This is a genomic window from Candidatus Planktophila sp., from assembly GCF_040402315.1.
In the GTDB taxonomy this organism is placed as follows: Bacteria; Actinomycetota; Actinomycetes; order Nanopelagicales; family Nanopelagicaceae; genus Planktophila.
In genome coordinates this window covers 1-46,040 of the sequence record NZ_JBBAMU010000006.1, presented here as the reverse complement: position 1 = coordinate 46,040, position 46,040 = coordinate 1, and the positions used below count along the sequence as shown (strand labels likewise).

The following is a 46,040-nucleotide window of genomic DNA, read 5'->3' as shown; positions in this document are numbered from 1 at the left end:
CCTCATCGACATCATCGACCCAACACCTAAGACTGTTGATTCATTGATGCGTCTCGACTTGCCAGCAGGCGTCGACATCGAGATTAAGCTCTAAGGAAAGGACGAAAACTAATGACACGTGAAGTTGTAACTCAGTCTTACGGTTCGTCCATCAAGGGCGTTCTTGGTAAGAAGCTTGGCATGACCCAAGTATTCGATGCCGAAAACAAGATGATTCCTGTGACAGTTGTTTCAGTTGAGTCATGCGTTGTTACATCGATTCGCACACCTGAGAAGGATGGCTATTCAGCTGTTCAACTCGGATACGGCGCAATTGATCCAAAGAAAGTTTCTAAGCCACTTGCGGGACATTATGCAAAGGCAGGCGTCACTCCTCGTCGCTCCGTTGCCGAACTCCGCACACTCTCAGCTGCTGATTACACAGTAGGACAAGAGATTGGCGCATCAACATTTGCTGCCGGCGATATCGTCGATGCAACTGGAACATCAACTGGTAAAGGCACTGCTGGTGTTATGAAGCGCCACGGTTTCGGTGGGCTTAGCTCATCTCACGGTGTAGATCGTAAGCACCGTATGCCAGGTTCAATCGGTGCATGTTCAACACCAGGTCGCGTTTTCAAGGGAATGCGCATGATGGGTCGTATGGGTAACGAGAAGGTCACAACACAGAACCTCACAGTTCAAGCTGTAGATCTAGAACGTAACCTGCTTCTTATCAAGGGCTCTGTTCCTGGAACCGATGGTGGTCTCGTCTTTATCCGTTCAGCTGCTAAAAAAGCACTTGTTGAGACTGTAAAGGCAGGGATGTAACTATGGCACTTACCGTTGAAGTAAAGAATGCAGAAGGTAAGAAGGTTGGCTCAGTTGATTTGCCAGCAGATATCTTCGATGCGCAGACAAATATTCCACTTATTCACCAAGTCGTAACAGCTCAACTTGCAGCTGCACGCCAAGGTACACAGAAGGCAAAGAACCGTGGGGAAACTTCTGGTTCAGGTAAGAAGCCTTTCAAGCAGAAGGGAACAGGTCGTGCTCGTCAGGGTTCGATTCGTGCTCCGCTTCAGCGTGGTGGCGGTGCTGCACACGCAGTTCGTCCACGTTCATATTTCCAACGCACACCTAAGAAGATGATCGCAGCAGCACTACGCGGTGTTCTCTCTGACCGTCAGCGTAATGAGCGAATTCACGTGCTGGATTCAGTAACAGCTGCTCCTTCAACGAAGGCAGCACTTGCTGCAGTGCGTCAATTCTCAACTCGCAAGAACCTCTTGGTTGTTGTTTCACGTAAGGAAGACGCTGCATGGCGTTCACTTCGCAACGCTGATGACCTACACCTTCTTGTGCCAGATCAGCTCAACGCTTATGACATCTTGAAAAGCGATGACGTTGTTTTCTCTGAAGCAGCGATCAACGACTTCCTCAAGTTCAAGGGTTCAGCTAAGGCTTCAGGAAAATCTGTGAAGTCAGTAGCACGCGAAAGTGAGGTATCTGCATAATGAAGGATTACCGTGAAGTTTTGCTAGCACCAGTTGTCTCTGAAAAGAGCTACGGGTTGCTCGATGAGAACAAGTACACATTCCTGGTTGCAACAGATGCTAATAAGACAGAGATCAAGATCGCTGTTGAAAAGGTATTTGGTGTGAAGGTGGTCAATGTTAACACTATGAACCGCCAGGGAAAGAATAAGCGCACACGTTTTGGTGATGGAAAGCGCAAAGACACAAAGCGAGCAATCGTTCATGTGGCCGCTGGCGACCGTATCGACATCTTCGGAGGCCCTGTTTCGTAATTGAAACAGGATCTTAAAGAGAGGAAACCTCATGGCACTTCGCAAACTAAAGCCAACGACCCCAGGTCAGCGTGGAGCAACTGTTCCAGATTTCGCAGAAATCACTCGCTCCACACCTGAGAAGTCACTCGTTCGCCCAATTCACTCAAAGGGTGGACGTAATAATCAAGGTCGCATCACTGTTCGTCACCAAGGTGGCGGTCACAAGCGTGCATACCGTCTTATCGATTTCACACGTAACGATAAAGATGGTGTTCCAGCAAAGGTTGCACACATTGAATACGATCCAAACCGCACAGCGCGTATCGCACTTCTTCACTATGCAGATGGAGAAAAGCGTTACATCATCGCTCCAAATAAGCTTGAGCAAGGTGCAACAGTTGAGAACGGTCCTAAGGCCGATATCAAGCCTGGTAACAACTTGCCACTTCGCAACATCCCAGTAGGAACAACTGTTCACGCCATTGAACTTCGCCCAGGAGGCGGAGCAAAGATTGCTCGTTCAGCTGGCGCATCAGTTCAGCTCGTTGCTAAAGAAGGAGCATATGCACAACTTCGTATGCCATCTGGAGAAATCCGTAACGTAGATGTTCGTTGCCGCGCAACTGTTGGTGAAGTTGGAAACGCAGAACAAGGAAACATTAACTACGGAAAGGCTGGACGTAAGCGCTGGTTAGGCGTTCGTCCATCTGTTCGTGGTGTAGTTATGAACCCAGTTGACCACCCACACGGTGGTGGTGAAGGTAAAACTTCTGGTGGTCGCCACCCAGTTTCACCTTGGGGTAAGCCTGAAGCACGTACTCGTAAGAAGAAGGCTTCAGATTCAATGATCGTCCGTCGTCGTAAGTCGAACAAGAAGCGCTAAGGAGCCCTCATGCCACGTAGTCTCAAGAAGGGTCCATTCATTGATGGACATCTCACCAAAAAGGTGGATGCCCAAAATGAAACCAATACCAAGAATGTCATTAAGACATGGTCACGACGTTCGATGATCTCGCCTTCAATGATCGGACACACCATTGCGGTACACGACGGCCGCAAGCATGTCCCTGTATTTATTACCGACGCAATGATCGGTCACAAGCTTGGTGAGTTCGCACCAACACGTACATTCCGCGGACACGTTAAAGATGATCGGAGAGCTACTCGTGCCTAATACACAAGACGCACTCATCGCTCGCGCAGTACTGCGCGACATCCGCCACACACCACAGAAGGCTCGTCGCGTTGTCGACTTGGTCCGTGGAATGCGTGCAGATGAAGCACTTAACGTTCTTAAGTTTGCTCCGCAAGCAGTTGGAATAGACGTGTACACACTTCTTAACTCAGCAATTGCTAATGCTAAGCAGCAGAATCCAGCAATCCGCGATGCTTCAGAGCTCTGGGTTGTCGAAGCACTTGTTGACGAGGGACGCACAATGAAGCGTTTTCGCCCACGTGCACAAGGACGAGGTTTCCGTATCTTGAAGCGCTCAAGCCACATCTCTGTGACTGTCAGCGATTCAAAGGTGACTTCAAAGTCACTATCTCGCACTTCAACAAAGGCGCAGACACGAAATCCAAAGCGTTCTGAGAAGTCACCACTTGCTGCTCCAGTAGCAGCAGTTCCAACACCAGCAGCGAAGGGAGCGTCCAACTAATGGGTCAAAAAGTAAACCCACACGGCTTCCGTCTCGGCATCACAACTGAATTTAAGTCACGTTGGTATGCAGATAAGTTGTACAAGGATTACGTCAAAGAAGACGTCGAAATCCGCCGACTTATGCAAAAGGGAATGGAGCGCGCAGGCGTTTCACGTATCGAAATCGAGCGCACACGTGATCGTGTACGTATCGACCTTCACACTGCTCGTCCAGGAATTGTTATCGGTCGTCGCGGACAAGAAGCAGACGTTCTTCGTCTGAAGCTTGAAAAGCTCACCGGTAAGCAAGTTCAGCTCAATATTCTTGAAGTAAAGAACCCTGAAATTGATGCGCAGCTCGTTGCACAAGGAATTGCCGAGCAGCTTGCTGCGCGTGTTTCTTTCCGTCGCGCAATGAAGAAGTCAATGCAATCAGCGATGAAGGCAGGAGCTCAGGGCATTCGTGTTCAGTGCGGTGGTCGTCTCGGTGGCGCAGAAATGTCACGTTCTGAGTTCTACCGTGAAGGTCGCGTTCCACTACACACCCTTCGCGCTGATATTGATTACGGCTTCTATGAAGCTGCAACAACATTCGGTCGTTTGGGTGTAAAGGTCTGGATCTATAAGGGTGAAGTTATTGGTTCACGTGCAGAGCGCGCTGAAAAGGCACTTGCAGAAGCACGCGCACCAAAGCCAGAACGTCGCGGACCACGTACACCACGTGCCCCACGTGCTGAAGTTACAACTTCACACGTTGCCATTGCAGATTCAACTCCTGCAGCGCCAGCAACAGAGACTTCAGAAGGGGGAGCGCAATAATGTTAATTCCTCGCAAGGTTAAGCACCGTAAGCAGCACCACCCATCACGTTCAGGTGCGGCTAAGGGTGGAACACAGGTTGCATTTGGAGACTTCGGTATCCAGGCACTTGCTCCTGCTTATGTCACTAACCGTCAGATTGAGGCAGCGCGTATCGCGATGACTCGTTACATCAAGCGTGGTGGAAAGGTTTGGATCAATATCTATCCAGATCGCCCACTAACAAAGAAGCCTGCTGAAACTCGTATGGGTTCCGGTAAGGGTTCTCCAGAATGGTGGATCGCAAACGTGAAGCCAGGTCGCATTATGTTTGAAATTTCAGGCGTAACGGAGGCAGTAGCTAATGAAGCTATGCGCCTTGCGATTCACAAGCTCCCAATGAAGTGCCGCGTTGTAAAGCGTGAGGAGGCATAACCATGGCGAATACAATTGAAGAACTTCGTCAACTGTCAGCTGATGATTTAACTGGAAAGCTTCGTGAAGGTAAAGAAGAACTCTTTAACCTTCGCTTCCAAGCAGCAACAGGTCAGCTTGAATCACATGGTCGTCTCGGTGCGGTTCGTAAAGAGATTGCTCGTATCTACACAATTATTCGTGAACGTGAACTAGGAATTGGAGGCGCTGCGTAATGGCTACAAATCCAACCGAAGATCGCGGATCCCGCAAGACTCGTGAAGGCATCGTTGTCTCAGACAAGATGGATAAGACCATCACCGTTGCAGTATCAAACCGTGTTTCACACGGTATGTACTCAAAGGTTATGAGCCGCACACACAAGCTCAAAGCACATGATGAGACAAACTCAGCAGGCACAGGCGATCGCGTATTGATCATGGAAACACGACCAATATCAGCCTCAAAGCGCTGGCGTTTAGTTCAAATCATCGAGAAGGCTAAGTAAGGGAACGGGTGGAATAAATGATTCAACAAGAATCGCGCCTACGCGTCGCGGATAACACAGGAGCTAAAGAGCTTCTCTGTATTCGTGTGCTCGGCGGAACCAAGCGCCGTTACGCCGGTATCGGAGACATCATCGTATGTTCAGTCAAGGATGCAATCCCTGGCGGACAGGTAAAGAAGGGTGAAGTCGTTAAGGCTGTCATCGTTCGCACCGTAAAAGAACGTCGTCGTCCAGACGGTTCTTACATCAAGTTTGACGAGAACGCTGCAGTTATCCTCAAAGCGGATGGCGAACCACGCGGAACTCGTATCTTCGGACCAGTTGCTCGCGAACTTCGCGACAAGAAGTTCATGAAGATCATTTCACTCGCTCCGGAGGTGCTCTAACCATGGCGAAGATTAAGAAGAATGACGAAGTTTTGGTTATCGCTGGCAAGAACAAGGGCGTAACCGGCAAGGTGCTTCATGTAGATGGATCTCGTGTCACTGTTGAAGGCGTTAATCGCATTCAGCGCCACACAAAGGAATCAACAACGGAGCGTGGCGTCAAAGTGGGCGGAATCATCACACAAGAAGCATCAATCCATATTTCAAATGTCATGGTCGTAGATGGAGATGGCAAGGCAACACGTCTTGGCGTTCGAGTCGATGAAGAAGGCACAAATGTTCGCATCTCACGTCGCACAGGAAAGGACATCTAATGAGCACAGTTACAGATGTTCGTCTCAAGGCTCGCTATAAGAGCGAAATCCAAGCCACCCTTAAGGGCGAATTTGGATATACGAATCCAATGCAGATTCCTACGTTGACAAAGATTGTCGTCAACATGGGTGTTGGCGAAGCTGCGCGCGATGCCAAGCTCATCGAAGGTGCAATCCGCGATTTAGCAATCATCACTGGCCAAAAGCCACAGGTTACTAAGTCACGTAAATCAATTGCCCAGTTCAAGCTTCGCGAGAACATGCCAATTGGTGCACACGTCACTCTTCGTGGAGATCGCATGTGGGAATTTGCAGACCGACTTCTCTCAATCTCTCTTCCGCGTATCCGTGACTTCCGAGGTCTTTCTCCAAAGCAGTTCGATGGAAAGGGCAACTACACCTTCGGTCTTACCGAGCAGGTTGTATTCCCAGAAATCGAACAAGACAAGGTAGATCGCCCCCGCGGTATGGATATCACTGTTGTAACCACAGCAAAGAACGATGAAGAAGGTCGCGCACTCTTGAAGTTGCTCGGCTTTCCTTTCAAGGAGGCATAAGAATGGCTAAAACATCACTCAAGGTTAAAGCTGCTCGCAAGCCTAAGTTCAAAGTTCGCGGTTACACACGTTGCCAGCGTTGCGGTCGTCCGCATGCTGTCTACCAAAAGTTTGGAATCTGTCGCGTCTGTTTCCGTGAAATGGCGCACCGCGGCGAGCTTCCAGGTATCACCAAGGCGTCTTGGTAATAGTACAAACGAAAAAAGTCCAAGCAGATCGCTTGGGTACTAATTCGAGAAAGGCCACAGGCCACGTATGACAATGACAGATCCGATCGCAGACATGTTGTCTCGTCTGCGCAATGCGAACTCTGCCTACCATGACACGGTTTCAATGCCGTCATCATCGGTCAAGGTACGTATTGCAGAGATCCTCAAGCAAGAGGGTTTCATTGCAGAATACCGCGTTGAAGCAATGGCAACTGGAGTAGGTAAGAACCTCACTCTTGACCTTAAATTCGGCACAAACCGTGAACGTTCAATCGCTGGTCTTCGCCGTGTGAGCAAGCCAGGACTTCGCGTATACGCAAAGTCAACTGCGCTTCCAAAAGTTCTTGGTGGTCTAGGAGTTGCAATCATTTCAACTTCATCTGGGCTACTTACAGACAAGCAAGCCAATAAGAAGGGTGTAGGCGGAGAAGTTCTCGCCTACGTATGGTAAATCTCCCATGTCACGTATTGGTCGTATGCCTATCACCGTTCCAAGCGGGGTAGAAGTTTCAATCACAGGTCAGAGCGTTGCAGTGAAGGGACCTAAGGGTTCACTCGCAATTGCAGTTCCAGCACCTATCCAAGTTTCGCAAGCAGATGGTGTTATCACCGTTGCTCGTCCAAATGAAGAGCGTGTAACACGTTCACTTCACGGCCTATCTCGCTCACTCGTAGCGAATATGGTCGAAGGTGTAACAACTGGTTACTCACTCACAATCAACATCGTCGGTGTTGGTTACCGTGTTGCTGAAAAGGGCAAGGATCTTGAATTCCAGCTCGGTTACAGCCACTCAATTCTTTTCCCAGCCCCAGAAGGAATCTCCTACAAAGTTGAATCACCAACTAAGTTAATTATCAATGGAATTGATAAGCAGCTTGTGGGAGAGACAGCAGCGAAGATTAAAAAGCTTCGCAAGGCCGATCCATATAAGGGTAAGGGCTTGCGTCTTGAAGGCGAAGCAGTTCGTCGCAAGGCTGGAAAGGCAGGTAAGAAGTAATGGCAATCGGAGTTAAGGTCCGCAAGGGCTCAGCGCAGAACGCGCGTGCTCGTCGTGCTTTCCGTCTTCGTAAGAAGATTTCAGGCACACCATCACGTCCACGCCTAGTCGTTTCACGTTCATCACGTCACCTCTTCGTACAGGTTATTGATGACACCCAAGCAAAAACAATTGCTTACGCATCAACAATGGAGCTCGAACTTCGCAAGTCATCTGGCGATAAGACAGATAAGTCGAAGCAAGTAGGAGCACTCATTGCTGAACGCGCTAAGAAAGCCGGAATTTCGACAGTTGTCTTTGACCGCGCAGGTAATAAGTACCACGGTCGTATTGCTGCAGTTGCAGATTCTGCACGAGAGAATGGATTGGAGTTCTAATGGCTGTTAATCCAACTAACGATGCAGCGTCCACAACAGGCGCACCTTCTAGCCAGGGTAATTCTGGCAAGGGTCGTGGCGAACGCCGCGAACGTCGTGATGATCGCGAGAAGGAGAAGTCTCCATACACCGAGCGCGTGGTTTTCATTAACCGCGTGTCAAAGGTTGTAAAGGGCGGACGTCGTTTCTCATTCACAGCACTCGTTGTTGTGGGAGATCAGAACGGAACCGTTGGCGTTGGCTACGGAAAATCTAAGGAAGTTCCACAAGCTATCGCTAAGGCAGTTGAAGAAGCTAAGAAGTCATTCTTCGTAGTGCCGCGCGTTCAAGGAACAATTCCTCACCCAGTACAGGGTGAAACAGCAGCGGGTGTAGTTCTACTTCGCCCAGCTAGTCCAGGTACCGGAGTTATTGCCGGTGGCCCTGTTCGCGCCGTACTTGAGTGCGCTGGTGTTCACGATGTACTGACAAAGTCTCTCGGTTCTTCAAATGCAATCAACATGGTTCACGCCACTGTTGCAGCACTGAAGATGCTTGAGTCACCTGCACAAATTGCAGCACGCCGCGGTCGTCCGTTGGAAGATGTTGCTCCTGCAGCAATTATCCGCGCTTCACAGATGACAGTTGGTGTCTAATGCCACGTTTAAAGATCACACAGATCAAATCAACAGTCGGCAATAAGCCAGAGATTCGCAACACTGTTCGTTCACTCGGACTCAAGCGCATCAATGACGTTGTCGTAAAAGAAGATCGTCCAGAAATTCGTGGCATGGCAGTTGCTGCCCGTCACTTAATCAAGGTAGAGGAGGTCGAATAAAGATGACACTAAAACTTCATCATCTTCGTCCAGCTCCAGGTGCTAAGAAAGATAAGACTCGTAAGGGTCGCGGAGAAGCATCAAAGGGTAAGACTGCTGGTCGTGGCGGTAAGGGAACACATGCTCGTAACACGGTTCGTCCTGGTTTCGAAGGTGGTCAGCTACCGCTGGTCATGCGTCTTCCTAAGCTTCGCGGCTTTAAGAACCCGGCGCGTATTGAGTACCAAGCAGTGAACGTCTCAACAATCAATGCACTCTTTCCAAAGGGTGGTGATGTAACAGTTGCAGATCTCATTGAAAAGGGTGCAGTTCGCGATTCACTACCTGTAAAGGTTCTTGGAAATGGCGAAATTGCGGTTAAGGTATCAATTACGGCACATGCATTTTCTGCATCAGCGATTGAGAAGATCTCAGCTGCTGGTGGATCGACAGCAACTCTGTAACACAAACAAACGCTATTGAGCTAGAGGGAGAAGATTGATGCTTTCAGCATTTGGAATGGCATTTAAGACGCCTGAACTTCGCAAGAAAATCTTCTTCACTCTCTCAATCATGGCCCTATTCCGCTTTGGTTCCGTTGTTCCAACACCAGGTGTTTCATACTCAGCGGTCAAGGGATGTCTTGCCCAAGCACAGACTGGCGGCCTATTCGGGCTTATCAATCTTTTCTCAGGTGGAGCACTCTTACAGCTCTCTGTTTTCGCACTCGGCATCATGCCTTACATCACCAGCTCCATCATTATTCAACTGCTTACCGTTGTTATTCCTCGCTTTGAAACACTGAAGAAGGAAGGACAATCAGGTACTGCAAAGCTGACTCAGTACACCCGCTATCTCACCATCGGTCTGGCAATCTTGCAGTCAACAGGTCTTGTTGCGGTTGCTCGTACACCAGGTCGCTTGATCTCCGGTTGTAATGTGCCAATCATTCCTGACACTTCATGGCAACGTATCTTGACCATGATTGTTGTGATGACAGCAGGAACATCAGTAATCATGTGGCTCGGAGAGCTCATCACTGATCGCGGTGTTGGTAACGGTATGTCTATTCTTATCTTCACATCAATCGCATCAACTTTCCCAGGTCAGCTCTGGTCAATCAAGCTTCAGAAAGGCCTCTTCGCATTTCTATTCGTCTGCGCAGTGGGAGTCGTCGTGGTTGCCGCTGTTGTATTCGTTGAACAGGCGCAGCGTCGAATTCCGGTGCAATACGCCAAGCGTATGGTGGGACGTCAGGCATACGGCGGAACATCAACTTATATTCCAATTAAGGTAAACCAAGCTGGAGTTATTCCGGTTATCTTCGCATCTTCACTTCTTTATATTCCATCGTTGATCATTAATTTCACTAATAGCCAAGCAGGATGGGCAGTCTGGATCTCACGTAACTTAGTTACCGGTGATCACCCAATTTACATGGTCACCTATGCAACTCTCATAATTTTTTTCACCTACTTTTACGTTGCAATCACATTTAACCCAGAAGAGGTTGCAGATAATATGAAGAAGTACGGTGGATTCATTCCAGGAATCCGTGCCGGACGACCAACTGCGGAATACCTTCAGTATGTTCTCTCTCGTGTTACCGCACCTGGTGCGCTCTATCTGGCACTTGTTGCACTCATTCCAGTCTTCGCACTAGTTCTCTTCGGTGCTACCCAGAACTTCCCATTCGGTGGAACTGCAATTCTGATTGTGGTCGGCGTTGGTCTTGATACGGCAAAGCAGATCGAGAGCCAGTTGCAGCAGCGTTCATATGAAGGTTTCTTGAAGTAATGCGTTTAGTCCTGGTAGGTCCACCAGGTGCCGGTAAAGGAACTCAAGCTCAGTTCCTGGCGGCGCACTACTCAATCCCGCATATCTCCACCGGCGATATCTTCCGTGCCAATCTCAAAGCCAGCACACCACTCGGTCTTAAGGCAAAAGGATTTATGGATTCTGGACAACTTGTTCCTGATTCAGTGACCAATGAGATGGTCAAAGATCGCCTTACTCATGACGATGTTGCTAACGGATTCCTACTTGATGGCTTTCCACGTAACACCGTGCAAGCTGAAGTATTGCGTGCTTTTTTAACTGAAAAGGGCACACCACTTCAAGCTGTCCTAGAACTAGCAATTGAAAATGAAATCATTATCAAACGCCTATCCTCACGTCGCACCTGTAAAGAGTGTGGGGCACCGGCTGCAGCCAACCTTGAGAAGTGTGCGGCATGTGGTGGCGAGCTCTACCAACGTGAAGATGACAAAGAAGAAGTGATTGCAAAGCGCCTTGCTGTCTATGAAGAGCAGACCGCGCCAATCGTCACTTTCTATCGCAACGAAGGCTTGCTTATTACTATTGGCGCCGATGGCGATGTAGCAGATATTACAGAGCGCGCGATTACAGCGTTAAGTCGCGTTCCCGGCTAAGAAGTAACTATGGCAATTCAAATCAAAGACCTTGAGCAACTCAAGGTGATGCGTCGCGCCGGTCTCTTGGTCGGTCAAACGTTGCAACTTCTGCGGGAAAATATCAAAGCTGGCATGACAACAGCTGCCCTGGACGCAATAGCGGCAGCAAATATCAAACGCGGGGGAGGCACCTCAAACTTCCTTGGCTACCATGGCTTTCCAGCAACTATCTGCGTCTCCATCAATGATGAGATTGTCCACGGCATTCCTGGCACGCGTGTGATTAACGACGGAGATATTGTCTCTATTGATTGCGGAGCAATTATCGATGGTTGGCATGGAGATGCCGCATTTTCTATCGGCATCGGAAACCTTGATCCAGCAGATCAGAAGCTGATGGACACATGCGAAGAATCAATGTGGGTTGGTATTGCAGCGGGTAAAAATGGCGCTCGACTTTCCGATATTGGTTACGCAATCGAGCAATACATAGATTCGCAAGGTAAGTATGGAATCTTGCAAGAATACGGTGGCCATGGAATCGGCACTGAGATGCACCAGGAGCCACATGTGCTTAACTTTGGAAAGGGCGGAAATGGCCCAGAAATCATTCCTGGAATGGCACTTGCCATCGAACCGATGATTACTCGAGGATCGCCTAAGACCAAAGTCTTGAGCGATAAATGGACCGTTGTTTCAACTGATCAATCTCGTGGTGCCCACTTCGAAAACTCATATGTGATCTGCCCTGATGGAAAGCCTTTTGTGCTGACCGCACTCGATGGTGGCAAAGCAGAACTGGCTCGCTTTGGCATAGAGACCTCCGGGCTCCTCGCCTAGGCGGCGTGTCGGGTACGGTCAATCAGCTCTTTTTGGGCGATTTCCCTTTATAAGGGGCTCTGCCATAGAATGACCTTTCGCGCCATATTCAATTCCACTCGGTTTTGAGCGTGGTTCGACCCTGTTCGTTCACATGGAAAAAGAGAAGAAGGTATTGATCCTTGGCAAGTAAAGATGGTGCGATCGAAATCGAAGGCACTGTTGCTGAGGCGTTACCTAATGCAATGTTCCGTGTTGAACTTACAAATGGACATAAAGTCTTGGCACATATCAGTGGAAAGATGCGAAAGAACTACATTCGTATTTTGCCGGCAGATCGTGTGATTGTAGAACTAAGTCCATATGACCTTACAAAGGGTCGAATTATTTACCGTTACAAGTAAATCTTTCGCCCCCACTAACAAAAGGAAAACACGTGAAGGTTAATCCAAGCGTGAAGAAGATTTGCGACAAGTGCAAAGTCATTCGTCGCAAGGGTCGCGTAATGGTGATCTGCGAAAATCTTCGTCACAAGCAGCGTCAAGGGTAATTCCGAGACAAAGATAAGTACGCGTGATGCGACTTAACTAGAAATAGTTAAGACCCCCGGACCGGTAGGCCAGGGCTCGATAAATATGTCGAGGAGCATTGCGAAGGACCTCCGGATATAGAAATGGTTGAATATATGGCACGTCTAGTCGGTGTCGATCTTCCACGTGAAAAGCGTGTTGAGATTGCACTCACATACATTTTTGGAATGGGTCTAACCCGTTCCCACGAAACTCTCGCGGCAACTGGTATTTCACCAGATACTCGCGTAAAGGATTTGCAAGAGTCAGAACTTGCTCAGCTTCGTGAATACATCGAAGCCAACTACAAAATCGAAGGAGATCTTCGCCGCGAAGTTGCTGGTGATATCCGTCGTAAAGTTGAAATTCAAAGCTACCAAGGTATTCGTCACCGCAAGGGACTTCCTGTACGTGGTCAGCGCACTCACACAAACGCTCGTACTCGTAAGGGTCCACGTAAGGCAATTGCCGGCAAGAAGAAGGTGACTAAGTAATGGCCACTCCTAAAGCAAAAATAACTGCCCCAGCAAAGGGCAAAGTAAAGCTTCGTAAGAAAGAGAAGAAGAACGTTGCAGTAGGTAAGGCTTTCATCAAGTCAACCTTCAACAACACAATCATCTCAATCACAGATCCAACGGGGGCAGTTATCTCTTGGTCATCATCTGGCCAAGTAGGTTTCAAAGGCTCACGTAAGTCGACTCCATTCGCAGCACAGCTTGCAGCAGAAGCAGCAGCTCGTCGCGCACAGGAGCACGGCCTAAAGAAAGTAGATGTTTTCGTAAAGGGACCTGGTTCCGGACGCGAAACTGCAATCCGTTCATTGCAAGCAGCAGGCCTAGAAGTTGGAGCCATCTCTGATGTAACTCCAGCTCCACACAATGGCTGCCGTCCACCGAAACCACGTCGAGTTTAAGGAAGGAAGAGAATAAATGGCTCGTTATACCGGAGCAGACTGCAAGCGTTGCCGTCGCGAAAAAGTAAAGCTCTTCCTTAAGGGCGCAAAGTGCGATGGACCAAAGTGTCCGATCGAATCTCGTCCTTATCCACCAGGACAGCACGGCCGCGGCCGTTCAAAGGAATCTGAATACCTATTGCAGATGCGCGAAAAGCAAAAGTGCGCACGTATTTATGGTGTTCTCGAAAAGCAGTTCCGTGGTTACTACGAAGAAGCGAACCGCAAGCAAGGTAAGACTGGTGAAAACCTGCTTATTCTGCTTGAGACTCGTCTCGATAACGTTGTATTCCGCGCAGGATTTGCAAAGTCTCGTGACATGGCGCGCCAGTTGGTGCGCCACGGTCACTTCGTTGTCAATGGTAAGAAGGTAAACATTCCTTCATATCGTGTATCTCCAATGGACATCATCGATGTTCTTTCAAAGTCACATGACCTCACACCATTTATCGTCGCAAGCGCAGAGTTCGGTGAGAAGTCTGTTCCAGCGTGGATGGAAGTTGTTGCAGCACAGATGCGCATCATCATCCACGGTGTACCTGCTCGATCAGTGATCGATACCCAGGTTCAAGAACAGCTCATTGTTGAGCTCTACAGCAAGTAATTTTTCAACCCCCTAGAGGAAATCAAATAGAGGATTTCCACGAGAAGAAAGAGGAGCACCAGTGCTAATTGCACAACGCCCAACGCTTAGCGAAGAAGTAATTTCCGAGAACCGCTCACGCTTCATCATCGAACCACTTGAGCCAGGTTTCGGCTACACACTCGGTAACTCAATGCGCCGTACCCTGCTTTCATCTATTCCAGGTGCTGCAGTAACAAGCATTCGTGTTGCTGGAGCTCTCCATGAGTTCACAACTCTTGAAGGCGTGAAGGAAGATCTCACAGATATCGTCTTGAACATCAAGAACCTTGTTCTTTCAAGTGATAACGATGAGCCTTCAGTGATTTACATCCGTAAGTCAGGTGCTGGCGCTGTTACAGGTGCTGATATCGCTGTTCCAAGTGGCGTAGAAGTTCACAACCCTGAGCTTCACATTGCAACACTAAACGGCAAGGCAAACCTTGAAATCGAACTTACAGTTGAGCGCGGTCGCGGATATGTGACTGCAGTTCAGAATAAGCAAGCTGGAGCAGAGATTGGTCGCATTCCTGTTGACTCAATCTATTCACCAGTTCTTAAGGTGACTTACAAGGTTGAAGCAACTCGCGTTGAACAGCGCACAGACTTCGATCGTCTTGTTGTTGATGTTGAGACAAAGCCATCAATGAAGCCACGCGATGCTGTTGCATCTGCTGGAAAGACACTTGTTGAGCTCTTTGGACTTGCTCGCGAACTTAATCTTGATGCAGAAGGTATCGAGATGGGGCCATCAGTTATGGATGCCGCCCTTGCTGCAGACCTTGCTCTTCCAATCGAAGATCTTGATCTCACAGTACGTTCATATAACTGCTTGAAGCGCGAAGGCATTCACACAGTTGGTGAACTTGTTAATCGTTCAGAGGCTGACCTACTTGATATCCGTAACTTCGGATCAAAGTCAATCGATGAGATCAAGGCAAAGCTGGTATCAATGGGAATGTCTCTTAAGGACAGCCCAGCAGGATTTGATCCTTCCCAACACCAGAACTACAACGCATCAGATGAAGACTTCGCTGACGCAGATCAGGCATAAAGGAGAAGACAATGCCAAAGCCAACTAAAGGCCCACGTTTGGGTTCCGGCCCATCACACGAGCGCTTGATTCTTCGTACTCTTGCCGAGCAGTTGTTCGAGCACGGAAAGATCACAACTACAGAAGCAAAGGCGAAGCGTCTTCGTCCACTAGCTGAAAAGTTGATTACCTTCGGTAAGAAGGGTGACCTCTCTGCTCGCCGTGAAGTAATGGCGCGTATTGCTAACAAGAGCGTTGTTCATACACTCTTTACAGTAATCGCTCCAACTTTTGCTAACCGCGAAGGCGGATACACACGCATTACAAAGATTGGTCCACGTAAGGGCGATAACGCTCCTATGGCAGTGATCGAACTCGTAACAGATAAGTAAAAACACTTACCTTTACCATGGCGGCGCCCACTCTCTTTCCTGAGAGTGGGTTTCGTCGTTTACGGCTTAATATTGCCTACGATGGCACCCACTTCTTTGGCTGGGCAACACAACCAGGCCACCGAACACTGCAAGATCTTATTGAAGAAGCTATTTCCCGAATCTCACAGACAAATATCGATTCAATAGTTGCTGGGCGCACCGATGCCGGAGTCCATGCAACAGGGCAAGTAATTCATGTTGATGTGCCTGATGCAATGTTTGACCGAGACCTCACCTACCTAGATCTGCGTTATAAACTCAATAGAATTCTTGATGAAGATGTGCGCATCATGAATGTCAGCGATGCCCCCCAGGGCTTTCATGCCCGTTTTTCTGCCTTGCGCAGGTATTACAGCTACAAGATTCTTGATAACAACGATGTCATCGCACCTCTTTCTCGCCACGATGTCGCATCCTGGTATCGCCCACTTGATGCTGATCGCATGAATGAAGCCAGTGCGCTGCTATTGGGCCATCACGACTTTGCTGCGTTCTGTAAATTCAAGGTAGGCGGAACAACTATCAGAACTCTAGAAAAATATGAATGGCACCGAAGTGATGAGGGCTTGCTGGTTGCCGATGTTGTTGCCGATGCCTTCTGTTACTCCATGGTGCGCAATCTTGTGGGCGCAGTTGTCTGTGTTGCTGACGGGCGGCAAAGCCCTGCCTGGATTGCGCAATTACTGGCCAATAAAGAGCGAGTCTCGGATTCCTTGGTATTCCCCGCCCGTGGCCTGACTCTGTATCAAGTTGATTACCCCAATAATGATCAGCTGCTAGAGCGGGCTAAAATCACTGTCGCCAAGCGTGGATAAAGCGTTTTTCACGCTCAGAGGCCGATTTGGCCTGGCACTCCAGGGCAGGTAAACTTCATCCCCTGCGCCAGATTAGGTGCCGAAAGTACTCCCCAAGATAAAGAAAAGAAGAAGGTAATAAAGCATGCGTACATATAGCCCCAAGGCAGGCGACGCCGACCGTAAGTGGCACGTTATTGATGCACAGGATGTTGTGCTCGGTCGTCTTGCAACCCATGCAGCCGTTCTTCTACGCGGAAAGCACAAAGCAACATTTGCACCGCACATGGATATGGGCGACTTCGTTATCGTCATCAACGCCGAAAAAATCGCGCTCTCTGGTAACAAGGCGCTGACAAAGTTTGCACACCACCACTCAGGTTTCCCAGGCGGCTTAACTTCAACTGTCTACGGTGAACTGATTGAAAAGCACCCAACCCGCGCTGTTGAAAAAGCGATCAAGGGAATGCTTCCAAAGAACCGTCTTGGTGCACAGGTTGCATCAAAGCTCAAGGTCTATGCCGGCCCAGAGCATCCACATGCGGCACAGTCACCAGTTCCATATGTATTCACTCAAGTTTCTCAAGTAGCGAAGTAAGGGATAAGTAAATAAACATGTCAGATACAACTTTCAACGAGGTCGACGAGACAGAGACACTTACTTCCTACTCTTCTGCTACTCCAGCTGCTGCAACTAACCGCAAGGCAATCACAGCACCAGGTGCTGGTACAGGTCGCCGTAAGGAAGCAGTTGCTCGCGTTCGCCTAGTTCCAGGTACAGGTCGCTGGGTTGTTAATGGCAAGACACTCGATGGTTATTTCCCAAATAAAGTTCACCAGCAACTCGTTTCAGAACCATTTCGCACAGTAGGTGCAGAGGGTCTCTACGATGTATTTGCTCGCATCAACGGTGGTGGAGTTTCTGGTCAAGCTGGTGCACTACGTCTTGGTGTTGCCCGTTCACTGAACGAGATTGACACTGAGGCTAATCGTCCAGCACTTAAGAAAGCTGGCTTCCTTAAGCGCGATGCTCGTGTAATCGAACGTAAGAAGTACGGCCTTAAGAAGGCACGTAAGCGTTCACAGTACTCAAAGCGTTAATTCTTTTTATCCAGATATCCCGTTTGTTCCTGCAGTAAAGGAGTTTTTATGGCTCTCTTTGGAACAGACGGGATTCGTGGTTTAGCAAACGGGCAGACTCTTACCGCTGAAATTGCCGTTGATGTTGCGGTAGCTGCAGCGCATATTCTCGTTGAATCATCGAGTAACAAAGGCAAGCGCCCTCGCGCCATAGTTGGCCAAGATTCGCGTGCCTCAGGAGAATTCTTAGAAGCAGCTGTTGCTGCCGGTTTAGCCAGTGCAGGTATCGATGTGTATCGCGTCGGTGTATTGCCAACCCCTGCTATTGCTTATCTTGTGGGTGAATCAGGGGCCGATCTCGGGGTCATGATTTCAGCATCGCATAACCCGATGCCAGATAACGGAATTAAATTGTTCTCACGCGGTGGTGGAAAGCTTGATGATTCCATTGAAGCGGCGATTGAAAAACGGATGGGCGAGCCATGGACACGTCCTACTGGGCGAAATGTTGGACGCATTACCTTTGATGAGACCGCCAGCGCTCGCTATTTAAACCATCTAGCTGCTTCGGTAACTACGCCTCTCAAGGGGATGAAAATTGTTGTTGATTGTGCGAATGGAGCATCGTCATTCGTAGCACCGATTGCATATGAACAGGCTGGCGCAACCGTAGTTGCGATTCATCACTCACCAGATGGCTGGAACATTAACGAAAACTGTGGCTCTACCCACTTAGAAGATTTACAGGCAGCTGTTGTTAAAGAGGGTGCCGACTTTGGAATTGCCCACGATGGCGATGCTGATCGATGCCTGGCTATCGATGGTGCTGGCAAGGTTGTCGATGGCGATGCCATCATGACAATTCTTGCTATCGGATTCAAAAACCGCGGCGGCCTTACATCAAACACAATTGTTGGCACAGTAATGAGTAACTTAGGTTTTATGCACGCCATGAAAGATGCAGGCATATCTGTCATCAGCACTGCAGTGGGTGATCGCTATGTGCTTGAGAAGATGATTGAGGGTGATTTCTCATTAGGCGGGGAACAATCAGGACATTTGATTATGCGCGAATTTGCCAACACTGGCGACGGAATTCTTACCGCCCTGCAATTGGCACAAGAAGTAGTTCGCAGCGGGAAATCACTGGCAGAACTAGCGTCACAAATGCAACGCTTTCCACAGGTTTTGATCAACGTCTCTGATGTGAAGAAAGATAAGTTGGATGAATCAGCAGCGATTGCAAAGGCTGTGGCTAGTGCAGAATCAACGCTTGGCGAGAATGGTCGAGTCTTATTGCGCGCATCCGGTACTGAGGCGCTCGTAAGAGTGATGGTTGAGGCCGCGAGTGATAACCTTGCGCAAGACATCGCAACATCTCTTGCAGCTGTTGTGAAAGCAGAACTGGGGAACTAATTCGTGTGCGGAATCGTGGGTTACACCGGACCACAATCTGCAATCACGCCCATCGTTGAAGGTCTTCGCCGACTTGAATATCGCGGATATGACTCTGCTGGAATAGCACTTGGTACCAACAACTCACTCTTTGTGGAAAAGCGTGCCGGCAAACTCGCAAATCTGGAAGCCGCGCTCCCGGTAAATTTACCGACTGTGCATTCTGGAATCGGACACACACGTTGGGCAACACATGGTGGCCCTACCGATCGCAATGCCCACCCTCATTTAGATAATGAAGGAAAGCTCGCAGTCATTCACAACGGAATCATTGAAAATTATTCAGAGCTACGCAAAGAGTTAGAAGCTCGCGGTCACGCATTCTCATCTGAAACAGATACCGAATCTGTAGCACACTTACTTTCTGACCTTCGTAAAGAACATGGGGGTGATCTCACCGCCGCGATGCGCGCGGCAGTAAAGCGGCTACGTGGCTCATTCACACTTCTTGCTATTCACGCCGATGCTCCAGAAACAATCGTGGGTGTGCGTCGTAATTCACCGTTAGTGGCAGGTATTGGCAAGGGTGAAAATTTCTTAGCATCTGATGTCGCCGCATTTATCGATTACACCAAGCGCGCAGTGGAACTCGGCCAAGATGAAGTTGTCACCATCAGCCCGGAGGCAATCGCAATCTGCGACCTTGAAGGTCGCGCTGTCCCACTTCGTGAATATGAAATCACATGGGATGCAGCGGCCGCGCAAAAGGGTGGCTTTGCCCACTTCATGCTCAAAGAGATCTTCGATCAACCAAAAGCGATTGCTGACACCCTCATTGGCCGCCTGAGTGATAACAATCAGATACTTCTTAATGAATTACATATGAGTGATGATGAAATGAGACAGATTAAGAGAATTTCGGTCATCGCTTGCGGCACCGCCTACCACGCGGGAATGGTGGCAAAGTATGCAATCGAAAAATGGGCAAAGATTCCAGTCGATGTGGAGATTGCCTCCGAATATCGCTATCGCGATCCCATTATTGATAAAGATTGCCTTGTCATCGCAATCTCACAATCAGGTGAAACTATGGATTTAATCATGGCGGTGCGCCACGCAAAGGCAGCTGGCGCTCGAGTATTGGCAGTTTGTAATACAAACTCTTCCACGATTCCACGTGAGTCAGACGCTGTTCTCTATACCCACGCTGGCCCCGAAATTGCTGTCGCTTCAACAAAAGCCTTCCTGACCCAAATCGTTGCCATCTATCTCATCGGTCTTAAGTTGGCGCAGGTGCGCATGCAGCTCACCGAAAAAGAGGTACGCGATCTGTATCACGAGATGCTCGAGCTTCCTGCCAAAGTGGAGCAAATCCTGGAAACAATTGAACCTTTGCGTGAGTTAACTCGTAAGTTCGCAAAGAACGACACCATTCTCTTTCTGGGGCGTGGAATCGAATACCCAGTTGCACTTGAAGGAGCACTTAAATTAAAAGAGCTTGCTTACATTCATGCTGAAGGATTTGCCGGGGGCGAACTTAAGCACGGGCCTATCGCTTTGATCGAAGAAGGCACGGCAGTGATTGCAGTATTGCCTCCTGCTGATGAACATGGCCTTGATGAGAAGATGCTCAGTAATATTCAAGAGGTGAAGGCACGTGGTGCTCGCGTCGTTGTCATTGCGCCAGAAGGCGCAGAAGTCATTGGCGCAGAACACATTATTCGTATCCCTGTGACATCTTCCTTATTTCAGCCGGTCCTTGCAACCGTTCCGCTGCAAGTCTTTGCATATGAAATAGCTGTTGCTCGCGGCACAGATGTAGACCAACCTCGTAACCTGGCTAAATCGGTCACTGTCGAATAACTATGTCAACGATTGTCGATCCTCGCCAGCGTCAAATGCGCCGTGCTCTGAAGTGGTCAGCAAGCCTATTCGCAGGTTACTTATTTGTTACTTATCAGGTACTCACCAACGGATTTCTCATTGAGATTGACCGCACTTTTAACGATGTAGATCACCCGAAATTCCAAGGTTTATCTAACTTTGTTATTCGCAGGCTAGATGACCTAGGCCTGCGTGGCGTCTCCGGGGTTGCGCTGCTTATTGTTGCCGTTTACATCTCGCGCCGATTTAAAACATGGCGGCCAATTAATTTAGGAGTGCTCTCATTTCTTGCCCTCAACGTAGTTGTTGGTGCATTTAAATATGGGTTAGGCCGCACAAAGCCAAAAGAGGGTTTCGATCTCTTGCATGCTGGTGGAATGTCATATCCCAGTGGTCATGCATCAAATGCCATTCTTATTTGGGGGATGGTTGCATATTTGATTTACCGATACGCCCATGTCAATCGCTATCAAGGAAGGCTTGCTAGCGCCGGTGTTGGCCTACTCGCCTTAACGGTTTGTGTAGTCTCGTTGCTGCGAAATACCCACTGGTTCTCAGATCTCTTCGGTGGCCTCTTACTTGGGGGTTCCCTTTTGGTTTTGATAATCGCGATAGACCGATATTTCCCATCTGATAGCCAACTTCACTAACCACTAATAGACTCAACATCATGATTGATGGGATTGGCATCGATGTCGTAGACATTGCCCGGTTTAAGCAATCCCTCGAGCGCACCCCACATTTAGCTGAAAAACTCTTCACCGAATCTGAGCGCACCAAATCTGTATCGTCCCTCGCCGCCCGCTTTGCCGCCAAAGAGGCGCTCTATAAAGCCTTGAGCCCGACTCATGGGTTGCAGTGGCACGAAGCCGAAGTTATTAATCATGAAAACGGAAAACCAGATTTTCTCTTTTGGGGTGAAATCGCAGAACTAATTGACGGCGCCACCGTGCACCTTTCACTTTCACATGATGGCGGGATTGCATCGGCGATGGTGGTGATTGAACGATGAGGGCAGAAGCACTGATAGATCTCAGTACAATTAAACATAACGTTGAACTACTTAAAGAGCGTTCCGGAACAAATCTTCTGGCAGTTGTCAAAGCCGATGCCTACGGTCATGGACTGATTCCAGTTGCTAAAGCAGCGCTTTCAGCCGGTGCCTCATACCTTGGTGTCGCCCTCCTGGAAGAAGCAGTTGCCCTGCGTGAGGCAGGAATTACTGCGCCAATCTTGGCGTGGCTTGTGCAACCTGGCTCAGATTTTGCACAAGCAATCGAGTTAGATATTGAAATCGCGGTCGCATCACTTGCTGCACTGCAAGAAATTTCAGCAGCAGCTAAGTCAAAGCCGGCTCGCATCCACCTGGAAGTTGATACTGGAATGAGCCGTGGTGGTTTTTTAAATGAATGGAATCAACTAACTGCAGAGCAGCTAAAGGGTGTGGACGTTGTTGGAATCTTCTCGCATTTTGCCCGGGCAGATGAGCCAGATGAAAAACAAAATAGTGATCAACTGGGGCGATTTAACGCTGCTGTTGCGCATCTGAATTCTCTTGGCCACAACAACGTCATTAGACATTTATCGAACTCGGCTGCAACGCTAAAAAATAGCGCTGCCAGCTTTGACATGGTGCGCACGGGTATTTCACTCTATGGACTCTCTCCCGATGTGCAGACACTCGGTGATTCCAAATCTCTTGGCCTTCGCCCCGCAATGCAGCTACGTGCTGCTCTGTATTTAGTAAAAGATGTTGCGGCCGGCTCACCTGTTGGTTATGGGGCAACCCAAAGCACAACCGTTGACACCAAGTTAGGTGTAGTTGCGATGGGATATGCAGATGGAATTCCACGTATCGCACGCACTGCCGGGGTATGGGTAAATGGCAGGCGCGCACCGATTATTGGGCGTGTATCCATGGATCAATTTGTTGTTGATTTAGGGGCCGATTCCAAAGCCCGCTCGGGGGACTGGGTAACAGTTTTCGGCAATGGTTCACACGGTGAATACACAGCAGATGATTGGGGATTGGCATCCCAGTCCATTAACTATGAAATAGTCACACGATTGGGACCGCGTGTGCCTAGAATCTACGCGCCCCATGTCTACTAATCTCATATTTAATTACTCAATGGTGAAGAAAGAGAGGTTGTTATGAGTGCTGGTCCAGCTCTATCAATTTCCAATCTCACTGTGAGATTCGGTGGTCTTACCGCACTCGATGATGTATTTCTTGAGATCGCACCCAACACAATTGTGGGACTTATCGGCCCCAATGGCGCAGGTAAGACAACAATCCTTAATGCGATATCAGGACTTGTGACGCCAGCTTCCGGAGAAATTTCAATTCATGGCAAAGATATGAAATGGCCGGCAAGTCATGATTTGGCCGGACTAGGTATAAGTCGCACATTGCAAGGTGTTGGACTCTTTAACGGACTTAGCATTATTGAAAATGTAATGATGGGCGCCAATCACAGCAGTGGCACAAACTTCTTCAAAGATCTATTTGGACTTTCAGGACGAGCCGAAGCAAAGCTGCGCCGGCGTGCAAGTGATGCACTTGCTTGGGCTGGCGCACTGGATTTAGCCGAGAAGATGCCTGGTGAACTTACCTATCCAGAGAGCAAGCGAGTATCCATCGCTCGGGCGCTAGTTTCCAAACCGAAGCTCCTACTCCTGGATGAACCTGCTGCTGGACTAGGTCAGGATGAGATCGATAAATTTGCAGCACTTCTTAAACAATTAAAGCAACGCTGTGCAATCGTGATTGTCGAACATCATGTGGACTTTATTGGATCAATTTCAGACCAGGTCTATGTTTTAAACTTTGGAAAAGTTATCTCGAGTGGAAGCTTCGACACTGTTAAGCGCGACCCAGCTGTTCTCGCTGCCTACCTTGGTACCTCACAGCAAACCGGCAGTGAGAAACTGGGAGGCGAGCATGCTTAAGATTGAAAATCTCGTCACTCGCTTCGGCTCAGTTGTTGCCATTGATGGCATCTCAATGCAGGCGCAGGAATCAAAAATCACTACTGTGATTGGTGCCAACGGCGCTGGAAAGAGCACGCTACTGCGCACGATTTCAAGTCTTGAACATCCCAGTTCCGGTTCCATTACATGGAAAGGACAATCAATCATAGGAAAGCGCCCGGAAGATATTGTCCGTTTGGGAATCGCACACGTTCCTGAGGGACATGCAGTTATTTCAGAGCTGAGCGTTGAAGAAAACATCTCTATGGGTTCTCTCTTTCGCCGGAGAAAATTTAAGTCAGATATAACAACTGCAATAGATGAGATGTATGCACTCTTTCCGCGACTTAAAGAGCGCCGTAAACAATTAGCAGGCACGCTCTCAGGCGGGGAACGTCAGATGTTGGCTATTAGCCGCGCTCTGGTATCACGCCCACAATTACTCCTTCTTGATGAACCGTCGCTTGGATTAGCACCTCTTGTTGTTGAACAAATTATTGATTCCGTAAACATTCTCTGCCGCAGCACTGGGCTTTCGGTGCTGCTGGTTGAGCAAAACGCCAATACCGCACTCGGTGTTGCAGACCACGGCGTACTTCTCGCACTTGGAAAAGTTGTGGCAGATCGCCCAGCATCAGAGCTCAAAGCTGATGCAAAACTACGTGCTGCATATTTGGGGTATTGATGAATACTTTCTTAGCAGCCCTATCTTTAGGAGCATCGCGTGGCGCCACCTTCGCACTCGTTGCTCTCGGCCTTGTGATTGTCTGGCGCGGAGCTGGAATCGTGAACTTTGCGCAAATGGGTCAGGCAATGTTTAGTACTTACATCGCTTCAACGCTAATCACCAACGGCTATTCATATTGGATTGCATTCTTTGCTGCCCTGCTTTCAGGAGCGGTACTTGGAGCACTCCTTGATATCTTCATCATGCGACCGCTCTCAAATAAGAAACAGAGTGAGCTACTGAGTAGTGAATCAATGCGGTCGGCAGTTCCTGTGATTGCATCCCTTGGAATCCTTGGCGCGCTGCAAGCACTTGCCGGAATTATCTGGGCGGCAGAAGAGCGAGGATTTCCCGCGCCTGCAAAGCAGGAAGGCTTTACCGTGGCTGGCAATGTTCTTCCCTTTACATCCTTTGATGTATTTGTAGTTTCAATTGTGACTGTGGCATTAATTCTTACAACCCTCTTCTTTACTAAGACTGGTATTGGTCTTGCCATGCGCGCAACAGCGCTCAATCAAGAAGTAGCAAAACTAAGCGGAATTCGAACTAATCGCACCCGCACAATCAGTTGGGCGATATCAGGTGCGGCATCTTCACTAGCTGGACTTCTCATTACCCCCACATCAAATTTATCGCCGAACACACTTGATCTCGTTCTCATCGTGGGCTTTACCGCAGCAGTTGTTGGCGGACTCGATAGTCCGGCAGGAGCAGTACTCGGAGGCGTCATTCTCGGAATGGTCATCTCATTTGTGACCTTCTATGACACTCCAGAAGATGTATTCCTGGCTATCTTGGCGGTGCTTCTCCTGGTTTTGATTATTCGCCCGCGCGGCATTCTTGGTTCAAAGGATGCGCGCCGTGTCTAATCTCAAAGTGAAATCAATAGCACGCATCAGCCTTATTCGCACGCTAATTTTCTCAGCCCTAATACTGCTGGTTGGTCTGCAATTTGATGCCTACAATCAAGCACAACTAGCCGTAGTGCTGATTCTATTTATTGGTGTTCTATCAATCACGCTACTGACTGGAATTTCAGGGCAATTGTCCTTGGGTCAAGGGGCACTGATGGCGGTGGGCGGATATTCCACAGCGCTGCTGATGATTAATTACAAACTTTCACTCTGGGTTGCGATTCCGCTATCGATTATTTCTTCAGCCATTGCTGGCCTTCTACTCGGTGTTGCGGCAGCTCGACTTCGCGGACCGTACTTAGCCGGAACAACGCTAGTAATTGCACTAGCAATTCCAACAATTGCAAATAGATTTATGTCAGTCTTTAAAGGCGATGAAGGGTTGCAAGTAGATGTGGGGTATCCACCACAGTGGTTCTCCACTTTCTTTGGCGAGCCCACCTATGAACAATGGCAGCTCTATGTGGCGCTGCCATTTGCAGCGGTAGCACTCTTTTTTGCATCCAATATTCTCTTATCGCGCACCGGGCGGATGTGGCGATCTATTCGAGATAATGAAAGTGCGGCATCGCTAGCCGGAGTGAACTTCGCTCGTCAGAAGATTTATGTCTTTATTATCTCTTCAACCTTTGCCGGGTTATCTGGCGCCCTGTACGGTCTTCGTGGATTAGTGGGTCCGAGCGTTTATCCAGTTTCACTCTCACTGTTGTTATTGACCGCTGCAGTACTTGGCGGAATCCGCAGTATTGCCGGTGCCTTTATCGGTACTGTCATCGTTGTTTTCTTACCCGACTGGATCGAGCTAATTCTTGGAAACTTCGAATTAAGCGAACAGGTTTCCAACTACTTACCGGCGCTAATCTCTAGCCTCTTACTTATTCTCACAGTGGTGATAAACCCTGCTGGAGTAGCTGGTGTGAAGCTTCACAAACATAAATAAGTTTTATATATTTTTGTTATAAACCAAAATTATAGGCATTCCCGTAGGGAGGGACTCGCCCGTGAGGACACTTTCCGTTCACTTACCGTTCGGTATCTGTTAGCGTGAGGTCGTTCTAGCCCACCTCGGGGCTAGTGGCGATCTGGCGGCTTATGTCCCCCTATCGCATATAAGGCAAAGAGAAAGAGTGAATGCAGTGAAAAATCGTGCATCTCTGTCCCGATCACCTCGTAAGTCCATCGTAGTTATCTCTGTAGCCCTCGCTGGCGCGCTCGCGCTCTCAGCGATGCCGGCTCAGGGTGCGAGCACACCAGGTGTAAGTGACACTGAAATTGTTTTAGGAATGCAGCTGCCACAGACAGGCGCAGCGAGCCCGGGATATAACAAGGTAGATGACGCCATGCGCGCCTACTTCGACTACGTCAATTCAAAGGGTGGTGTCTATGGCCGCAAGATCACTTTGGTTGCCAAAGATGACGCATACAAGGCTGGCCTCACAGTTTCAACTGCGTCAGCACTGATCAATAAGGATAAAGTCTTTGCGATGGTGGGCTCTATTGGAACCCAGACACATATCTCTGTTATCAAGGATATTAACCGTCGTGGAATCCCTGACCTCTTCGTCCTTAGTGGATATAGTGGTTTCTACACAGATCCTAAGAAGTATCCAACAACCTTCGGTTCTTTGGGAACCTACGTTGTAGAGGCGAAGATCCTTGGAAAGTACATCAAGGAGAATCTGGCCACTAAGAACGTCGGAATTCTCTATCAGACCGATGACTTCGGTCGTAACACTGTGGAAGGTCTTGCAACTGCTGGAGTAACTTTCACAGCGAAGAAGAATGCCGCAACATTTATCGCTGGCGTTCAAGCTGGTGGACTCGATGCTCAGATGCAACAGCTAAAAGACAATAACGTCGAAGTTGTTGTCGTTGGCGCCACTGCTTCAGCATTTGCAGCAGCTGTGGGTTCAGCGAACAAGATTGGCTACAAACCACAGTACATAGTCATCTCTGTGGGATCAGATGCCACAACCTTCCAGACAATTCTCAGTACAAAAGGAATCCCTGCGGCTGTATCAGCAGGGCTCTTAGCGGGAACAATTTCAGCATCGCATGCTCCATCACCAGGTGAAGCAGATGACGAATTCGTCAAGGCATTTAAAAAAATCAATGATGAATTCAACACCGGCCCAGCTACAGGTAAGGCTTGGGATAACAATGTTCTGCAAGGAATGAACATTGGCTACACCATGACCGCAGCCCTCATTGGAGCAGGCAAGGACCTCACACGTCCAGGAATCATCAAATACATCGAAAACAATCCTTCGAAGCTATCTAGTGCTGCCCTTGCTCCACTCGGATACTCTGCAAAGACCCACGAGGCTTATACCGGCTTCTGGATCGGAAAATATGATGCAACGGCAGTGCTTAAGCCAATCGATGGCACACGTAAATTGTGGACAACTGATTCAGCTAAGGGTGCTGTAACCGAACTCAAATACACACGTCCTGCAATCGCAGCCGATGCACTACCAAAGGTTGGTTAATCAGATGAAACTATCAATCCGTAAATCAATTGCGGCTGTAGGTGCGGCAGCACTTGTAGCAACAGGTGTTCTTGTATCTGTTCCTGCAGCAAACGCGGCAGCTCCAACATGTACAACCGACAAAGCAAATCTTGAAACCTGTACCGGCAAGCTTGCCAATGGTGCGGGATATGTATTTAAGATGCCGGCAAACTTTAAGGGAACAATGTTCTTCTGGGAGCACGGATACCGATCAACATATCCAGTTCCAGGTGTAGCTACTGTTCCAACTGGAGTAGAAGAAATTACTCCAGCTAGCCAATCAACTGGCAAAGACATCACAAAAGAGATGATGCTTGCCGGTTATGGTGCTGCGGCGTATGACGGGACCGTTAAAAGCCTACGCGGATGGAATAACACCTACCGGGTAGAGATGCTCAAGGAAGTTATCGATACCGCAATGGCTAAATACGGTACAAAGATTCAGAAGAAAGTCATTTATGGATCTTCACAGGCCGGCGCGATTCTGACGCCATTTATTGAGAAGTACCCAACATATGCCGACTCTGTTGGCATCTTGGCGGGAAATACACCTTCGCCAGCTGACTCACTTCAATCTGCTTGCGACATCTTCTACATCCTAAGCGTTTTTGCTGATCCAAACATTAAAGGTTGCGCAGCATTTGGCACAAAGGATGTTCCAGGATTCCAAGCAGCTGTAGGAGAATTGCTAAAAGTTGTAGCACTGCTCAAGACTTGGCAGGTCAATTACGGAGCCCCAGGACTTCAATATCCTGCAGCCCTCAAAGGCTCACCAATTCCACAACGTTCAGCACTTCTTCTAACTGGCCTTCTTTCAGGAGTGCCAACTAAGAGTGCGCACATGGATGGAATCTCAACAAGTACCCTTGTTCCTGAGCACAGCATCAATGCAACGGTTGCAATCCTGGAAAATATGGGAGAAGCAGTCGCAACTGGAGTCTTGGCCGGACAATCAATGTCTGAAATAACAGGCCCTGGTTTCTACGACAATACAAAGACTAATTGGGCAGCACTGCTCGATGAGGCCGATTCTGGTCGTTACAACTTAGGACTATCAGGTGATGAAGGTATTGCGGCAATGCTTGGAGTGCTTTCTATGGCTCCTCGTGTTACAGGTGATGCAGCTGCAATTGCGAAGTTCAAGGCACTTGATAAGTCATCATTTACCTCAACGAAGCCAACAATCCTGATTTCAAATGAAGCAGATCGTCTGGTCTTTCCTGGTAACTCATCACGTTATGTAGATCGCAAGCGCGAAGTCTACGAAAAGGCTCTTGCATCTTGGGAGAAGACAAGGACTGGCAAGAAGCCAATCTGGAACACTCTTGCACTTTATGCAATGACGCCTGAAACCTACACAAAGTTCACTGCTACAGGTGCGCCAGATTTGACGGCAGCTCCTGCAGTATCTGGCGTAGGCCATCAAGCCTTCACCACAAAGCAGATGAAGGCGTGGGTAGATATGCTCGCATTCGCTGCTAAATCAGGAAAGGTTCCAACGAACGCTTATGTTCAATACATAGCGGAGAAGGTTCCTTACCTCAACGGTGATATTGATTATCGCCCAGCCGATCTGAAGTATGACTTCGGCTATTAATTCAGCAATAAGTTAAGCAAAAAGGGCCCTGGGAGACCGGGGCCCTTCTTGCTTTTATCTATCAACTATCCTTCACGAGTGAGAATCGAGACTGCTGCAGATATGCATGCACTAGGTGTGCGCATCGGTGCACAGTGCCGCGCTGGAGATCTCATACTGCTTAACGGCCCATTGGGCGCTGGCAAAACAGTTTTAGTGCAAGGTATCGGGCAAGCACTCGGCATCAACGACGTTACATCGCCCACCTTTGTGATCTCCCGAATCCACACAGCTGCACTCTCACTTATTCACGTCGATGCTTACCGACTACTTGAAGGTGGCAACGCGGCCGCTTACTTAGATGATTTGGATCTTGATACCGCGCGTGAAGATGCAGTGACGGTCATTGAATGGGGCGGGGCTGAATCTGCACGATTAAGTGATGAGCGCCTTGAAATCTCCATTGATCGCACCGATGAAGTTCGTGAAGTGCTTATCAATAAGGTTGGCGCGCGCTGGCAGGGCGTTGAGTTATGACAATCTCACTTGCAATAGATACATCTACCTCAAAGACAATTGTTGGAATTATTGAAGATGGTGCTGTTCTTTATGAGAAAGCACATGAAGGTGCAACTGATCATGGGCGCGCACTTTCAGAGTTAGTTGCAGAGGTGCTGAAGGTTGCCAAGCCTCCTCACCAAGTAGTTGTCGGAATGGGTCCGGGGCCATTTACCGGACTTCGTGTGGGGATCGCATTTGCGAAGTCCTTTGCTCTCGCCCGCCAGATTCCTGTTATTGGAATCTGTTCACTTGACGCGATTGCAATTGATAAAGATCAGTACACGGTGGCCATCGATGCCCGCCGGAAAGAGATCTACTGGGCCACCTACAAAGATGGCGTCCGCGTTGCTGGTCCAGCGGTAAGCAAACCGGCTGAGGTCTCTGATTTCATCATTGATGTATATCCTGATATGCAAAAGCTTGTTGTGTTGGCAGCGAGCCAGAACGTTACTGAGCCCATGTACTTACGCCGGCCTGATGCTGTGCCCACTGCGGAGCGACCATGATTACTTATCGCCAGCCCATCGCATTGGATATTCCAGTTCTTGTCGGTTATGAGAAGGAGTTATTTCCATATTCACCGTGGAGCTCTGCGCAATTTAAAGAGGAGTTTGCTGGAATTCCTCGCACCCGATTTATGTCGGTTGCCGAAAGTGATAACCGCATCGTGGGGTATTGCGGGGTATTTCTGCCAGCACCAGGTGTGGAGGCAGATATTCTCACCGTGGCAGTACTTCCTGAATTTCGCAGACAAGGGATAGCCCGCGAATTTATGCGCCAAATTGAGCAATGGTCAGAAGAACGTGGCGCCAGCGCCATGATGCTTGAAGTCGAACATACCAATGCCGCCGCTATCGAGCTCTATCAGGCACTTGGATATATGCAGATTTCGGTACGTATGAATTACTACGGTCCTGGCAGTGATGCTCTTGTCATGCGCAAGGAGTTCACATGATGCAGCCGATAGTTCTGGGAATTGAAACCTCGTGTGATGAAACGGCAATTGGAATTGTGCGCGGTCGCACCTTATTGGCCAATGTCATTGCATCGAGTGTGGAAGAACATGCCCGCTTTGGGGGAGTAGTTCCTGAAATCGCATCTCGTGCACACTTAGAGGCGATGCTACCCAGCATCAAACGCGCAGTAACTGATGCCAAGATTTCACTTAAAGATATCGACGCCATTGCTGTGACAGCTGGCCCCGGATTAGTTGGTGCGCTGCTGGTGGGAGTTGCCTCAGCAAGTGGTTTAGCGCAAGGCCTGGGCCGCCCGCTCTATGGTGTGAACCATTTGGCAGCTCATGTTTCCGTTGATTACTTAACCCACGACAAACCCACTGATCCAACTATTGCGTTGCTGGTCAGCGGTGGCCACTCTTCACTTTTGCAAGTAGATGACATCACCGGTTCGATTACCAAACTGGGTGCAACTATGGATGATGCAGCAGGAGAGGCCTTCGATAAAATTGCGAGGTTACTGGCGTTAGGTTTTCCGGGTGGTCCAGCAATTGACCGAGAAGCAGAGGCTGGATCATCAGTCGCTATTGATTTTCCAAGAGGCTTGACAACTTCCCAGGATTGGCAAACTCGCCCCTACGAATTTTCTTTCTCCGGACTTAAAACTGCAGTGGCTAGATATTTGGAGAACACACCAAAATTTGTTCGCGCAGATGTGGCAGCGTCATTTCAAGAGGCGGTAGTTGATGTCTTGCTGCTTAAGGCACTGGCTGCCTGTAAATCGACGGGGATTAATTCATTGGTGATTGCCGGTGGGGTAGCTGCTAATTCACGTCTTCGCGCCGTGGCTGTTGATCGCTGTGAAAAGGCCGGGGTGGAGCTTCGCATCCCTGCCGCTGGTCTTTGTACCGATAATGGGGCGATGGTGGCGGCGCTGGGCTCCCTGATGCTCAGTTCGGGCAGGCCAGCCACACACGGGGCCTTTGATGCCGATTCGAGCCTGAAAGTGGAGCAGGTGGCCCTCTAGTTCTTGGATTTGCCCGGTGGAATAAGCGCCCCTAGGCTTGGCGTTAGCACTCTCGGGCCCACACTGCTAATGGCAGGTAAGTCCCGACATAGTGGAAATATCAAAGCTCAGACTCGAAACACACACTCGAATAAGAAGGAGTACCACCATGGCAGTTGCCATTAAGCCACTCGAAGATCGCATTGTTGTTAAGGCAAATGAAGCCGAGACAACTACTGCATCAGGACTTGTCATTCCAGATACCGCGAAAGAGAAGCCACAAGAAGGCACAGTTGTTGCAGTTGGCCCAGGCCGCTTCGATGATGGCGTTCGCGTACCAATGGATGTAAAAGTTGGCGACGTTGTTCTCTATAGCAAGTACGGCGGAACCGAAGTGAAGTACAACAACGAGGAGTACCTCGTTCTCTCTGCTCGCGACATTCTCGCGATTATCGAGAAGTAATCCATGGGAAAAATGTTGCAATTCGACGAGCATGCTCGTCGCGCAATGGAACGTGGAGTTAATCAACTCGCGGACACGGTCAAGGTAACACTTGGGCCTAAGGGTCGCAACGTAGTTATCGCAAAGTCATTTGGTGCACCAACTATCACTAATGATGGTGTGACAATTGCAAAAGAGATTGAACTTTCAGATCCGGTAGAGAACATGGGCGCACAGCTCGTTAAGGAAGTTGCCACAAAGACCAACGATGTCGCTGGTGATGGAACAACTACTGCCACAGTTCTGGCTCAAGCAATGGTCAAGGAAGGTCTTCGTAACCTCGCTGCCGGTGCCCAACCTATGGATCTCAAGCTCGGCATCGAAGCAGCTGTGGAAGCAGTTTCAGCACGCCTTCGCGAAAATGCAACAGTAGTTAAGGACAAGGCACAGATTGCTGACGTCGCAACTATCTCTGCTCAAGATCGCGCAATCGGTGACCTCATTGCAGAAGCAATGGACAAGGTCGGCAAAGATGGCGTCATCACTGTGGAAGAAGCATCAACTACCGCACTTGAACTTGAGTTTGCTGAAGGAATGCAATTCGATAAGGGTTACATCTCGCCATACTTCGTCACAGACCCAGATCGTATGGAATCTGTATTAGATGACGCCTACGTTCTCATCTCTGCAAATAAGATCTCAGCTCTACCAGAACTCCTACCTCTCCTAGAGAAGGTTTCACAGGCAGGAAAGCCGCTTCTTATCATCGCTGAAGATGTTGAAGGAGAAGCACTTTCAACGCTGGTGGTAAACCGCATGCGCGGAGTATTTACTTCAGCAGCCGTCAAGGCACCAGGCTTTGGAGATCGTCGCAAGGCAATGTTGCAAGACATCGCAATCTTGACGGGAGCCACAGTCATCTCAGGTGAGATTGGCATGAAGCTAGAGGCAGCAACTCTGGAAGATCTCGGTCGCGCTCGTCGCATCGTGATTACCAAGGATGCAACCACAATCGTTGATGGAGCTGGCGATAAGGCACTAGTTGCTGGTCGCGTGAGCGAAATTCGCAATGAGATCGCAACCTCTGATTCTGATTGGGATCGCGAGAAGCTCCAGGAGCGCGTTGCAAAACTCGCTGGTGGCGTCTGTGTTATCAAGGTCGGAGCACACACTGAAGTTGAGCTGAAAGAGAAGAAGCACCGCTTAGAAGATGCGATCTCTGCAACTCGCGCAGCTGTGGAAGAAGGAATTGTTATTGGAGGAGGAGCAGCACTTGTTCACGCTGCCGATGCCCTCAATGACAACCTCGGCTTCACCGGTGATAAGGCAGTCGGTGTGGCACTCGTTCGCAAAGCTTGCGATGAACCACTTCGCTGGATTGCTGAAAATGCTGGACTTGAAGGCTACGTAGTAGTTGCAAAGGTCCGCGCACTGAAATCACATGAGGGCTTCAATGCTGCAACTGATGTTTATGGCGATCTTGCAAAAGATGGCGTCATCGACCCAGTGAAGGTAACTCGCTCAGCACTTGCTAATGCTGCCTCTATCGCGGCGATGTTTATTACAACAGAAGCTGTTGTATTTGAGCGTCCGGCTGATCAAGAGCCAGCAGCTGGTGGACATGGACATTCTCATGGTCCTGGCGGGCACGGACACTAATAAAAAAGTTAATAAGAAAACCCCCGTACTGAGTACGGGGGTTTTTCTTTTCTAATATTTATCTAGTAATTATTTGACAATTATGAGGCGTGCGAAATAACTGGTATGCCGCGCTGTATCAAGATTGCGCTGCGATCATCTTCTGATAGACCGCCCCAGATTCCATAAGGCTCTTGGACGGCGAGTGCGTGGGCGCGGCAGGCGGCGATGACCGGACATGACGCACAGATAGTCTTCGCGGCATTCTCGCGATTACGCCGACGTGGACCACGTTCTCCATCAGGATGAAAGAACTTCTCAGAGTCCATCGATCGGCAGGAACCTTGATACTGCCATTCCCATTGCTCAGCAATAGGTTGAGGAAGTCGTGATAGTTCAGCCATGATTTTTCTCCTTTACCTTGGGATATCCATAGGATACAACCGTTTCATAGGTTGTTCAAGGGGCAATCGTTCCGTGTCTTATTCAAGGGCCAAAATGTCCGCTTTCAGGTGGTGAGTTAAGCCACTTTCCGCCAAGATTGCGCCATGGCTGCCAAGGATGACGAGAAACTCACCGTGGCTGCGGTGGCTCGCCGGATTGGCGTAGCCCCGGCAACTCTTCGCACCTGGGCCCGGCGCTATGGCCTTGGTCCATCGGGCCACGAAGCCGGTGAGCATCGTAAGTATCTCCCGCAAGACCTAGCCAAGCTGATCATGATGCGACGGTTAATTGTTGCCGGAGTGAGTCCGGCAGAGGCCGCCAAACAAGCCCTATCTCATAAGGGCAGTCTCAACCTGGAGCAGATCGTTGAGACGGTTCACGAGCGCTCTGATGTGGTGGATGCGATCGTGAGTGCCGCGCAATCACTTGATCATAATTTTGTCGAGGCGCTCTTGCGTCAAGAAATTTCTCAGTTCGGGGTCATTGATAGTTGGCATGAAGTAATGGTTCCGGTCTTAATTATCGTTGGCGATATCTGGGCGCAAACTGGGGAAGGAATTGAAGTAGAGCACTTACTTTCGGAATCAATGACAAATGTTTTGCGTGATTTTTCAAGAGAGATTAAGAGCCCGATCAATCCTCGTCCAGTGCTGCTGGCATCTGTCGGGGAGGAGCTGCACACTCTAGCTTTGCATGCACTTACCGCCGCGCTGGCTGAATTAAATATTGAATGTCAGGTGATGGGTGCGCGAACTCCGCTGGCGGCAATTTCTACGGTCGTAACTCGCAGCGCCCCACCTGCGGTATTTCTATGGGCTCAGTTAGCAAAAAATGGTGATCCCATCTTCTTTAAAAATATCCCGAATGTTCGCCCAGCCCCGCGAGTTGTCCTTGGTGGCCCTGGCTGGGACCGAGATCAATGCCAAGAAGTTGCCTTTGCTGAGGATTTAGCGCTCGCCTGTTCTGAAATCAAGCAGGCAATCGGCGCTTAATTCTCAAGTTAGACTAGGGCGCTCAACCACAGTATGGAGGGCGCATGAGCGGCGATAACGACAAAGTCGCGATGCTCGGGCTGACTTATGACGATGTCCTGCTCTTACCTGATGCATCTGATGTGGTTCCTTCTGAAGTAGACACATCCACTCGCCTTACTCGAAACATTGCCTTGGCAGTGCCACTAGTTTCATCGGCCATGGATACCGTCACTGAATCCACGATGGCAATAGCAATGGCTAAAGCTGGCGGAATTGGGATTATTCACCGTAACTTGCCGATTGATGAGCAAGTCACGCATGTGAAGTTAGTGAAAAACGTTGGTCTTGCCGGTGCCGCAGTTGGTGTGGGCGATGATGGATTTGCACGCGCACAAGCACTCATTGAAGCGGGGGTAGATGTTGTTGTCGTAGACACAGCTCACGGTCATCACCGCGCCGTACTCGATGCAATTGCGCGAATAAAGAAGTTTTCTTCCACCATTGAAATCATCGGTGGCAATGTGGCAACTCGCGCCGGTGCCCAGGCACTGATCAATGCTGGCGCCGATGCGGTCAAAGTTGGCGTTGGTCCCGGATCAATTTGCACAACCCGCGTTGTTGCAGGTGTGGGTGTGCCACAAGTGACTGCGATTATTGAAGCAGCAAAAGCATGCAACAAGGCTGGCATTCCACTCATTGCAGATGGTGGACTTCAATATTCAGGTGACATCGTTAAAGCAATTGTTGCTGGGGCACACTCTGTGATGCTCGGTTCATTACTTGCTGGGTGCGCAGAATCTCCTGGCGAACTTGTAGAAATTGATGGACGCACCTATAAGGCATACCGCGGTATGGGCTCACTCGGTGCGATGCAATCACGCGGTGAACAGAAGTCCTATTCAAAAGATCGATATATGCAAGATGATGTTCTTTCCGAAGACAAACTTGTCCCCGAAGGTATTGAAGGAAAAGTTACCTATCGCGGCCCAGTGGCAGATGTTGTTCACCAACTCGTTGGCGGACTTCGAAGCGGCATGGGTTATGCCGGTGCTCCTGATATCGAAACGCTGCGACGTGAAGGTCGCCTCATTCAAATTACTGCAGCTGGCTTACAAGAGAGCCACCCACATGATGTTCTGCATGTGGCCGATGCCCCCAACTACAGCAAGAAGAAATAGCCATGGATTACGAAATCGCACCCGGGAAAAGAGCCCGTCACGCCTATTCATTTGACGATATCGCCATTGTGCCAAGTCGTCGTACTCGCACCCCGGAAGATGTTTCCACTTCCTGGCAGATAGATGCTTATAAGTTCGATCTGCCCTTGATTGCAGCACCAATGGATTCAGTGGTCTCACCAGAGACTGCGATTGCCATAGGAAAGCTAGGCGGACTGGGAGTGCTTAATCTTGAGGGCTTGTGGACACGTTATGAGGATCCACGTATTCCACTCGGTGAAATCGCATCGATGCCAGATCAACATGCCACACGTCGTATGCAAGAGATTTATGCCGCACCTATCCGCCCCGAACTTATTAAAGAACGTATTAAGCAGATTCGCGATTCTGGTGTCACCGTTGCGGCATCGCTCTCACCTCAGCGAACCGCCCAACTTCACAAGGCTGTGATCGATGCCGGTGTAGATATCTTTGTGATTCGTGGAACAACCGTTTCAGCAGAGCATGTTGCTGCCGAAAATGAAGCACTGAACTTGAAGAAATTTATCTATGAACTAGATGTGCCAGTTATTGTGGGTGGGGTTGCAACAACAACTGGCGCACTTCACCTGATGCGTGCCGGAGCTGCTGGAGTTCTCGTTGGTTTCGGTGGCGGAGCTGCTCACACCACGCAAACTGTTTTGGGAATTCAAGTTCCGATGGCAACGGCAGTTGCCGATGTTGCGGCAGCTCGTCGTGAATACCTCGATGAATCAGGTGGACGTTATGTCCACGTCATTGCCGACGGCGCCGTTGGAAAATCTGGAAACATTGCAAAGGCAATTGCATGTGGAGCAGATGCGGTCATGATGGGCGCAGCACTTGCAAAAGCTGTTGAATCTCCAGGTCTTGGTTGGCACTGGGGTGCTGAGGCATACCATCCTGAGGTTCCTCGTGGTCAGCGCATGAATGTTGGAACGGTGGGAACACTGGAAGAAATTTTGAATGGGCCATCACATGCATCCGATGGTTCGATGAATTTATTTGGTGCACTACGTCGTGCGATGGCCACCTGCGGATACTCAGATGTGAAGTCATTCCAGCGCGTAGAAATCGTTATGCAGCATGGCCGATAAGCACGGAGTACTTGTCGTCGATTTCGGCGCGCAGTATGCACAGCTGATCGCCCGTCGCGTGCGAGAAGCGAAGGTGTATTCCGAGATAGTTCCATCATCTATTACGGCAGCTGAAGTAAGTGCCAAGAACCCAGAGGCAATCATTCTCTCGGGTGGCCCAGCTTCAGTCTATGCAGATTACGCACCAAAAGTTGATTCAGCAATATTTGCACTCGGTATTCCCGTATTCGGAATCTGTTACGGATTTCAAACAATGGCCGCAGCTCTTGCCGGCGTGGTTGCGCAAACCGGTAAATCAGAGTTTGGTCGCACTCCACTTGATGTGAAGACTGGCTCAAAGATTTTTGCCGGACTTCCAGCATCACAATCAGTATGGATGTCACATGGCGATGCTGTCTCTGAAGTACCTTGTGGCTTTAGTATTTCAGCAGCAACTGCCGATACCCCAATTGCGGCATTTGAGGATGCAACTGGAAAATTAGCTGGTGTGCAATTTCACCCAGAAGTTCTGCACTCAGAACATGGCCAGGCAATCTTGCAGAATTGGCTCATTAACATCGCCGGGTGCATTCCATCATGGACAACTGCGAACATTGCCGAAGAAGAAGTTGCCAAAGCGAAAGCTGCAATTGGCGGCAAGCGAGTAATTTGCGGCCTCTCTGGCGGAGTTGACTCTGCCGTTGCAGCGGCAATTGTGCAGAAGGCGGTGGGAAATCAACTCACCTGTGTCTTTGTCGATCACGGTTTACTACGCAGCGGGGAGTCTGAACAAGTCCAACGCGATTTTGTTGCGGCAACTGGAATCGAACTTGTTGTAGTTGATGCGCGAGAGCAATTCCTTTCCGCCCTGGCTGGCGTGATTGACCCAGAGACAAAACGAAAGATTATTGGCCGCGAATTCATTCGCTCATTTGAATCAGCAGCTCGCGATATTGCAGCTGGCGGTGATGTTGAATTCCTAGTGCAAGGCACCTTGTATCCGGATGTTGTGGAATCAGGGGGCGGCACAGGAACTGCCAATATTAAATCTCACCATAATGTGGGCGGCCTGCCCGATGATTTAAAGTTCGCCTTAATTGAACCGCTGCGCACTCTCTTTAAAGATGAAGTCCGTCAGGTGGGTCTGGAACTCGGATTACCGGAAGAGATTATTTGGCGCCAACCATTTCCAGGGCCAGGTCTTGGCATTCGCATTATTGGTGAAGTGACACAAGAGCGGTTAGATATCTTGCGCGAGGCAGATCTCATCGCTCGCCAAGAGCTAAAAGCTGCTGGTCTTGATCGCGAAATTTGGCAGTGCCCAGTAGTTCTTCTCGCCGATGTTCGAAGCGTTGGCGTGCAAGGCGATGGGCGCACCTATGGTCATCCCATCGTGCTGCGTCCAGTTTCAAGTGAAGATGCAATGACAGCCGATTGGTCGCGAGTTCCCTATGATGTGCTCGAGAAAATTTCTACCCGCATTACCAATGAGGTTCGTGAGGTAAATCGGGTAGTCCTAGATGTTACGAGTAAGCCACCCGGCACTATTGAGTGGGAATAGGAAGAACTAGAATGAAAAAAGTAAGCGCGATTGCCGTATCTGTATTGGTTCTAGCTGGTGCACTCATTTCCGTGCCACAGGCAAGTGCGGCACCAATAGTCTGCAAACCAACAACAGCCAAAGCGCACACGCCCTTAAAGACAGTTCCGCCACAGAAGCCTGCTAAGCCTCTTCCCAAGTCAATGACACTTAAAACAAACTGCGGAGATGTAGTAATAGCACTAGATGCAAATGCACCATTTACTGTTACCCAAATTACCGCACTTGCTAAAGCTGGTTACTACAACAAGTCTCTCTGTCACCGCGAGGCAATTTCTGGCTTTGAAATGTTGCAATGTGGCGATCCAACTGCGAAAGGTGCTGGTGGTCCAGGTTTCACTTTCAACGATGAGAATTTGCCAATAGGTGAGTCGCTGGCATATCCAGCCGGCACCGTTGCAATGGCCAACTCTGGTCCCAATACAAATACAAATGGCAGCCAATTCTTCCTAGTCTTTGGAGATTCACCTGCACTCGGGCCTTCCTATTCAATCTGGGGAAAGATTACAAAGGGGCTTGATGTCTTGAAATACATCGCATCCAAAGGGGTTAATGATCCAAGTGGAATCGGAGCGCCAAAGATAAAGGTTGCTATCGAATCAGTTGTTGTTAAGTAACATAAAGTCGCAAACTTTGAGTAGAACTTTCCTTCATTTGTCATAAATAATGGCCTGAATCTCATAACAAAAGTGAGCAAGTAGAGCGACCTATCTTCAGGGATGCATTTGCTATTAGAATCATGACATTAAGGTAGACAGGTAGCTAGTCACGCTAGTTGGAGAATTCAATATCAGGAGGCAATTGTGTCCGAAGAAGTATTTGCTCGTAGAAGTGAAAACTGGTTTGCGCTCAAGGACAAGCATGGATTCATTTATCGCGAACGTTTACGCAATCAAGGCTACGCCCCAGATGTCTTCATCAATAAACCTGTAATTGGTATTGCTTCCACTTGGTCTGAACTCAATCCTTGCAATGGCCACCTCAACCGAGTCGCAGAAGCCGTAAAGCGCGGAGTCTGGGAATCTGGTGGTTTCCCACTTGAATTTCCGGCCATGTCATTGGGTGAACCAATCATGCGCCCAACAACAATGTTGTATCGCAATTTGCTTGCCATGGAGGCCGAAGAATTAATTCGTGCCAATCCTTTAGATGGTGTTGTGCTTCTTGCAGGTTGCGATAAGACACCTCCCGGATTACTTATGGGCGCTGCAAGTGTGGATCTTCCAACCTTGATGATTACCGGCGGACCAATGCTCAATGGCCGCTATCAAGGAAAGACGCTTGGTTCTGGCACTGCAGTGTGGAAATACAGTGAAGAACTTCGCGCAGGCAAAATGACAATCGAAGAATTCTTTGCGATGGAGAGCTGCTCAGCTCGTTCGGCTGGAAGTTGTATGACCATGGGAACCGCGTCCACGATGGCATGCGTCACTGAGGCCCTCGGTGTGCAATTGCCAGGAAGTGCCGCAATTCCGGCAGTGGATGCTCGCAGATACTCAACATCACATGAGGCAGGCCGTCGCATTGTTCAGATGGTCCATGAAGATCAACGACTTTCTAAAATCCTCACCCGAGAAGCTTTTGAAAATGCAATCCGGGTAAATGCCGCTATTGGTGGCTCAACAAACGCTGTTGTTCACCTCCTTGCAATCGCAGGTCGAATCGGTGTGAAACTAGAACTCGATGACTTCGACCGACTAGCACGCGACGTTCCAGTCTTAGTAAACCTCATGCCATCAGGTAAGTATTTGATGGAAGAGTTCTTTGATGCTGGTGGCCTTCCTGTGGTTATGAAAGAAATTGAAAGCTTGCTCCATACAGATCACATGACTGTTTCTGGAAAAACTGTTGCAGAAAATATTGCGAACGCTAAATCATGGAATGACGATGTCATTACTCCAATGGCCAAGCCGTTCCAGAAAGCGGGCTCGGGCATCGTAGTAGTGCGTGGCTCTCTTGCACCAGATGGGGCTGTTCTGAAAATTTCAGCAGCTACTCCTTCGCTCCTGCAACATCGTGGCGTGGCAATGGTCTTTTATCGCATTGAAGAGTACTTAGAAGTTGTAGATGATCCTGATCTAGATGTCACTCCAGATACTGTTCTCGTTCTTCGTAACGCTGGCCCAATGGGATATCCAGGTTTTCCGGAGGTTGGAAACATGCCATTGCCTAAGAAGATTCTTGAGATGGGCATTACCGACATGGTGCGCGTCTCTGATGCTCGCATGAGCGGAACTGCCTATGGAACAGTTGTACTTCATGTTTCACCAGAGGGTGCCGCAGGTGGCCCACTCGCGCTGGTTGAAAATGGCGATGAGATTGAACTCGATGTTGCGAATCGATCACTTACGCTACATGTGAGCGAAGAAGTGCTGGCGCAACGTCGTGCTAAGTGGAGTAATCCAAATCCGCTTCCTGATCGCGGTTGGTCACGGCTCTATGTGCAACATTTTCAGCAGGCACATTTAGGTGCAGATTTTGACTTCCTGGTAGGTGGAAGTGGATCGGGAATTCCGCGCCACTCACACTAACTAAATAGCATCAACTAAATCACATTAATTAAAATGGTTGGGCGAAGCTCGTCTCTTCTGTAGCTTCTAACTCAAGTAAGCGGTTCCATTTTGCGGTGCGTTCTGAGCCATGGGTTGAGCCAACTTTAATTTGCTGAGCTCTCCATCCTGTCGCTAAATCTGCGAGCCAACTATCTTCAGTTTCACCAGAGCGAGCTGAAACAACAGTCTTAAAGCCGGCCTTGTGAGCACTTTCCAGAACGTGAAGAGTGTCAGAGACAAGCCCATTTTGATTTGGTTTGATGAGAATTGCATTTGCACTCTTCTCCACAATCCCACGTTCAAGTCGTGATTGGCTTGTGGTAAACAAATCATCACCGAGTATTTGCAATTTTTTTGGCGCACCAGAGGCAAACTCACTCCACGCATGCCAGTCATCTTCAGCGAAAGGATCTTCAATAGAGATGATGGGTTGATTCTTCACAAGATTGGTGATGAAATCTACAAATTCTGCCGATGTGTAACTCTGCTTTGCATTATGAAGTTGGTACTGACCATTTTCAAAGAATTGTGTGGAGGCGATATCAAGCGCAAGTGAGACATCAACACCGGGATTTAGGCCAATCTGCTCAATGCATGAGACCACAAAAGAGCATGCATCTTCTATAGTATTGAATGGAATTCCAAGGCCACCTTCGTCTGCAACTAGGTGAGTAACTAGGCCTTTCTCCTGGCCTCGAACCGCAGCAAGCTCTCGGATTGCAACAATCCATGAAAGCGCCTCTGAGAAAGAGTTAGCACCATGTGGAAGTACAAGTACATCTTGAATATCCAATGTGCGGTTTGCATGAGCTCCACCTGAGAGAATATTGACCATCGGCATCGGAAGTAAGAGATTGCCTGTGGGCGTGAAAAAACGGGCCAGTGATTGGTTCTTACTATGCGCTTCCGCCTTTGCGCCAGCAAGCGAGACTGCCAGCGTGGCGTTTGCTCCTAGCTCCTTACGGCTTTCACTGGGATCAATTTCCTTTATTTCATTATCAACTGTGTGGAGGGCAACTTCTTTACCGATAAGTGCTGGTGCGATTTTTGTATTTATATTTGCAACTGCAGTAAATACCGATTTGCCACCGTAGAACTTCTCGGCAAGAGAAGTGCCGGCATCTCGTAATTCAAGTGCTTCATGAGCACCTGTCGAGGCACCTGATGGAACTCGAGCGGTATGAACAGAGGAGTCAGCAAGGGTGATCGCTGCAGCAACTGTTGGGCGACCCCGGGAATCAAGGACTTGGAATGCCTGAACTTTTGTGATCTTCATTGAGATTCCCCGTTGAACAGTTCTAATAAATTCATGGGAGCTGTCTCAGAGAGCGCACCCTTGCATAGCTTGGCCAGCCCGATTTGAGCTGATTCATCTAAATAATTTACTAGTGAAGTTCCTTCAACCCGGGCAAGTGCGATGAGCGCGGTGTGCCAAGCAAGAGATGGTGCGTGTGTAATCTCGCTCTCAGCATCGTATGCCTTAAGGAAATCCTGCGCTGTTTGACGAAGGAGTCCTCGGTTATGAGAATCTTGCTCTCGATAAAATTTACAGAGTAAGTGGGCAGTTAGAAATGCTAAATCAAATACTGGATTACCAGTATGCGTCACTTCAAAATCTAGAATGTATACATCTTGTGCTTCACCGATCATGATGTTCTTCGGTGAAAAGTCGCCATGAACTAGCGTCGTTTTTTCACTCTTTAACTCCTTGACCAAGCTCATAATTCTTGGAGATAAGGACGGATTCTTTCCAGCAACAGTGCCATAGAAGGGAGTAATGCGAAGTTGTTCAAAGAGTAAATCTTCCGAGAATTTCTTTCTTGATTCTTCGGAGTTACGTCCAAAGTTATGCCACGTAGCTAGCGTGTGGCCAAGTTTTGCCCCTATCTCTGGATAGATAACCCCTTCAAGTAAATCCGACTTCCAGACCGTTGCAGAATGTGGAACTCGTTCAAGAACGAGGGTAAATAGATCAGGATCGTAATCAACAAGTGCTGGCACTTGTTGTGGGGAGAGTGCGTGAAAAGTTTCTATCGCATGGGCTTCAACGATGGCCCGGCGTTGATCTGCCTCCCATTTTGTTGCCACCTTTAACTCTGCTAAAGCCTGCTTTAAAACCAAGTCTTTCGATGAAGTCTGAACAGCAAGAACTATATTGGAAACTCCACCAGTCAGGATTTCAACTGTCGCTTTTTCAGTGTCAGAAATGACCCCTCTAGCTTGAAGATATGCAACTACCGTATCTTCAGTGAGAAGTTCAACACTCATTACTTAGATAACTCTCGAAACTGAGAATGCATTATCAACGAAGATGCTTTGTCCTGAAATCGCTGTATTTGATTCGCTGGCTAATAAGTAAGCGCTATTTCCAACGTCTTCCGGGGTAACCAACCTTCCACCTGGGGTTGCATTTTCCACATTCGCTATCTGTGCAGCTGTAAGCAATTTCTCCGCCATTGGTGTTTTTACGATTCCGGGGAGAATTCCGTTAACAAGAATTCCTTTTGCACGACCAAGATCTACCGCCATTGACCTTACTAGTCCGCCGACCGCGGCTTTAGAGACCGTGTAAGACATTTTATCTTGGCGAGTAGATAACTCCCACAGCGAACTTAAGATGACCATTCGCGCACCTTGTTTGATTTTATCGTGGTGCATCAACCCAGCAGTTGCCTCGGTGATTGCGACCACGTTACCTTCGAATACACGTAGCAGCTCTTGAGTCTGACCGCTTATCACACTGTCATTTGTGTTCGTTCCTTGCGCAAAAATAACGGCATCGAATTCAACATCTGCAATCTCAGCCGGAAGATGATCCTTGGTTATTGGCAAGAGAAAAGAGTGGGCAAGTGTTGATGGTGAACGCACCGCGCAGTAAACGTTCCAATCGGCTTTTACAAATCGGGCATGGATAGCCCCACCTAGGGCACCTGTTGCACCAAAGATTAGAACGTTATTTGTTGCCACAAATTAACCCTTGTAGTCATAGCGCGTAAGCATGGAGTGACCAATTGATGCTCTACGCACACGTTCGCGCGCTGTTGATTCAACGAGACCTTGGATATGGCCGCCAGCTGGATAGAGACCAGGAGAGTTGCGCACCGTAAATTTCAGATAAACAGGGGCGGCAACTCGTACTAAGTCTGGAACTTCATAGTGACGAACAGCCCCACCGAAATCATCGGGACCCTCAACGTAAACATCGAGTGGAACATCTACCTGGGCACGAATTGCAGCAATCTGTTGCAGTGAGAGATCTGTTGCAAGATTAAGAGTTGATGCACCTAACTCTTCTAAAATCTTTGCGGTGGCAGGATTAGTGCAAGGCAGCGCAACCGAGGTCTTAAAAATGAAATCTTTCGGCAAATCGCCCTTCTTCTTCGCTTCACCGAGAACGGCAAGTAGTCCTAGATCTCCAACAAGAACGGAGCGAAGTCCAAGACTTGCACCATGGAGCACATCTTCAACTGCATAACGAAGTTGATCAGCACCACGAAGAGTAGGCGCGGCTACTCCGCCAGCGGATGAGACAGGTTGCTTGCCGATATCCCATGCAGCGCGCGGGCCAACAAAGAGACAGACCTCAATCTTTTCTTTCTTGCCTATTGCCACCATCTCCGCGATTTCATCGTCAGTTTGCATCATGATGCCTGAACCTTGGGAGATGCGATCAATCTTTAGTTTACGTTTCTTTGCTTCTTCAAGAACAACCTTGAAGGCTGCTGGACCTTCCACAGATGGAATCTCAATTTTCCAACGACTACCATCTTTAAATCGCTTTGCAGATTCGGGAATTGCATCTGCATCTTGGCTCTGCACACCTTGGTTCTTAAGAAGTGAAATTGACTTCTTCATCGGTCCTTTTGGATCTCGAGTTGAAGGCCAGTTAGCCATAGGTGTAGCCCAATCTTTAGAGGCGAAAATCTATTTCCGCAGTGAATAAAAGTTAAGCGTAAGTGTAACCACTCCTGGACTTACATAGGGAAGAGGTTGGTCACAACCCCTTTGACACCGGGCTTGCAGATAAAGGTCATACCGGACTGTGGCACGGCATCTACTTGGCCATTATGTGCGGTTGTGATTTTCTAGATCTATCTCTGGCGTACACAGATCGAATTGAAAAAATCTGCTTC

General features: G+C 48.9%; 61 protein-coding genes and 1 pseudogene. 57 read left to right on the top strand and 5 right to left on the bottom strand.

The window, feature by feature from the left end:
- The 51 genes and pseudogenes from AC9UEP_RS02355 to groL all read left to right on the top strand — a co-directional run.
- Positions 1-94 (top strand): 30S ribosomal protein S10 (locus AC9UEP_RS02355; protein ID WP_509543653.1); only part of this gene is annotated, 94 nt, incomplete at its 5' end.
- Positions 95-111: 17 nt separating this feature from the next.
- The gene (gene rplC / locus AC9UEP_RS02350; protein ID WP_509543649.1) at positions 112-810 is read left to right on the top strand and encodes a 50S ribosomal protein L3; all 699 of its coding nucleotides are present in this window, start codon (positions 112-114) and stop codon (positions 808-810) included.
- A gap of 2 nt (positions 811-812) precedes the next feature.
- Positions 813-1,496, top strand: a complete 684-nt coding sequence (rplD, locus tag AC9UEP_RS02345; RefSeq protein ID WP_509543647.1) for a 50S ribosomal protein L4 — start codon at positions 813-815, stop codon at positions 1,494-1,496.
- Positions 1,496-1,789, top strand: coding sequence for a 50S ribosomal protein L23 (gene rplW / locus AC9UEP_RS02340; protein WP_509543645.1), 294 nt, complete (start codon positions 1,496-1,498; stop codon positions 1,787-1,789). The genes rplD and rplW overlap by 1 nt, the downstream gene beginning before the upstream one ends.
- A 31-nt stretch (positions 1,790-1,820) precedes the next feature.
- Positions 1,821-2,654, top strand: coding sequence for a 50S ribosomal protein L2 (gene rplB / locus AC9UEP_RS02335; RefSeq protein WP_095684996.1), 834 nt, complete (start codon positions 1,821-1,823; stop codon positions 2,652-2,654).
- A 9-nt stretch (positions 2,655-2,663) separates the two neighbouring features.
- A complete protein-coding gene (rpsS, locus tag AC9UEP_RS02330; protein ID WP_509543643.1) occupies positions 2,664-2,945 on the top strand; it encodes a 30S ribosomal protein S19 in 282 nt (93 codons plus the stop codon).
- Positions 2,938-3,429 carry a 50S ribosomal protein L22 gene (gene rplV, locus AC9UEP_RS02325; RefSeq protein ID WP_509543642.1) on the top strand — a complete coding sequence of 164 codons (492 nt, stop codon included), beginning with the start codon at positions 2,938-2,940 and terminating at the stop codon, positions 3,427-3,429. Before rpsS ends, rplV begins: the two co-directional genes overlap by 8 nt.
- Positions 3,429-4,229, top strand: coding sequence for a 30S ribosomal protein S3 (rpsC, locus tag AC9UEP_RS02320; RefSeq protein WP_509543640.1), 801 nt, complete (start codon positions 3,429-3,431; stop codon positions 4,227-4,229). Before rplV ends, rpsC begins: the two co-directional genes overlap by 1 nt.
- Positions 4,229-4,642, top strand: a complete 414-nt coding sequence (gene rplP / locus AC9UEP_RS02315; protein ID WP_017955292.1) for a 50S ribosomal protein L16 — start codon at positions 4,229-4,231, stop codon at positions 4,640-4,642. The genes rpsC and rplP overlap by 1 nt, the downstream gene beginning before the upstream one ends.
- A 2-nt stretch (positions 4,643-4,644) precedes the next feature.
- Positions 4,645-4,857: a 50S ribosomal protein L29 gene (gene rpmC / locus AC9UEP_RS02310; RefSeq protein ID WP_095684995.1), complete on the top strand. Its 213-nt coding sequence runs from the start codon at positions 4,645-4,647 to the stop codon at positions 4,855-4,857.
- Positions 4,857-5,129, top strand: a complete 273-nt coding sequence (gene rpsQ, locus AC9UEP_RS02305) for a 30S ribosomal protein S17 (protein ID WP_509543638.1) — start codon at positions 4,857-4,859, stop codon at positions 5,127-5,129. Before rpmC ends, rpsQ begins: the two co-directional genes overlap by 1 nt.
- A 17-nt stretch (positions 5,130-5,146) precedes the next feature.
- The gene (gene rplN / locus AC9UEP_RS02300) at positions 5,147-5,515 is read left to right on the top strand and encodes a 50S ribosomal protein L14 (protein ID WP_095675213.1); all 369 of its coding nucleotides are present in this window, start codon (positions 5,147-5,149) and stop codon (positions 5,513-5,515) included.
- 2 nt (positions 5,516-5,517) lie between these two features.
- On the top strand, positions 5,518-5,829 hold the full coding sequence (gene rplX / locus AC9UEP_RS02295) for a 50S ribosomal protein L24 (RefSeq protein WP_509543636.1): 312 nt from the start codon (positions 5,518-5,520) through the stop codon (positions 5,827-5,829).
- Entirely contained in the window at positions 5,829-6,386 is a 558-nt protein-coding gene (rplE, locus tag AC9UEP_RS02290) for a 50S ribosomal protein L5 (RefSeq protein ID WP_509543634.1), read from the top strand. The genes rplX and rplE overlap by 1 nt, the downstream gene beginning before the upstream one ends.
- Positions 6,387-6,388: 2 nt before the next feature.
- Positions 6,389-6,574 carry a type Z 30S ribosomal protein S14 gene (locus AC9UEP_RS02285; protein WP_018207218.1) on the top strand — a complete coding sequence of 62 codons (186 nt, stop codon included), beginning with the start codon at positions 6,389-6,391 and terminating at the stop codon, positions 6,572-6,574.
- Positions 6,575-6,641: 67 nt separating this feature from the next.
- Complete coding sequence (gene rpsH, locus AC9UEP_RS02280) at positions 6,642-7,046, top strand: 30S ribosomal protein S8 (RefSeq protein WP_095675210.1); 405 nt, start codon at positions 6,642-6,644, stop codon at positions 7,044-7,046.
- Positions 7,047-7,053: 7 nt separating this feature from the next.
- Positions 7,054-7,593, top strand: a complete 540-nt coding sequence (rplF, locus tag AC9UEP_RS02275) for a 50S ribosomal protein L6 (RefSeq protein WP_095675209.1) — start codon at positions 7,054-7,056, stop codon at positions 7,591-7,593.
- Complete coding sequence (rplR, locus tag AC9UEP_RS02270; RefSeq protein ID WP_095675208.1) at positions 7,593-7,970, top strand: 50S ribosomal protein L18; 378 nt, start codon at positions 7,593-7,595, stop codon at positions 7,968-7,970. Before rplF ends, rplR begins: the two co-directional genes overlap by 1 nt.
- Positions 7,970-8,605, top strand: a complete 636-nt coding sequence (gene rpsE, locus AC9UEP_RS02265; RefSeq protein ID WP_509543632.1) for a 30S ribosomal protein S5 — start codon at positions 7,970-7,972, stop codon at positions 8,603-8,605. The genes rplR and rpsE overlap by 1 nt, the downstream gene beginning before the upstream one ends.
- The gene (rpmD, locus tag AC9UEP_RS02260) at positions 8,605-8,787 is read left to right on the top strand and encodes a 50S ribosomal protein L30 (protein ID WP_445834421.1); all 183 of its coding nucleotides are present in this window, start codon (positions 8,605-8,607) and stop codon (positions 8,785-8,787) included. Before rpsE ends, rpmD begins: the two co-directional genes overlap by 1 nt.
- A gap of 2 nt (positions 8,788-8,789) precedes the next feature.
- Entirely contained in the window at positions 8,790-9,230 is a 441-nt protein-coding gene (gene rplO / locus AC9UEP_RS02255; protein ID WP_509543630.1) for a 50S ribosomal protein L15, read from the top strand.
- 37 nt (positions 9,231-9,267) lie between these two features.
- Positions 9,268-10,563: a preprotein translocase subunit SecY gene (gene secY, locus AC9UEP_RS02250; RefSeq protein ID WP_509543628.1), complete on the top strand. Its 1,296-nt coding sequence runs from the start codon at positions 9,268-9,270 to the stop codon at positions 10,561-10,563.
- A complete protein-coding gene (locus AC9UEP_RS02245) occupies positions 10,563-11,198 on the top strand; it encodes an adenylate kinase (RefSeq protein ID WP_509543627.1) in 636 nt (211 codons plus the stop codon). The genes secY and AC9UEP_RS02245 overlap by 1 nt, the downstream gene beginning before the upstream one ends.
- A 9-nt stretch (positions 11,199-11,207) precedes the next feature.
- Positions 11,208-12,020, top strand: coding sequence for a type I methionyl aminopeptidase (gene map / locus AC9UEP_RS02240; RefSeq protein ID WP_509543625.1), 813 nt, complete (start codon positions 11,208-11,210; stop codon positions 12,018-12,020).
- 161 nt (positions 12,021-12,181) lie between these two features.
- Entirely contained in the window at positions 12,182-12,403 is a 222-nt protein-coding gene (gene infA, locus AC9UEP_RS02235; protein ID WP_017955276.1) for a translation initiation factor IF-1, read from the top strand.
- 32 nt (positions 12,404-12,435) lie between these two features.
- Positions 12,436-12,549 (top strand): 50S ribosomal protein L36, encoded by a 114-nt coding sequence (gene rpmJ, locus AC9UEP_RS02230; RefSeq protein ID WP_017955275.1) that lies wholly within the window; start codon positions 12,436-12,438, stop codon positions 12,547-12,549.
- Positions 12,550-12,684: 135 nt separating this feature from the next.
- Positions 12,685-13,062, top strand: a complete 378-nt coding sequence (rpsM, locus tag AC9UEP_RS02225) for a 30S ribosomal protein S13 (protein ID WP_095675516.1) — start codon at positions 12,685-12,687, stop codon at positions 13,060-13,062.
- Complete coding sequence (rpsK, locus tag AC9UEP_RS02220; protein WP_509543623.1) at positions 13,062-13,481, top strand: 30S ribosomal protein S11; 420 nt, start codon at positions 13,062-13,064, stop codon at positions 13,479-13,481. Before rpsM ends, rpsK begins: the two co-directional genes overlap by 1 nt.
- A 16-nt stretch (positions 13,482-13,497) precedes the next feature.
- The gene (rpsD, locus tag AC9UEP_RS02215) at positions 13,498-14,124 is read left to right on the top strand and encodes a 30S ribosomal protein S4 (protein WP_509543621.1); all 627 of its coding nucleotides are present in this window, start codon (positions 13,498-13,500) and stop codon (positions 14,122-14,124) included.
- A 61-nt stretch (positions 14,125-14,185) separates the two neighbouring features.
- Complete coding sequence (locus AC9UEP_RS02210; RefSeq protein WP_509543619.1) at positions 14,186-15,196, top strand: DNA-directed RNA polymerase subunit alpha; 1,011 nt, start codon at positions 14,186-14,188, stop codon at positions 15,194-15,196.
- Between the two features lie 11 nt (positions 15,197-15,207).
- A pseudogene (gene rplQ / locus AC9UEP_RS02205) lies at positions 15,208-15,561 on the top strand (50S ribosomal protein L17); the annotation flags it as partial.
- A gap of 23 nt (positions 15,562-15,584) precedes the next feature.
- Positions 15,585-16,424: a tRNA pseudouridine(38-40) synthase TruA gene (gene truA, locus AC9UEP_RS02200; RefSeq protein WP_509543617.1), complete on the top strand. Its 840-nt coding sequence runs from the start codon at positions 15,585-15,587 to the stop codon at positions 16,422-16,424.
- A gap of 124 nt (positions 16,425-16,548) precedes the next feature.
- The gene (rplM, locus tag AC9UEP_RS02195; RefSeq protein WP_095675197.1) at positions 16,549-17,001 is read left to right on the top strand and encodes a 50S ribosomal protein L13; all 453 of its coding nucleotides are present in this window, start codon (positions 16,549-16,551) and stop codon (positions 16,999-17,001) included.
- Between the two features lie 17 nt (positions 17,002-17,018).
- Entirely contained in the window at positions 17,019-17,504 is a 486-nt protein-coding gene (rpsI, locus tag AC9UEP_RS02190; RefSeq protein ID WP_509543615.1) for a 30S ribosomal protein S9, read from the top strand.
- A gap of 48 nt (positions 17,505-17,552) precedes the next feature.
- Positions 17,553-18,899: a phosphoglucosamine mutase gene (gene glmM / locus AC9UEP_RS02185; protein ID WP_509543613.1), complete on the top strand. Its 1,347-nt coding sequence runs from the start codon at positions 17,553-17,555 to the stop codon at positions 18,897-18,899.
- Positions 18,900-18,902: 3 nt separating this feature from the next.
- The gene (glmS, locus tag AC9UEP_RS02180; RefSeq protein WP_509543611.1) at positions 18,903-20,741 is read left to right on the top strand and encodes a glutamine--fructose-6-phosphate transaminase (isomerizing); all 1,839 of its coding nucleotides are present in this window, start codon (positions 18,903-18,905) and stop codon (positions 20,739-20,741) included.
- 2 nt (positions 20,742-20,743) lie between these two features.
- Positions 20,744-21,412: a phosphatase PAP2 family protein gene (locus tag AC9UEP_RS02175; protein WP_223298142.1), complete on the top strand. Its 669-nt coding sequence runs from the start codon at positions 20,744-20,746 to the stop codon at positions 21,410-21,412.
- Between the two features lie 20 nt (positions 21,413-21,432).
- On the top strand, positions 21,433-21,774 hold the full coding sequence (locus tag AC9UEP_RS02170) for a holo-ACP synthase (protein ID WP_509543610.1): 342 nt from the start codon (positions 21,433-21,435) through the stop codon (positions 21,772-21,774).
- Positions 21,771-22,874 (top strand): alanine racemase, encoded by a 1,104-nt coding sequence (alr, locus tag AC9UEP_RS02165; RefSeq protein ID WP_509543608.1) that lies wholly within the window; start codon positions 21,771-21,773, stop codon positions 22,872-22,874. Before AC9UEP_RS02170 ends, alr begins: the two co-directional genes overlap by 4 nt.
- Before the next feature lie 42 nt (positions 22,875-22,916).
- Positions 22,917-23,714 (top strand): ABC transporter ATP-binding protein, encoded by a 798-nt coding sequence (locus AC9UEP_RS02160; RefSeq protein WP_509543606.1) that lies wholly within the window; start codon positions 22,917-22,919, stop codon positions 23,712-23,714.
- A complete protein-coding gene (locus AC9UEP_RS02155) occupies positions 23,707-24,420 on the top strand; it encodes an ABC transporter ATP-binding protein (protein ID WP_509543604.1) in 714 nt (237 codons plus the stop codon). The genes AC9UEP_RS02160 and AC9UEP_RS02155 overlap by 8 nt, the downstream gene beginning before the upstream one ends.
- The gene (locus tag AC9UEP_RS02150) at positions 24,420-25,331 is read left to right on the top strand and encodes a branched-chain amino acid ABC transporter permease (protein WP_509543602.1); all 912 of its coding nucleotides are present in this window, start codon (positions 24,420-24,422) and stop codon (positions 25,329-25,331) included. Before AC9UEP_RS02155 ends, AC9UEP_RS02150 begins: the two co-directional genes overlap by 1 nt.
- The gene (locus AC9UEP_RS02145; protein WP_509543600.1) at positions 25,324-26,316 is read left to right on the top strand and encodes a branched-chain amino acid ABC transporter permease; all 993 of its coding nucleotides are present in this window, start codon (positions 25,324-25,326) and stop codon (positions 26,314-26,316) included. Before AC9UEP_RS02150 ends, AC9UEP_RS02145 begins: the two co-directional genes overlap by 8 nt.
- A gap of 187 nt (positions 26,317-26,503) precedes the next feature.
- Complete coding sequence (locus AC9UEP_RS02140; RefSeq protein ID WP_509543598.1) at positions 26,504-27,865, top strand: ABC transporter substrate-binding protein; 1,362 nt, start codon at positions 26,504-26,506, stop codon at positions 27,863-27,865.
- A 4-nt stretch (positions 27,866-27,869) separates the two neighbouring features.
- Positions 27,870-29,483 carry a hypothetical protein gene (locus AC9UEP_RS02135; protein WP_509543596.1) on the top strand — a complete coding sequence of 538 codons (1,614 nt, stop codon included), beginning with the start codon at positions 27,870-27,872 and terminating at the stop codon, positions 29,481-29,483.
- Positions 29,484-29,561: 78 nt separating this feature from the next.
- Complete coding sequence (gene tsaE / locus AC9UEP_RS02130) at positions 29,562-29,999, top strand: tRNA (adenosine(37)-N6)-threonylcarbamoyltransferase complex ATPase subunit type 1 TsaE (RefSeq protein WP_509543594.1); 438 nt, start codon at positions 29,562-29,564, stop codon at positions 29,997-29,999.
- On the top strand, positions 29,996-30,529 hold the full coding sequence (tsaB, locus tag AC9UEP_RS02125) for a tRNA (adenosine(37)-N6)-threonylcarbamoyltransferase complex dimerization subunit type 1 TsaB (RefSeq protein ID WP_509543592.1): 534 nt from the start codon (positions 29,996-29,998) through the stop codon (positions 30,527-30,529). The genes tsaE and tsaB overlap by 4 nt, the downstream gene beginning before the upstream one ends.
- On the top strand, positions 30,526-30,978 hold the full coding sequence (gene rimI / locus AC9UEP_RS02120; RefSeq protein ID WP_509543590.1) for a ribosomal protein S18-alanine N-acetyltransferase: 453 nt from the start codon (positions 30,526-30,528) through the stop codon (positions 30,976-30,978). The genes tsaB and rimI overlap by 4 nt, the downstream gene beginning before the upstream one ends.
- Complete coding sequence (gene tsaD / locus AC9UEP_RS02115; protein ID WP_509543651.1) at positions 30,978-32,006, top strand: tRNA (adenosine(37)-N6)-threonylcarbamoyltransferase complex transferase subunit TsaD; 1,029 nt, start codon at positions 30,978-30,980, stop codon at positions 32,004-32,006. The genes rimI and tsaD overlap by 1 nt, the downstream gene beginning before the upstream one ends.
- Before the next feature lie 148 nt (positions 32,007-32,154).
- On the top strand, positions 32,155-32,448 hold the full coding sequence (groES, locus tag AC9UEP_RS02110) for a co-chaperone GroES (protein ID WP_095675183.1): 294 nt from the start codon (positions 32,155-32,157) through the stop codon (positions 32,446-32,448).
- Positions 32,449-32,451: 3 nt separating this feature from the next.
- Positions 32,452-34,086 (top strand): chaperonin GroEL, encoded by a 1,635-nt coding sequence (gene groL / locus AC9UEP_RS02105; RefSeq protein ID WP_509543588.1) that lies wholly within the window; start codon positions 32,452-32,454, stop codon positions 34,084-34,086.
- 80 nt (positions 34,087-34,166) lie between these two features.
- Here groL and AC9UEP_RS02100 read toward each other — a convergent pair whose 3' ends face one another.
- Positions 34,167-34,469, bottom strand: coding sequence for a WhiB family transcriptional regulator (locus AC9UEP_RS02100; protein WP_422688240.1), 303 nt, complete (start codon positions 34,467-34,469; stop codon positions 34,167-34,169).
- Between the two features lie 144 nt (positions 34,470-34,613).
- On the opposite strand from AC9UEP_RS02100, the gene AC9UEP_RS02095 reads away from it, so the two are divergent.
- The 6 genes from AC9UEP_RS02095 (at position 34,614) to AC9UEP_RS02070 (ending at position 41,886) form a co-directional block, all read left to right on the top strand.
- Positions 34,614-35,501, top strand: coding sequence for a MerR family transcriptional regulator (locus tag AC9UEP_RS02095; protein WP_509543586.1), 888 nt, complete (start codon positions 34,614-34,616; stop codon positions 35,499-35,501).
- Positions 35,502-35,545: 44 nt separating this feature from the next.
- Positions 35,546-36,661: an IMP dehydrogenase gene (gene guaB, locus AC9UEP_RS02090; protein ID WP_509543584.1), complete on the top strand. Its 1,116-nt coding sequence runs from the start codon at positions 35,546-35,548 to the stop codon at positions 36,659-36,661.
- A 2-nt stretch (positions 36,662-36,663) separates the two neighbouring features.
- Complete coding sequence (locus AC9UEP_RS02085) at positions 36,664-37,776, top strand: GuaB3 family IMP dehydrogenase-related protein (RefSeq protein WP_509543582.1); 1,113 nt, start codon at positions 36,664-36,666, stop codon at positions 37,774-37,776.
- On the top strand, positions 37,766-39,316 hold the full coding sequence (gene guaA, locus AC9UEP_RS02080; protein ID WP_509543580.1) for a glutamine-hydrolyzing GMP synthase: 1,551 nt from the start codon (positions 37,766-37,768) through the stop codon (positions 39,314-39,316). Before AC9UEP_RS02085 ends, guaA begins: the two co-directional genes overlap by 11 nt.
- Before the next feature lie 11 nt (positions 39,317-39,327).
- Complete coding sequence (locus tag AC9UEP_RS02075; RefSeq protein ID WP_509543578.1) at positions 39,328-39,972, top strand: peptidylprolyl isomerase; 645 nt, start codon at positions 39,328-39,330, stop codon at positions 39,970-39,972.
- A 186-nt stretch (positions 39,973-40,158) separates the two neighbouring features.
- Entirely contained in the window at positions 40,159-41,886 is a 1,728-nt protein-coding gene (locus tag AC9UEP_RS02070) for an IlvD/Edd family dehydratase (protein WP_509543576.1), read from the top strand.
- Positions 41,887-41,914: 28 nt separating this feature from the next.
- Here the strand turns inward: AC9UEP_RS02070 and eno are convergent, their stop codons facing one another.
- The 4 genes from eno to AC9UEP_RS02050 are packed head-to-tail and all read right to left on the bottom strand — an operon-like array spanning position 41,915 to position 45,801.
- Complete coding sequence (gene eno, locus AC9UEP_RS02065) at positions 41,915-43,183, bottom strand: phosphopyruvate hydratase (RefSeq protein WP_509543575.1); 1,269 nt, start codon at positions 43,181-43,183, stop codon at positions 41,915-41,917.
- Complete coding sequence (locus tag AC9UEP_RS02060) at positions 43,180-44,175, bottom strand: phosphotransferase (protein ID WP_509543573.1); 996 nt, start codon at positions 44,173-44,175, stop codon at positions 43,180-43,182. Before AC9UEP_RS02060 ends, eno begins: the two co-directional genes overlap by 4 nt.
- Positions 44,176-44,178: 3 nt before the next feature.
- Complete coding sequence (locus tag AC9UEP_RS02055) at positions 44,179-44,874, bottom strand: SDR family oxidoreductase (protein ID WP_509543571.1); 696 nt, start codon at positions 44,872-44,874, stop codon at positions 44,179-44,181.
- 3 nt (positions 44,875-44,877) lie between these two features.
- Positions 44,878-45,801, bottom strand: coding sequence for a U32 family peptidase (locus AC9UEP_RS02050; protein ID WP_509543570.1), 924 nt, complete (start codon positions 45,799-45,801; stop codon positions 44,878-44,880).
- Positions 45,802-46,040 lie beyond the last annotated feature (239 nt).

Coding starts and splice junctions, on each gene's coding strand:
- rpmC (WP_095684995.1), top strand. CDS start 4,645: ATGGCGAATACAATTGAAGAACTTCGTCAACTGTCAGCTGATGATTTA.
- rpsS (WP_509543643.1), top strand. CDS start 2,664: ATGCCACGTAGTCTCAAGAAGGGTCCATTCATTGATGGACATCTCACC.
- AC9UEP_RS02170 (WP_509543610.1), top strand. CDS start 21,433: ATGATTGATGGGATTGGCATCGATGTCGTAGACATTGCCCGGTTTAAG.
- truA (WP_509543617.1), top strand. CDS start 15,585: ATGGCGGCGCCCACTCTCTTTCCTGAGAGTGGGTTTCGTCGTTTACGG.
- rpsK (WP_509543623.1), top strand. CDS start 13,062: ATGGCCACTCCTAAAGCAAAAATAACTGCCCCAGCAAAGGGCAAAGTA.
- rplF (WP_095675209.1), top strand. CDS start 7,054: ATGTCACGTATTGGTCGTATGCCTATCACCGTTCCAAGCGGGGTAGAA.
- guaA (WP_509543580.1), top strand. CDS start 37,766: ATGGCCGATAAGCACGGAGTACTTGTCGTCGATTTCGGCGCGCAGTAT.
- rplX (WP_509543636.1), top strand. CDS start 5,518: ATGGCGAAGATTAAGAAGAATGACGAAGTTTTGGTTATCGCTGGCAAG.
- rimI (WP_509543590.1), top strand. CDS start 30,526: ATGATTACTTATCGCCAGCCCATCGCATTGGATATTCCAGTTCTTGTC.
- rpsM (WP_095675516.1), top strand. CDS start 12,685: ATGGCACGTCTAGTCGGTGTCGATCTTCCACGTGAAAAGCGTGTTGAG.
- rplE (WP_509543634.1), top strand. CDS start 5,829: ATGAGCACAGTTACAGATGTTCGTCTCAAGGCTCGCTATAAGAGCGAA.
- groL (WP_509543588.1), top strand. CDS start 32,452: ATGGGAAAAATGTTGCAATTCGACGAGCATGCTCGTCGCGCAATGGAA.
- groES (WP_095675183.1), top strand. CDS start 32,155: ATGGCAGTTGCCATTAAGCCACTCGAAGATCGCATTGTTGTTAAGGCA.
- guaB (WP_509543584.1), top strand. CDS start 35,546: ATGAGCGGCGATAACGACAAAGTCGCGATGCTCGGGCTGACTTATGAC.
- rpsC (WP_509543640.1), top strand. CDS start 3,429: ATGGGTCAAAAAGTAAACCCACACGGCTTCCGTCTCGGCATCACAACT.
- eno (WP_509543575.1), bottom strand. CDS start 43,183: ATGAAGATCACAAAAGTTCAGGCATTCCAAGTCCTTGATTCCCGGGGT.
- rpsI (WP_509543615.1), top strand. CDS start 17,019: ATGTCAGATACAACTTTCAACGAGGTCGACGAGACAGAGACACTTACT.
- AC9UEP_RS02285 (WP_018207218.1), top strand. CDS start 6,389: ATGGCTAAAACATCACTCAAGGTTAAAGCTGCTCGCAAGCCTAAGTTC.
- glmM (WP_509543613.1), top strand. CDS start 17,553: ATGGCTCTCTTTGGAACAGACGGGATTCGTGGTTTAGCAAACGGGCAG.
- AC9UEP_RS02155 (WP_509543604.1), top strand. CDS start 23,707: ATGCTTAAGATTGAAAATCTCGTCACTCGCTTCGGCTCAGTTGTTGCC.
- AC9UEP_RS02245 (WP_509543627.1), top strand. CDS start 10,563: ATGCGTTTAGTCCTGGTAGGTCCACCAGGTGCCGGTAAAGGAACTCAA.
- tsaB (WP_509543592.1), top strand. CDS start 29,996: ATGACAATCTCACTTGCAATAGATACATCTACCTCAAAGACAATTGTT.
- AC9UEP_RS02085 (WP_509543582.1), top strand. CDS start 36,664: ATGGATTACGAAATCGCACCCGGGAAAAGAGCCCGTCACGCCTATTCA.
- rpsE (WP_509543632.1), top strand. CDS start 7,970: ATGGCTGTTAATCCAACTAACGATGCAGCGTCCACAACAGGCGCACCT.
- AC9UEP_RS02050 (WP_509543570.1), bottom strand. CDS start 45,801: ATGGCTAACTGGCCTTCAACTCGAGATCCAAAAGGACCGATGAAGAAG.
- map (WP_509543625.1), top strand. CDS start 11,208: ATGGCAATTCAAATCAAAGACCTTGAGCAACTCAAGGTGATGCGTCGC.
- rpsD (WP_509543621.1), top strand. CDS start 13,498: ATGGCTCGTTATACCGGAGCAGACTGCAAGCGTTGCCGTCGCGAAAAA.
- tsaD (WP_509543651.1), top strand. CDS start 30,978: ATGCAGCCGATAGTTCTGGGAATTGAAACCTCGTGTGATGAAACGGCA.
- AC9UEP_RS02135 (WP_509543596.1), top strand. CDS start 27,870: ATGAAACTATCAATCCGTAAATCAATTGCGGCTGTAGGTGCGGCAGCA.
- AC9UEP_RS02095 (WP_509543586.1), top strand. CDS start 34,614: ATGGCTGCCAAGGATGACGAGAAACTCACCGTGGCTGCGGTGGCTCGC.
- rplM (WP_095675197.1), top strand. CDS start 16,549: ATGCGTACATATAGCCCCAAGGCAGGCGACGCCGACCGTAAGTGGCAC.
- rplR (WP_095675208.1), top strand. CDS start 7,593: ATGGCAATCGGAGTTAAGGTCCGCAAGGGCTCAGCGCAGAACGCGCGT.
- rpsQ (WP_509543638.1), top strand. CDS start 4,857: ATGGCTACAAATCCAACCGAAGATCGCGGATCCCGCAAGACTCGTGAA.
- rpsH (WP_095675210.1), top strand. CDS start 6,642: ATGACAATGACAGATCCGATCGCAGACATGTTGTCTCGTCTGCGCAAT.
- AC9UEP_RS02150 (WP_509543602.1), top strand. CDS start 24,420: ATGAATACTTTCTTAGCAGCCCTATCTTTAGGAGCATCGCGTGGCGCC.
- rplO (WP_509543630.1), top strand. CDS start 8,790: ATGACACTAAAACTTCATCATCTTCGTCCAGCTCCAGGTGCTAAGAAA.
- rplP (WP_017955292.1), top strand. CDS start 4,229: ATGTTAATTCCTCGCAAGGTTAAGCACCGTAAGCAGCACCACCCATCA.
- rpmD (WP_445834421.1), top strand. CDS start 8,605: ATGCCACGTTTAAAGATCACACAGATCAAATCAACAGTCGGCAATAAG.
- AC9UEP_RS02075 (WP_509543578.1), top strand. CDS start 39,328: ATGAAAAAAGTAAGCGCGATTGCCGTATCTGTATTGGTTCTAGCTGGT.
- rplD (WP_509543647.1), top strand. CDS start 813: ATGGCACTTACCGTTGAAGTAAAGAATGCAGAAGGTAAGAAGGTTGGC.
- AC9UEP_RS02175 (WP_223298142.1), top strand. CDS start 20,744: ATGTCAACGATTGTCGATCCTCGCCAGCGTCAAATGCGCCGTGCTCTG.
- AC9UEP_RS02100 (WP_422688240.1), bottom strand. CDS start 34,469: ATGGCTGAACTATCACGACTTCCTCAACCTATTGCTGAGCAATGGGAA.
- alr (WP_509543608.1), top strand. CDS start 21,771: ATGAGGGCAGAAGCACTGATAGATCTCAGTACAATTAAACATAACGTT.
- AC9UEP_RS02160 (WP_509543606.1), top strand. CDS start 22,917: ATGAGTGCTGGTCCAGCTCTATCAATTTCCAATCTCACTGTGAGATTC.
- rplN (WP_095675213.1), top strand. CDS start 5,147: ATGATTCAACAAGAATCGCGCCTACGCGTCGCGGATAACACAGGAGCT.
- rplW (WP_509543645.1), top strand. CDS start 1,496: ATGAAGGATTACCGTGAAGTTTTGCTAGCACCAGTTGTCTCTGAAAAG.
- secY (WP_509543628.1), top strand. CDS start 9,268: ATGCTTTCAGCATTTGGAATGGCATTTAAGACGCCTGAACTTCGCAAG.
- rplC (WP_509543649.1), top strand. CDS start 112: ATGACACGTGAAGTTGTAACTCAGTCTTACGGTTCGTCCATCAAGGGC.
- rplB (WP_095684996.1), top strand. CDS start 1,821: ATGGCACTTCGCAAACTAAAGCCAACGACCCCAGGTCAGCGTGGAGCA.
- AC9UEP_RS02060 (WP_509543573.1), bottom strand. CDS start 44,175: ATGAGTGTTGAACTTCTCACTGAAGATACGGTAGTTGCATATCTTCAA.